56 protein-coding genes are annotated in these 43,482 nt (G+C 70.4%); 50 read left to right on the top strand and 6 right to left on the bottom strand.

The features are described from left to right. Window positions 1-11: 11 nt before the first annotated feature. Window positions 12-2,114, top strand: a complete 2,103-nt coding sequence (gene fusA / locus ACXJKA_RS17555) for an elongation factor G (RefSeq protein WP_456826482.1) — start codon at window positions 12-14, stop codon at window positions 2,112-2,114. 125 nt (window positions 2,115-2,239) lie between these two features. Next, window positions 2,240-3,433, top strand: coding sequence for an elongation factor Tu (tuf, locus tag ACXJKA_RS17550; protein ID WP_456826480.1), 1,194 nt, complete (start codon window positions 2,240-2,242; stop codon window positions 3,431-3,433). Window positions 3,434-3,517: 84 nt separating this feature from the next. Here the strand turns inward: tuf and ACXJKA_RS17545 are convergent, their stop codons facing one another. After that, on the bottom strand, window positions 3,518-5,212 hold the full coding sequence (locus ACXJKA_RS17545) for a sensor histidine kinase (protein WP_456826479.1): 1,695 nt from the start codon (window positions 5,210-5,212) through the stop codon (window positions 3,518-3,520). Between the two features lie 193 nt (window positions 5,213-5,405). Here ACXJKA_RS17545 and ACXJKA_RS17540 point away from each other — a divergent pair, with 193 nt between their 5' ends. The 36 genes from ACXJKA_RS17540 to ACXJKA_RS17365 all read left to right on the top strand — a co-directional run bounded on the left by ACXJKA_RS17540 (window position 5,406) and on the right by ACXJKA_RS17365 (window position 28,093). Beyond that, entirely contained in the window at window positions 5,406-6,812 is a 1,407-nt protein-coding gene (locus ACXJKA_RS17540; protein ID WP_456826478.1) for a TRAP transporter substrate-binding protein, read from the top strand. A 46-nt stretch (window positions 6,813-6,858) separates the two neighbouring features. Next, on the top strand, window positions 6,859-7,215 hold the full coding sequence (locus ACXJKA_RS17535; RefSeq protein ID WP_456826477.1) for a response regulator: 357 nt from the start codon (window positions 6,859-6,861) through the stop codon (window positions 7,213-7,215). A gap of 4 nt (window positions 7,216-7,219) precedes the next feature. Then, the gene (locus ACXJKA_RS17530; RefSeq protein WP_456826476.1) at window positions 7,220-8,686 is read left to right on the top strand and encodes a sensor histidine kinase; all 1,467 of its coding nucleotides are present in this window, start codon (window positions 7,220-7,222) and stop codon (window positions 8,684-8,686) included. Then, the gene (locus ACXJKA_RS17525; RefSeq protein WP_456826475.1) at window positions 8,683-9,339 is read left to right on the top strand and encodes a LuxR C-terminal-related transcriptional regulator; all 657 of its coding nucleotides are present in this window, start codon (window positions 8,683-8,685) and stop codon (window positions 9,337-9,339) included. The genes ACXJKA_RS17530 and ACXJKA_RS17525 overlap by 4 nt, the downstream gene beginning before the upstream one ends. Window positions 9,340-9,694: 355 nt before the next feature. Further along, window positions 9,695-10,003 (top strand): 30S ribosomal protein S10, encoded by a 309-nt coding sequence (gene rpsJ / locus ACXJKA_RS17520; RefSeq protein ID WP_013117879.1) that lies wholly within the window; start codon window positions 9,695-9,697, stop codon window positions 10,001-10,003. Window positions 10,004-10,025: 22 nt separating this feature from the next. Beyond that, window positions 10,026-10,685, top strand: a complete 660-nt coding sequence (gene rplC, locus ACXJKA_RS17515; protein ID WP_456826474.1) for a 50S ribosomal protein L3 — start codon at window positions 10,026-10,028, stop codon at window positions 10,683-10,685. Between the two features lie 2 nt (window positions 10,686-10,687). Then, window positions 10,688-11,374, top strand: coding sequence for a 50S ribosomal protein L4 (gene rplD / locus ACXJKA_RS17510; RefSeq protein ID WP_456826473.1), 687 nt, complete (start codon window positions 10,688-10,690; stop codon window positions 11,372-11,374). Further along, window positions 11,371-11,673 (top strand): 50S ribosomal protein L23, encoded by a 303-nt coding sequence (gene rplW / locus ACXJKA_RS17505; RefSeq protein WP_456826472.1) that lies wholly within the window; start codon window positions 11,371-11,373, stop codon window positions 11,671-11,673. Before rplD ends, rplW begins: the two co-directional genes overlap by 4 nt. A gap of 18 nt (window positions 11,674-11,691) precedes the next feature. After that, a complete protein-coding gene (gene rplB / locus ACXJKA_RS17500; RefSeq protein WP_055912153.1) occupies window positions 11,692-12,531 on the top strand; it encodes a 50S ribosomal protein L2 in 840 nt (279 codons plus the stop codon). 12 nt (window positions 12,532-12,543) lie between these two features. After that, window positions 12,544-12,825: a 30S ribosomal protein S19 gene (gene rpsS, locus ACXJKA_RS17495; protein ID WP_055912154.1), complete on the top strand. Its 282-nt coding sequence runs from the start codon at window positions 12,544-12,546 to the stop codon at window positions 12,823-12,825. 56 nt (window positions 12,826-12,881) lie between these two features. Then, window positions 12,882-13,250 (top strand): 50S ribosomal protein L22, encoded by a 369-nt coding sequence (gene rplV / locus ACXJKA_RS17490; RefSeq protein WP_055912156.1) that lies wholly within the window; start codon window positions 12,882-12,884, stop codon window positions 13,248-13,250. Further along, window positions 13,250-14,083 carry a 30S ribosomal protein S3 gene (rpsC, locus tag ACXJKA_RS17485; protein WP_456826471.1) on the top strand — a complete coding sequence of 278 codons (834 nt, stop codon included), beginning with the start codon at window positions 13,250-13,252 and terminating at the stop codon, window positions 14,081-14,083. Before rplV ends, rpsC begins: the two co-directional genes overlap by 1 nt. 3 nt (window positions 14,084-14,086) lie before the next feature. Then, complete coding sequence (gene rplP, locus ACXJKA_RS17480) at window positions 14,087-14,503, top strand: 50S ribosomal protein L16 (protein WP_055912160.1); 417 nt, start codon at window positions 14,087-14,089, stop codon at window positions 14,501-14,503. After that, window positions 14,503-14,742, top strand: a complete 240-nt coding sequence (gene rpmC / locus ACXJKA_RS17475) for a 50S ribosomal protein L29 (protein WP_055912162.1) — start codon at window positions 14,503-14,505, stop codon at window positions 14,740-14,742. The genes rplP and rpmC overlap by 1 nt, the downstream gene beginning before the upstream one ends. 8 nt (window positions 14,743-14,750) lie before the next feature. Then, entirely contained in the window at window positions 14,751-15,050 is a 300-nt protein-coding gene (rpsQ, locus tag ACXJKA_RS17470; RefSeq protein ID WP_456826470.1) for a 30S ribosomal protein S17, read from the top strand. 154 nt (window positions 15,051-15,204) lie between these two features. Continuing rightward, window positions 15,205-15,573: a 50S ribosomal protein L14 gene (rplN, locus tag ACXJKA_RS17465; protein WP_034625870.1), complete on the top strand. Its 369-nt coding sequence runs from the start codon at window positions 15,205-15,207 to the stop codon at window positions 15,571-15,573. A 2-nt stretch (window positions 15,574-15,575) separates the two neighbouring features. Continuing rightward, the gene (gene rplX / locus ACXJKA_RS17460) at window positions 15,576-15,917 is read left to right on the top strand and encodes a 50S ribosomal protein L24 (RefSeq protein WP_055912166.1); all 342 of its coding nucleotides are present in this window, start codon (window positions 15,576-15,578) and stop codon (window positions 15,915-15,917) included. Then, window positions 15,917-16,489, top strand: a complete 573-nt coding sequence (gene rplE / locus ACXJKA_RS17455) for a 50S ribosomal protein L5 (protein ID WP_456826469.1) — start codon at window positions 15,917-15,919, stop codon at window positions 16,487-16,489. The genes rplX and rplE overlap by 1 nt, the downstream gene beginning before the upstream one ends. 2 nt (window positions 16,490-16,491) lie before the next feature. After that, entirely contained in the window at window positions 16,492-16,677 is a 186-nt protein-coding gene (locus tag ACXJKA_RS17450) for a type Z 30S ribosomal protein S14 (protein ID WP_028045055.1), read from the top strand. 75 nt (window positions 16,678-16,752) lie between these two features. After that, the gene (gene rpsH, locus ACXJKA_RS17445; RefSeq protein WP_208212220.1) at window positions 16,753-17,151 is read left to right on the top strand and encodes a 30S ribosomal protein S8; all 399 of its coding nucleotides are present in this window, start codon (window positions 16,753-16,755) and stop codon (window positions 17,149-17,151) included. Between the two features lie 24 nt (window positions 17,152-17,175). Then, on the top strand, window positions 17,176-17,715 hold the full coding sequence (gene rplF, locus ACXJKA_RS17440) for a 50S ribosomal protein L6 (protein WP_456826468.1): 540 nt from the start codon (window positions 17,176-17,178) through the stop codon (window positions 17,713-17,715). Window positions 17,716-17,717: 2 nt separating this feature from the next. Continuing rightward, a complete protein-coding gene (rplR, locus tag ACXJKA_RS17435) occupies window positions 17,718-18,089 on the top strand; it encodes a 50S ribosomal protein L18 (RefSeq protein ID WP_146927928.1) in 372 nt (123 codons plus the stop codon). A 40-nt stretch (window positions 18,090-18,129) separates the two neighbouring features. Then, the gene (gene rpsE, locus ACXJKA_RS17430; RefSeq protein ID WP_456826467.1) at window positions 18,130-18,801 is read left to right on the top strand and encodes a 30S ribosomal protein S5; all 672 of its coding nucleotides are present in this window, start codon (window positions 18,130-18,132) and stop codon (window positions 18,799-18,801) included. Next, window positions 18,801-18,983, top strand: coding sequence for a 50S ribosomal protein L30 (gene rpmD, locus ACXJKA_RS17425; protein WP_028045050.1), 183 nt, complete (start codon window positions 18,801-18,803; stop codon window positions 18,981-18,983). Before rpsE ends, rpmD begins: the two co-directional genes overlap by 1 nt. Window positions 18,984-18,985: 2 nt before the next feature. Next, window positions 18,986-19,696, top strand: a complete 711-nt coding sequence (gene rplO / locus ACXJKA_RS17420; protein ID WP_456826466.1) for a 50S ribosomal protein L15 — start codon at window positions 18,986-18,988, stop codon at window positions 19,694-19,696. A gap of 162 nt (window positions 19,697-19,858) precedes the next feature. Continuing rightward, on the top strand, window positions 19,859-21,154 hold the full coding sequence (gene secY, locus ACXJKA_RS17415; protein ID WP_456826465.1) for a preprotein translocase subunit SecY: 1,296 nt from the start codon (window positions 19,859-19,861) through the stop codon (window positions 21,152-21,154). Next, the gene (locus ACXJKA_RS17410) at window positions 21,151-21,732 is read left to right on the top strand and encodes an adenylate kinase (RefSeq protein WP_456826464.1); all 582 of its coding nucleotides are present in this window, start codon (window positions 21,151-21,153) and stop codon (window positions 21,730-21,732) included. The genes secY and ACXJKA_RS17410 overlap by 4 nt, the downstream gene beginning before the upstream one ends. Window positions 21,733-21,740: 8 nt before the next feature. Next, window positions 21,741-22,583 (top strand): type I methionyl aminopeptidase, encoded by an 843-nt coding sequence (map, locus tag ACXJKA_RS17405; protein WP_456826463.1) that lies wholly within the window; start codon window positions 21,741-21,743, stop codon window positions 22,581-22,583. 313 nt (window positions 22,584-22,896) lie between these two features. Beyond that, window positions 22,897-23,769, top strand: coding sequence for an LPXTG cell wall anchor domain-containing protein (locus ACXJKA_RS17400; protein ID WP_456826462.1), 873 nt, complete (start codon window positions 22,897-22,899; stop codon window positions 23,767-23,769). 289 nt (window positions 23,770-24,058) lie between these two features. Then, the gene (gene infA / locus ACXJKA_RS17395) at window positions 24,059-24,280 is read left to right on the top strand and encodes a translation initiation factor IF-1 (protein WP_013770189.1); all 222 of its coding nucleotides are present in this window, start codon (window positions 24,059-24,061) and stop codon (window positions 24,278-24,280) included. 65 nt (window positions 24,281-24,345) lie between these two features. Then, window positions 24,346-24,459 carry a 50S ribosomal protein L36 gene (gene rpmJ, locus ACXJKA_RS17390; RefSeq protein WP_013117849.1) on the top strand — a complete coding sequence of 38 codons (114 nt, stop codon included), beginning with the start codon at window positions 24,346-24,348 and terminating at the stop codon, window positions 24,457-24,459. Between the two features lie 187 nt (window positions 24,460-24,646). Beyond that, window positions 24,647-25,027, top strand: a complete 381-nt coding sequence (rpsM, locus tag ACXJKA_RS17385) for a 30S ribosomal protein S13 (RefSeq protein ID WP_456826461.1) — start codon at window positions 24,647-24,649, stop codon at window positions 25,025-25,027. Window positions 25,028-25,087: 60 nt separating this feature from the next. Further along, window positions 25,088-25,489 (top strand): 30S ribosomal protein S11, encoded by a 402-nt coding sequence (gene rpsK / locus ACXJKA_RS17380; RefSeq protein WP_055912186.1) that lies wholly within the window; start codon window positions 25,088-25,090, stop codon window positions 25,487-25,489. Window positions 25,490-25,635: 146 nt separating this feature from the next. Further along, window positions 25,636-26,649, top strand: a complete 1,014-nt coding sequence (locus ACXJKA_RS17375; protein WP_456826460.1) for a DNA-directed RNA polymerase subunit alpha — start codon at window positions 25,636-25,638, stop codon at window positions 26,647-26,649. A 74-nt stretch (window positions 26,650-26,723) separates the two neighbouring features. Continuing rightward, a complete protein-coding gene (gene rplQ, locus ACXJKA_RS17370; protein WP_456826459.1) occupies window positions 26,724-27,269 on the top strand; it encodes a 50S ribosomal protein L17 in 546 nt (181 codons plus the stop codon). Window positions 27,270-27,364: 95 nt separating this feature from the next. Further along, window positions 27,365-28,093: an alpha/beta fold hydrolase gene (locus ACXJKA_RS17365; protein WP_456826458.1), complete on the top strand. Its 729-nt coding sequence runs from the start codon at window positions 27,365-27,367 to the stop codon at window positions 28,091-28,093. 1 nt (window position 28,094) lies between these two features. On the opposite strand, the gene ACXJKA_RS17360 is transcribed toward ACXJKA_RS17365, so the two are convergent. Next, window positions 28,095-28,862: an ROK family protein gene (locus ACXJKA_RS17360; RefSeq protein WP_456826457.1), complete on the bottom strand. Its 768-nt coding sequence runs from the start codon at window positions 28,860-28,862 to the stop codon at window positions 28,095-28,097. A 54-nt stretch (window positions 28,863-28,916) separates the two neighbouring features. On the opposite strand from ACXJKA_RS17360, the gene truA reads away from it, so the two are divergent. Next, a complete protein-coding gene (gene truA / locus ACXJKA_RS17355; protein WP_456826456.1) occupies window positions 28,917-29,822 on the top strand; it encodes a tRNA pseudouridine(38-40) synthase TruA in 906 nt (301 codons plus the stop codon). Between the two features lie 241 nt (window positions 29,823-30,063). On the opposite strand, the gene ACXJKA_RS17350 is transcribed toward truA, so the two are convergent. Beyond that, window positions 30,064-30,504: a DUF5709 domain-containing protein gene (locus tag ACXJKA_RS17350; protein ID WP_456826455.1), complete on the bottom strand. Its 441-nt coding sequence runs from the start codon at window positions 30,502-30,504 to the stop codon at window positions 30,064-30,066. Window positions 30,505-30,603: 99 nt separating this feature from the next. Here ACXJKA_RS17350 and ACXJKA_RS17345 point away from each other — a divergent pair, with 99 nt between their 5' ends. Then, window positions 30,604-32,286, top strand: a complete 1,683-nt coding sequence (locus ACXJKA_RS17345; RefSeq protein WP_456826454.1) for an ABC-F family ATP-binding cassette domain-containing protein — start codon at window positions 30,604-30,606, stop codon at window positions 32,284-32,286. Here ACXJKA_RS17345 and ACXJKA_RS17340 read toward each other — a convergent pair whose 3' ends face one another. Then, window positions 32,287-32,883 carry a LysE/ArgO family amino acid transporter gene (locus tag ACXJKA_RS17340; protein ID WP_456826453.1) on the bottom strand — a complete coding sequence of 199 codons (597 nt, stop codon included), beginning with the start codon at window positions 32,881-32,883 and terminating at the stop codon, window positions 32,287-32,289. A gap of 71 nt (window positions 32,884-32,954) precedes the next feature. Here ACXJKA_RS17340 and ACXJKA_RS17335 point away from each other — a divergent pair, with 71 nt between their 5' ends. The 7 genes from ACXJKA_RS17335 (at window position 32,955) to ACXJKA_RS17305 (ending at window position 38,829) form a co-directional block, all read left to right on the top strand. After that, window positions 32,955-33,896 (top strand): LysR family transcriptional regulator ArgP, encoded by a 942-nt coding sequence (locus tag ACXJKA_RS17335; RefSeq protein WP_456826452.1) that lies wholly within the window; start codon window positions 32,955-32,957, stop codon window positions 33,894-33,896. Between the two features lie 211 nt (window positions 33,897-34,107). Then, window positions 34,108-34,557, top strand: a complete 450-nt coding sequence (rplM, locus tag ACXJKA_RS17330; RefSeq protein ID WP_370504642.1) for a 50S ribosomal protein L13 — start codon at window positions 34,108-34,110, stop codon at window positions 34,555-34,557. A gap of 38 nt (window positions 34,558-34,595) precedes the next feature. Then, complete coding sequence (rpsI, locus tag ACXJKA_RS17325) at window positions 34,596-35,084, top strand: 30S ribosomal protein S9 (RefSeq protein WP_056088985.1); 489 nt, start codon at window positions 34,596-34,598, stop codon at window positions 35,082-35,084. Between the two features lie 136 nt (window positions 35,085-35,220). Continuing rightward, on the top strand, window positions 35,221-36,570 hold the full coding sequence (gene glmM, locus ACXJKA_RS17320) for a phosphoglucosamine mutase (protein WP_456826451.1): 1,350 nt from the start codon (window positions 35,221-35,223) through the stop codon (window positions 36,568-36,570). A 29-nt stretch (window positions 36,571-36,599) separates the two neighbouring features. Continuing rightward, window positions 36,600-37,235 (top strand): peptide deformylase, encoded by a 636-nt coding sequence (locus ACXJKA_RS17315; RefSeq protein ID WP_456826481.1) that lies wholly within the window; start codon window positions 36,600-36,602, stop codon window positions 37,233-37,235. A 164-nt stretch (window positions 37,236-37,399) separates the two neighbouring features. Further along, complete coding sequence (locus ACXJKA_RS17310; protein WP_456826450.1) at window positions 37,400-38,098, top strand: DedA family protein; 699 nt, start codon at window positions 37,400-37,402, stop codon at window positions 38,096-38,098. Between the two features lie 137 nt (window positions 38,099-38,235). Continuing rightward, a complete protein-coding gene (locus ACXJKA_RS17305) occupies window positions 38,236-38,829 on the top strand; it encodes a hypothetical protein (protein ID WP_456826449.1) in 594 nt (197 codons plus the stop codon). Window positions 38,830-38,832: 3 nt separating this feature from the next. On the opposite strand, the gene coaA is transcribed toward ACXJKA_RS17305, so the two are convergent. Beyond that, complete coding sequence (gene coaA, locus ACXJKA_RS17300) at window positions 38,833-39,783, bottom strand: type I pantothenate kinase (protein WP_456826448.1); 951 nt, start codon at window positions 39,781-39,783, stop codon at window positions 38,833-38,835. A 63-nt stretch (window positions 39,784-39,846) separates the two neighbouring features. Between coaA and glmS the strand changes: the two genes are divergently transcribed. Both glmS and ACXJKA_RS17290 read left to right on the top strand, forming a co-directional pair. Next, window positions 39,847-41,703: a glutamine--fructose-6-phosphate transaminase (isomerizing) gene (glmS, locus tag ACXJKA_RS17295; protein WP_456826447.1), complete on the top strand. Its 1,857-nt coding sequence runs from the start codon at window positions 39,847-39,849 to the stop codon at window positions 41,701-41,703. Between the two features lie 7 nt (window positions 41,704-41,710). Further along, window positions 41,711-42,064 (top strand): holo-ACP synthase, encoded by a 354-nt coding sequence (locus tag ACXJKA_RS17290; RefSeq protein WP_456826446.1) that lies wholly within the window; start codon window positions 41,711-41,713, stop codon window positions 42,062-42,064. Window positions 42,065-42,066: 2 nt separating this feature from the next. Here the strand turns inward: ACXJKA_RS17290 and ACXJKA_RS17285 are convergent, their stop codons facing one another. Then, on the bottom strand, window positions 42,067-43,053 hold the full coding sequence (locus ACXJKA_RS17285) for an LLM class F420-dependent oxidoreductase (RefSeq protein ID WP_456826445.1): 987 nt from the start codon (window positions 43,051-43,053) through the stop codon (window positions 42,067-42,069). 93 nt (window positions 43,054-43,146) lie between these two features. Here ACXJKA_RS17285 and ACXJKA_RS17280 point away from each other — a divergent pair. After that, a partial coding sequence (locus ACXJKA_RS17280) for an NAD(P)H-hydrate epimerase (protein WP_456826444.1) occupies window positions 43,147-43,482 on the top strand: 336 nt, incomplete at its 3' end.

Below are 43,482 nucleotides of genomic sequence, written 5' to 3'. Positions count from 1 at the left end.
GGGCAACTCACGTGGCACTGGATGTGCTGACGGACCTCACGAAGGTCCGCAACATCGGCATCATGGCTCACATCGATGCCGGCAAGACGACGACCACCGAGCGGATCCTTTTCTACACCGGGGTCAACTACAAGATCGGTGAGACGCACGACGGCGCGTCGACGATGGACTGGATGGAGCAGGAGCAGGAGCGCGGCATCACGATCACGTCCGCCGCGACGACCTGCTACTGGCACGACAACCAGATCAACATCATCGACACCCCGGGCCACGTGGACTTCACGGTCGAGGTCGAGCGCTCGCTGCGCGTCCTCGACGGCGCCGTTGCCGTCTTCGACGGCAAGGAGGGCGTCGAGCCCCAGTCGGAGACCGTCTGGCGCCAGGCCGACAAGTACGACGTCCCGCGCATCTGCTTCGTCAACAAGATGGACAAGCTCGGCGCGGACTTCTACTTCACGGTCGACACCATCGTGAACCGCCTCAAGGCGCGACCGCTGGTCATCCAGCTGCCGATCGGCGCCGAGAACGACTTCATCGGCGTCGTCGACCTGGTCACCATGCGTGCCCTCGTGTGGCGCGGCGAGACCGCCCTGGGCGAGAAGTACGAGGTCGAGGACATCCCGGCCGACCTGGTCGAGAAGGCGGAGCAGTACCGCGCCGAGCTCCTCGAGGCCGTCGCCGAGACGGACGACGACCTGCTCGAGAAGTTCCTCGGTGGCGAGGAGCTGACGATCGCCGAGATCAAGGCCGGCATCCGCAAGCTCACCGTCAAGTCCGAGGCGTACCCGGTCCTGTGCGGCTCGGCGTTCAAGAACAAGGGCGTCCAGCCCATGCTCGACGCCGTCATCGACTACCTGCCGACGCCCCTGGACGTCCCGGCGGTCGAGGGCCACGACATGAAGGACCCGGAGCTCGTCGTCGAGCGCCACCCGGACTCGACGGAGCCCTTCTCGGCCCTCGCGTTCAAGGTCGCGTCGCACCCGTTCTTCGGCAAGCTCACCTACGTCCGGGTGTACTCGGGCAAGGTGTCGCAGGGCGCCCAGGTGCTGAACTCGACCAAGAACAAGAAGGAGCGCATCGGGAAGCTCTTCCAGATGCACTCCAACAAGGAGAACCCCGTCGACGACGCCACGGCGGGCCACATCTACGCGTTCATCGGGCTCAAGGACGTCACCACCGGTGACACCCTGAGCGACCCGGCGCACCCCGTCGTGCTCGAGTCGATGACGTTCCCCGAGCCGGTGATCGACGTCGCCATCGAGCCGAAGACCAAGGGTGACCAGGAGAAGCTCTCCGTGGCCATCCAGAAGCTGGCCGAGGAGGACCCGACCTTCCGCGTCAAGCACGACGAGGAGACCGGCCAGACCGTCATCGGCGGCATGGGCGAGCTCCACCTCGACATCCTCGTGGACCGTATGCGTCGCGAGTTCAAGGTCGAGGCCAACGTCGGCAAGCCGCAGGTCGCGTACCGCGAGACGATCCGTCGCTCGGTCGAGAAGATCGACTACACGCACAAGAAGCAGACCGGTGGCTCGGGCCAGTACGCGAAGGTCCAGATGACCTTCGAGCCGCTGGACCCCGCCGAGGGCGAGCTGTACGAGTTCTCGAACAAGGTCACCGGTGGCCGCATCCCGCGCGAGTACATCCCGTCGGTCGACGCCGGCATCCAGAGCGCGATGCAGCTCGGCGTCCTGGCGGGCTTCCCGCTCGTGGGCGTCAAGGCAATCCTGCTCGACGGTGCCGCGCACGACGTCGACTCCTCGGAGATGGCGTTCAAGATCGCGGGCTCGATGATCCTCAAGGAAGCGGTCCGCAAGGCCGACCCGGTTCTGCTGGAGCCGGTCATGGCCGTCGAGGTCCGTACTCCTGAGGAGTACATGGGTGACGTCATCGGCGACATCAACTCGCGCCGCGGCATGATCCTTGCCATGGAGGACGCAACGGGCGTGAAGGTCATCCGCGCCACGGTGCCCCTCTCCGAGATGTTCGGGTACGTCGGTGACCTGCGGTCGAAGACCCAGGGTCGCGCGGTGTACTCGATGCAGTTCGACAGCTACGCCGAGGTTCCTCGGAACGTTGCCGAGGAAATCATCAAGAAGACCCGGGGCGAGTAGTCCCACAGGTCGAACCCTGTAGTTCCATCACACAAACCGACCCGTAGGACGCCGCGTCGAACGGCTACCGTCCGGTAGCCGCAGAACGTCGGCCAATCTCTACCAAGTCCTGAGGAGGACACCCAGTGGGCAAGGCGAAGTTCGAGCGGACGAAGCCGCACGTCAACATCGGCACGATCGGTCACGTCGACCACGGCAAGACGACGCTGACGGCGGCCATCTCGAAGGTGCTGCACGACAAGTACCCCGACCTGAACCCCTTCACGCCTTTCGACGAGATCGACAAGGCGCCTGAGGAGAAGCAGCGCGGCATCACCATCAACATCGCGCACGTGGAGTACCAGACGGAGAAGCGTCACTACGCTCACGTCGACGCTCCCGGTCACGCGGACTACATCAAGAACATGATCACGGGTGCGGCGCAGATGGACGGCGCGATCCTCGTGGTCGCGGCGACCGACGGTCCGATGGCGCAGACGCGTGAGCACGTCCTGCTCGCCCGTCAGGTCGGCGTCCCGTACCTGCTCGTCGCGCTGAACAAGACCGACATGGTCGACGACGAGGAGATCCTGGAGCTCGTCGAGGTCGAGGTGCGCGAGCTCCTCTCGGCCCAGGGCTTCGACGGCGACAACGTCCCCGTCGTGCGCGTCTCCGGTCTGAAGGCCCTCGAGGGCGACCCGGTCTGGGTCAAGTCCGTCGAGGACCTGCTCGCCGCTGTCGACGAGTCCGTGCCGGACCCGATCCGCGACATCGACAAGCCGTTCCTCATGCCGATCGAGGACGTCTTCACGATCACCGGTCGTGGCACCGTCGTCACCGGTCGCGTGGAGCGCGGCAAGCTCAAGGTGAACGAGGAGGTGGAGATCGTCGGCATCAAGGAGAAGGCGATCAAGACCACGGTCACCGGCGTCGAGATGTTCCGCAAGCTGCTCGACTACGCCGAGGCCGGCGAGAACGTCGGTCTGCTCCTGCGTGGCACGAAGCGCGAGGAGGTCGAGCGCGGCCAGGTCGTCGTCAAGCCCGGCTCGATCACGCCGCACACCGAGTTCGAGGGCCAGGTCTACATCCTGGCCAAGGACGAGGGTGGCCGTCACAACCCGTTCTACGGGAACTACCGCCCCCAGTTCTACTTCCGCACCACCGACGTTACCGGCGTCATCACGCTGCCCGAGGGCACCGAGATGGTCATGCCCGGCGACAACACCGAGATCCACGTGAACCTCATCCAGCCCATCGCGATGGAAGAGGGCCTCGGCTTCGCCATCCGCGAGGGTGGCCGCACCGTCGGCTCGGGCAAGGTCATCAAGATCATCAAGTGATGCTCGCCCCTCGGGGCAGCTGAACTGACAGAAGGGCCCGGCAGCTTCGGCTGCCGGGCCCTTCTGTGTCCCTGTCCCCACGGGCTACGCGGGACCGTCCGCGACCGGGAGATCAGACGGCAACGGCAGGGTGGCTGTCACGGTGGTCATACCGTCGGACGGATCGACCCGCATGGTGCCATCCAGGGTGGTGACCCGGTCTGTCACCGTGGCGAGGTTGGGCACGCCCCCGTCGACGTGTACCCGCACTTCCAACGTTCCGGTGGCCGACGCGATCCGGACGCTCGACGGGGCCAGCCGCGACGCGCGCTGGACCACCAGATACGCGGTGGATTCGACGAGTGCGGGCAGAGGGCCGTCCGGAAGCGAGTCGATCCGCAGCGGCCGAGTCTCGGCGAGCGCTCTGAGCGCCACGGCAAGCCCTGCCCGCTCCAGCAGGACCGGGTACAGCCCGCGCGCGACGGTCCGCAGCCGTTCGACCGACGACTCGAGCAGCCGCTCGACCTCGGCCAGCTCGCCCGGCTCCCGGCGGGCCAGGCGGAGCGAGAGCAGCAGGGTGACGAGGTGCTGCTGCGCCCCGTCGTGCAGGTCCCGCTCCAACCGGCGGCGTTCTGCATCGCCGGCGGCCACAAGGCGCGCCCCGGACCGGCGCAGATCGTCCAGCTGGGCGAGTGCCTGGACGCGGAGCCGCTCGTGGTCGAGGGCCAGGCGCACGGCGTCMGCGAGCTCACGGACCCGGCGCGGCGAGATGTCCGATCGGTGGGTGATCACTGCCACGGTCGTCCCCGAGCGCTCCACGGCAGTCAGGGTGCGACCGGGCCTGGCCGTGACATCCACCGGGCGGCCTGCGCCGTCCAGGTAGCGGTCGCCGTCGCCTGACGGGTAGGCCACGTGCAGGTCCGGATCACCCACCCGTCGAGCGAGGCCCGCGGTCAGGTCGTCGGCGCTGCCCAGCTCGCTCACCACCCGGGTCAGCGCCCGTTCGGCCCTGCGGGCCCGCAGCACGTCCCCGACCGCCGCGAGCGCCACGGCGATCAGGCACAGTGCCTCGAGCTGCCACAGCCTGCGGGCATCCGCCCCCGAGGCGAACTGACCACTGTCCAGGCTGCGCGCGTACCGGAGGAGCTCCAACGTCAGGTAGGCGGTCGCCGCGGCGACGAACCAGGATGCGTCCCGGCGCTGCAACCCGCGCGCCCGCAGGAACCACCACCCGAGCAGCAGGACGGCCGCGCACAGCCAGACGGTCCCGGCCTGGACGCCGAGCTCGCCTGCCCGTGTCCACGCGTCGGTCCCGTGCACCACGTCGAGCAGATTCGTCGAGCACCACGCACAGCCGGACGCGTCGGGATCGAAGGTGAGGGCGTTCGCTGCTCCCACCGCGCCGAGCATCACGACGTAGCCGGACGCCACCACGAGCCGGGCGGACCGGCTCGTGGTGATCCCGGCCGCGGCGGCGGCGGCGTGCAGGACGAGCACGGGCGTCGCCGCGAAGAAGGCCAGTCCGATCGTGAACACGACGCTCCCGGCCGCGGGATTGCCCCATTCGGCGAGGCACCAGGCGAGGGCCGCGAGGAGCAGCAGGACCGCGACCGCGCGCCGTCCGCGCCGGGTCGCGTTCCAGGCCGCGGCGCCCGTCAATGCCACGCAGACGCCCAGCAGCAGCGCGAGTCCGCCCAGCGTTCCCTGCGTGGCCGAGAACGCCGTCCCGTCTCGCGCGACCGAGAGCGTGAACGCGCCCACCAGGACGCCGCACGCCATGATCGCCAGCCGGATCGGCATGAGTAGATCGTGGCACCGAGTGGGTCCCCGCGGGACGATGGTCAGCACTCGCCCGAACGCCCGATCAACGAGGGTTACCTCGGGTGTTGCGGCGGCCACGCGTCCATAGCGTCGGTGCATCCGAACGGGGAGGTGCGCAATGCGACGGACAAGGATTGCTCAACTGGCTGCGGCGGTCGCGGTCGTCGGGCTCGTGACGACGGGATGTACCAGCAACGACCGCGCCGGTGGCAACGCCGGCACGGAGGTCACGACGCTGACCCTGGGGGACGCCAACGGCTCGCCGCCGGAACAGCTGTCGACGTTCGCCGAGAACGTCGACAAGCTGTCTCACGGCGCCCTGAAGATCGTGTTCAAGGACGACATCCACCACCCCGAGCCCGAGTACGAGTCGAGCATCGTTCAGGACGTGAAGGACGGGACCTACGACTTGGCATGGGTCGGGCCCCGGGTCTTCGACACCCTGGGCGATACCGACTTCCAGGCGATGCTCGCGCCGATGCTCATCGACAGCCAGGACCTGCAGGCAAAGGTGTTCGACGCCGGGATCCCGGACGAGATGCTCGCGGGGGTCGACACGATTGGTGTCGTCGGGGTCGGCGTCCTGCCCGGGCCGCTTCGCCGGCCGATGAGCAAGTCCGACCAGTTCACCTCGCCGGACGTATTCCATGGCAAGGTCGTGGGGACCCAGACGTCGGCGCTGTCCGAGGCGGCGTACCGCGCGCTGGGCGCGAGCCCGGTCCACCTGGGCACCGGTGCGCCCATCGACCAGGTCGACGCGTACGACCCGCAGATCGGGCTCGTGTGGGGCAACCACTACGAGGAGCAGGGCGCGACGGACATCGTCGGCAACCTCAACCTGTGGCCGCGTCCGCTGGCGATCATCGCCGCCCCGAAGGCGTGGGAGCGGTTGTCAGCCGGGCAGCAGGAGACCATCCGCGACGCCGTGAAGGTCACCCAGAGCGCCGCGCTGGACGCATCGCGCACAGAGGACACGGACGCTGTCCCAGACCTGTGCAAGGCGGGAATCACCCTGTCGTCCTCGACGCCGGCACAGCTCGCACAGTTCGAGACCGCATTCCAGCCGGTGTACAAGCAGATCGCGGCCGCCAGTGCGAAGAGCAAGGCGTGGCTCGAGCAGATCCGCGCCCTGAAGGCCGAATCGGCCACCCCGCCCGACACGGTCACCTGCGACGGTGTCGTCGATGCGCCGCAGCCCGGTGGCGTCCTGCCCGACGGCACGTACGGGTACACCTCCGACCTGGCAGTCGACATCCCCAAGTACTGCGAGCCCGGGGACCCCTTCTACAACCCGGCGGCAACGAGCTCCAAGCCGTTCAAGGTCGAGATGGACGTGAAGGGTGACCAGATCCGCCAGTACGACTACTTCACCGGCAGCCGGAAGCTCGGCTGGTCCGGCAGCTACAAGACCTACCGGGACAACTTCGAGCTGGCCGAGGACCAACCGAGCATCGAGCCGACCGTCTTCGATTTCACGTTCGACGGCACGACTCTCACGCTGGCGAACCCGCGCTCGACGACCGGGTGTGACGTCGAAGTGGTGTGGGCGAGTCACCCGTGGGTGCTGCAGGGGAAATAGGGCCAGCACTGGTGCGGGAAGGACGGGCCGCTGCCACCATCAACAGGTGACAGCGGTCCGATTCCTGATCGTCGACGACCATGCCGGTTTCCGTGCTGTCGCGCGGCGGATGTTCGAGGCTGCCGGGTACGACGTCGTCGGCGAGGCAGCGGGCGCCGCCGAGGCCGTCGCCCGGGTGGCAGAGCTGCACCCCGAGGTCGTCCTGCTCGACGTCGCGCTGCCGGACGGCAACGGGTTCGACGTGTGCGAGCACCTGACGCAGCATCCCGATCCGCCCGCGGTCGTGCTCACCTCCAGCCGGGACGCGTCCGAGTACGCCGACCGGCTGGCCACCACCCGGGCGCGCGGATTCGTCCCCAAGACCCGCCTCACGGCAGCCGCCGTGGCCGAACTGGCCTGGTGAGCCGGTGTCCGGGCGGACCTTGGCCGCGGCCGACCTGGCAGTCGGGCTCGTGCTGGTGGGCGCCGCGACGCTGGTCCTGATCCGCAGGCCCGGCCACCGGGTGGGCCTGCTGCTCGGCCTGGCGTCCGCGACCTGGTTCGTTGGCGATGCCAGCGCGTATCTCGTGTTCCTGCACCGTGGTCCGATGGTCCACCTGCACCTGTCCTACCCGACGGGGAGGCTGCACCGCTGGCCGACTCGGCTCGTCATCGTCGGCGCGTACGCCTGGGCGGTCGCGGAAGGGTGGGCCTCGGCGCCGTCGATCACGGCCGCGGTGGCGGTCGTCATCGCGCTGGCTGCCCTGGACACCTACCTGCGAACGTCCGGCCCGGCGCGCAAGGCGGGCCTGCCGGCGCTGATCGCCGCGCTGATGTTCGCCTCGGTCGTCGGCCTCGGCGCCCTCAATCAGCTGCTGGACTGGCAGGCCGACGACGCGCTAGCCCTGGCGTACGACGCCGTGATGATCCTCGTCGCGGGCTGGCTGGCGCTCGACCTGCTGCACGGTGGCTGGACCGACGCCACCGTCGCCGACCTCGTCACCCAGCTCGGCGGTGACCACCAGGATGCCGGCCTCGAAGCGGAGCTGCGCCGCGCCCTGGGTGACGCGACGCTGCGCCTCGGGTACGCCCGACCGGACGGGGCGTTCCTCGACGAGGCCGGCGACCCGATCGACACAGACGGGCGCGAACAGGCGGTCACCCGCGTGACGGACGAGGGGCAGGTGGTGGCCGTGCTGGTTCACGACCGCGGCCTGCTCGACGACCCGGCACTCCTCTCCGGCGCAGTCGCGGCCCTACGGCTCGCCGTGGCGAACCAGCGGCTCCGGGATGACATCGCCACGCGGGCGACGGAGCTGACCGACGCCCGACGACGTCTGGTCGAGGCGACCGACGAGCAACGCCGCCTGCTGCTGGCCGATCTCGCCGACGGCCCGGCACGCGACCTGGAACGAGCCGAGCAGCTGCTGCGAACGGCTGTTCACGCCGACCCCGACATGCGGACCGAGCTGCGGGCGCTCACTGAGGCCACGGCCGCGGCGCGGGTCGAGCTGGGCCGCTTCGCGCATGGACTGCGACCCGAGGTGCTCGCCACTCACGGCCTGCAGGCCGTCCTGCCCGCCGACGCGACCGTCACGGTGGGACGACTGCCCGAGATCATCGAGTCGGCCGTCTACTTCATGTGCAGCGAGGCCATGACGAATGCCACCAAGCATGCCCGTGCTCGGGACGTCCATGTCGCCGTACGTCAGGTGGACGGCTCGGTGCACGTCGAGATCGCCGACGACGGCGTCGGCGGAGCCGACCCGGCCGGCGGCGGCCTCCAGGGCCTTGCCGACCGCGTCGCCGCCCTGGGCGGGACGTTCGAGGTGACCAGCCCGCCCGGGCACGGCACGATCATCGCCGCGAGCATCCCGACAGGGGGTGCGCGGTGAAGGTCATCATCGCGGACGACTCGCTGCTGCTGCGCGAGGGCCTGGCCAAGTTGCTCACCGACAGCGGGGTCGACGTCGTCGGTACCGCCGACAACGCCACTGTGCTCATGCACGAGGTCGCGCGGACGGAACCGGATGCGGTCATCGTCGACATCCGCATGCCCCCGACCCACACCGACGAGGGGCTGCGGGCCGCCCGCGACCTGCACGCCACGAGGCCGGAGCTCGGGGTGCTCGTCCTCTCGCAGTACCTCGAGTCGCACTACGCGACCAGCTTGCTCGAGGAGGTTCCTGGCCACATCGGCTACCTGCTCAAGGACCGCGTCTCGCACCTGGGCGTGCTGCTCGATGCCCTCCGACGGGTGGTGGCGGGGGAGTGCGTCGTCGACCCGACGATCGTCAGCACCCTGCTGCGGCGACCGCGTCACCCCGGTCCGCTCGAGACGCTCTCGGCCCGAGAGCGGGAGGTGCTCGCGATCATGGCCGAGGGGCGGTCCAACGCCGCCATCGCCGACCAGTTGTTCCTGAGCGAGAAGACGGTCGAGGCGAACGTCCGCACGATGTTGCGGAAGCTGGACCTCCACGAATCGGCGGGCGACAACCGCCGTGTCCTGGCCGTCCTGCACTATCTGCGTTCGGACCACCCGGCCTGACCGGGGCCGGTCCAGCTCACGCGTCGGCTCCGGCGCCGGGACCGCGTCCTTGTGCGCGAGATCACGCGGATCCGCGCCTCGGGTGTGACCCAGGCGATTGGAGTTCCTCGGCGCACTCTGGCACACTGTTCAGGTTGCCTAGTTGAGGGCGGCGTGCTCGCGCGCGCTGCACACGACGGGGCTCACACACGTGGACGGCGTCTGGACCCCGGGATCACCCGGTGGTTGACGCCCGACAACAACCACCGATCTTGTGCCGACACGGTACGCAGCAGGGTGGTGTGTCGCGCCAAGCGACACGCCCGAGTGCGGGRGTCGGACGGGCCGGTTCCAAACAGAGGGAAGTAGAAGCGCCATGGCGGGACAGAAGATCCGCATCAGGCTCAAGTCCTACGACCACGAAGTCATCGACAGCTCGGCGCGCAAGATCGTCGACACGGTGACTCGCGCTGGTGCGTCGGTCGTGGGTCCGGTGCCGCTGCCGACGGAGAAGAACGTGTTCTGCGTCATCCGGTCGCCCCACAAGTACAAGGACAGCCGCGAGCACTTCGAGATGCGCACGCACAAGCGGCTCATCGACATCATCGATCCCACGCCGAAGGCCGTCGACTCGCTCATGCGTCTCGACCTGCCTGCGGACGTGAACATCGAGATCAAGCTCTGACGCTGGGAAGGAACTGATTTCTATGGTTACCCAGCAGAACGAGCGCGCAGTCACGGCTCTGCTCGGCACGAAGCTCGGTATGACGCAGGTGTGGGACGACAACGGTCGTCTCGTCCCGGTCACCGTCGTCGCTGTCGGCACGAACGTCGTGACCCAGGTGCGCTCCGCTGACGCTGACGGCTACGCCGCGGTCCAGCTGGCCCACGGCCAGATCGACCCGCGCAAGGTCACCAAGCCGCTGAAGGGCCACTTCGAGAAGGCCGGCGTCACGCCGCGCCGGCACGTGGCCGAGATCCGCACGCCGAACGCCTCCGAGTTCACGCTCGGCCAGGAGCTCACGGTCGACCTCTTCGAGGCCGGCTCGCTCGTGGACGTCATCGGCACCACCAAGGGCAAGGGCACCGCCGGTGTCATGAAGCGTCACGGCTTCCACGGCGTCGGCGCCTCGCACGGTGCGCACCGCAACCACCGCAAGCCCGGCTCGATCGGTGGCGCTTCGACGCCGTCGCGCGTGTTCAAGGGCATCAAGATGGCCGGTCGCATGGGCGTGGACCGCCAGACCACCCAGAACCTGACCGTGCACGCGGTCGACGTCGAGCGGGGTTTCATCCTCGTCAAGGGTGCCGTTCCCGGCCCCAAGGGTGGCGTCGTGGTCGTGCGTTCCGCTGTGAAGGGGGCGTGACCATGAGTGACACGCTGACTGTCGACGTCGTCGACGCCCAGGGCAAGAAGGCCGGCTCGGCCGACCTGCCCGCGGACGTCTTCGACGTGCAGACCAACATCCCGCTGATCCACCAGGTCGTCGTCGCGCAGCTCGCGGCGGCACGCCAGGGCACCCACGACACGAAGAGCCGTGGCGAGGTCCGTGGTGGTGGGCGCAAGCCGTACAAGCAGAAGGGCACCGGCCGCGCCCGTCAGGGTTCGACGCGTGCTCCGCAGTTCGCCGGTGGTGGCGTCGTCCACGGCCCCACCCCGCGTGACTACTCGCAGCGCACCCCCAAGAAGATGAAGGCCGCGGCGCTCCGCGGTGCTCTCTCGGACCGCGCTCGCGCCGGCCGCGTGCACGTCGTCTCGGGCTTCGCCCCGGGCACCGCGCCCTCGACCCGGTCCGCGCTCGCCGTGCTCGACAACCTCTCGGGGCGCAAGCACGTCCTGGTCGTCGTCGAGCGTCAGGACGAGATCACGTGGAAGTCGCTGCGGAACGTCGAGCGGGTGCACCTGCTGGTCGCTGACCAGCTCAACACCTACGACGTCCTGATCTCGGACGATGTCGTGTTCACGCAGGGCGCGCTCGACGCGTTCCTGGCGGGCCCCGTCAAGGGCGCCTCCGCGGTGGCCACGTCCTCCGAGTCCGAGGAGGAGACCAAGTGACCGACATCGGCAAGAACCCGCGCGACATCCTGATCGCGCCGGTCGTCTCCGAGAAGAGCTACGGCCTGCTCGACGAGGGGAAGTACACCTTCCTCGTCGACCCGCGGGCGAACAAGACCGAGATCAAGATTGCCGTCGAGCAGGTCTTCGGCGTCAAGGTCGACTCGGTCAACACCGCGAACCGTCAGGGCAAGGCCCGTCGGACCCGTTTCGGCATCGGCCGCCGCAAGAACACGAAGCGTGCGATCGTCACCCTCCGCGAGGGCACGATCGACATCTTCGGTGGTCCGGTCGGCTGAGCGAAGGACTGAGAACACATGGGAATCCGCAAGTACAAGCCGACCACGCCGGGCCGTCGTGGCTCCAGCGTCGCCGACTTCGTCGAGATCACGCGCTCCACTCCGGAGAAGTCGCTCGTCCGTCCCCTCCACAAGACGGGCGGCCGTAACTCCACGGGTCGCATCACCACGCGCCACCAGGGTGGCGGTCACAAGCGTGCGTACCGCGTCATCGACTTCCGTCGCCATGACAAGGACGGCGTGCCGGCCAAGGTCGCTCACATCGAGTACGACCCCAACCGCACCGCCCGTATCGCGCTGCTGCACTACGCCGACGGCGAGAAGCGCTACATCATCGCGCCCAACAAGCTGTCGCAGGGTGACCGCATCGAGAACGGCCCCGGCGCCGACATCAAGCCCGGCAACAACCTGCCGCTGCGCAACATCCCGACCGGTACGGTCATCCACGCCATCGAGCTGCGGCCCGGTGGCGGTGCGAAGATCGCCCGCTCGGCTGGTGCGTCTGTGCAGCTCGTCGCCAAGGACGGCCCCTACGCCCAGCTGCGCATGCCGTCCGGTGAGATCCGCAACGTCGACCTGCGCTGCCGCGCGACGGTCGGCGAGGTGGGCAACGCCGAGCAGTCGAACATCAACTGGGGCAAGGCCGGCCGCATGCGCTGGAAGGGCAAGCGCCCGACCGTCCGTGGTGTCGCCATGAACCCGATCGACCACCCGCACGGTGGTGGCGAGGGCAAGACGTCCGGTGGACGTCACCCCGTCAGCCCGTGGGGCCAGGCCGAGGGCCGTACCCGTCGTCCGAACAAGCCGAGCGACAAGCTCATCGTGCGCCGTCGGCGCACCGGCAAGAACAAGCGCTGATAGGAGCCTGAGATGCCACGTAGCCTGAAGAAGGGCCCGTTCGTCGACGGTCACCTGCAGAAGAAGGTCGACGTCCAGAACACCGCCGGCACGAAGAACGTCATCAAGACGTGGTCGCGCCGTTCGGTCATCACGCCGGACTTCCTCGGCCACACGTTCGCTGTGCACGACGGACGCAAGCACACCCCGGTGTTCGTGACGGAGGCGATGGTCGGGCACAAGCTCGGCGAGTTCGCTCCGACGCGGACGTTCCGCGGCCACGAGAAGGACGACCGGAAGGGTCGTCGCCGCTGACCCCCGGGTCAGCCAGGCGACGCCCTCACCGGCAGAGACAAGAAGGCAGGACAGCAATGGAAGCCAAGGCGAAGGCGCGGTTCGTCCGCGTCACGCCCCAGAAGGCCCGGCGCGTCGTGGACCTCATCCGTGGCAAGCAGGCCGGCGAGGCCGTGGCGGTGCTGAAGTTCGCGCCGCAGGCCGCGGGGGAGACGGTGCTCAAGGTTGTGGAGAGCGCGATCGCCAACGCTCGGGAGACCGCCAAGCGGTCGAACGAGCGTCTGGACGAGGCGGACCTCTACATCTCCGAGGTGTTCGTCGACGAGGGTCCGACGCTCAAGCGGTTCCGTCCGCGAGCGCAGGGTCGGGCCAGCCAGATCCTCAAGCGGACGAGCCACATCACCGTGGTCGTCGCTGAGCGCGAGACGAAGGGACGGGCCCGATAGTGGGACAGAAAGTCAACCCGCTCGGGTACCGCCTGGGCATCACGACCGACCACCGCTCGCGTTGGTTCGCCGACTCGACGAAGCCGGGTCAGCGCTACCGCGACTACGTGGGCGAGGACGTCAAGATCCGCAAGCTCATGGCCACGGGCCTCGAGCGTGCCGGCATCGCCAAGGTCGAGATCGAGCGCACGCGTGACCGCGTTCGTGTCGACATCCACACCGCCCGCCCGGGCATCGTCATCGGGCGTCGTGGCGCGGAGGCCGACCGCATCCGCGGCGAGCTCGAGAAGCTCACGGGCAAGCAGGTCCAGCTGAACATCCTCGAGGTCAAGAACGCCGAGATCGAGGCTCAGCTGGTCGCCCAGGGCATCGCCGAGCAGCTGGCGAGCCGCGTCTCGTTCCGCCGTGCCATGCGCAAGGGCATCCAGTCGGCCCAGCGCGCCGGTGCCAAGGGCATCCGCGTGCAGGTCTCCGGCCGCCTCGGTGGCGCGGAGATGAGCCGCACGGAGTTCTACCGCGAGGGCCGTGTGCCCCTGCACACGCTCCGCGCGAACATCGACTACGGCTTCTTCGAGGCTCGCACCACCTTCGGGCGCATCGGCGTCAAGGTGTGGGTCTACAAGGGCGACATGACCGAGAAGGAGTTCGCTCGCGAGCAGGCGACCCAGGCCCCGCGCCCGGCTCGTGGCCCGCGTACGGACCGTGGCGAGCGCAGCGACCGTGGCCCCCGGGCCGGCGCTCCCCGTCGCGACCGTGCCGACGCTCCTGAGGCAACCGAGGCCGCCTCCGCTCCGGCGGAGACCCCGGCCACTGACAGCGGAACGGAGGCCTGAGCCGTGCTTATCCCGCGCAGGCTGAAGCACCGCAAGCAGCACCACCCGGGGCGCTCCGGCGCCGCGACCGGTGGTACCGCGATCTCCTTCGGTGAGTACGGCATCCAGGCTCTCGAGCCCGCCTACGTCACCAACCGGCAGATCGAGGCTGCTCGTATCGCCATGACCCGCCACATCAAGCGTGGAGGGAAGGTCTGGATCAACATCTACCCGGACCGCCCCCTCACGAAGAAGCCTGCTGAGACCCGCATGGGTTCCGGCAAGGGTTCGCCCGAGTGGTGGATCGCCAACGTCAAGCCCGGCCGAGTTCTCTTCGAGCTCGCCGGCGTCCCGGAGCCGCTGGCTCGCGAGGCCATGCGCCGCGCGCAGCACAAGCTCCCGATGAAGACACGTTTTGTGGTTCGCGAGGGTGGTAACTGATGACTATCGGCACCAAGGAACTGGCTCCCAGCGAGCTGGACACCTTCGACGACGAGAAGCTTGTCGCCGAGCTGAAGAAGTCCAAGGAGGAGCTGTTCAACCTCCGCTTCCAGTCCGCGACCGGCCAGCTCGAGAGCCACGGGCGTCTCAAGGCCGTTCGTCGTGACATCGCGCGGATCTACACGATCCTGCGCGAGCGCGAGCTCGGCATCCGTACCGCCCCGAGCGCGAGCGAGTGAGGTCTGCCATGAGCGACGAGAAGAACGAGCAGGACAGCGTCACGGCGCTGGCTGAGAAGCGTGGCGACCGCAAGACGCGGCGCGGCTACGTGGTCAGCGACAAGATGGAGAAGACCGTCGTGGTCGAGGTCGAGGACCGGGTCAAGCACCCGCTCTACGGCAAGGTCATCCGACGCACGAGCAAGGTCAAGGCGCACGACGAGCTGGGCTCGGCGGGCGTGGGCGACCTCGTGCTCATCATGGAGACCCGGCCGCTGAGCGCCACCAAGCGGTGGCGCCTGGTCGAGGTCCTCGAGAAGGCCAAGTAAGCCTCAGTAACCAGCACGACCCCCAGTTGCCCACGGGCGCCGGGTGCCGCTCGCAAGACGACACCCGGCGCAACGTGTGCATCACGGCAACTACCCGTTCGGCCAGGCTCGGCTCGACCCGAACCGAGAACCCGCCAGACGACAGGAGCAGGTAATGATCCAGCAGGAGTCGCGACTTCGTGTCGCCGACAACACTGGTGCCAAGGAGATCCTTTGCATCCGTGTGCTCGGCGGCTCCGGCCGTCGCTACGCAGGCATCGGTGACGTCATCGTCGCCACCGTCAAGGACGCCATCCCCGGCGGCAACGTCAAGAAGGGCGACGTCGTCAAGGCTGTCATCGTGCGCACCCGCAAGGAGCGCCGCCGTCCGGACGGTTCGTACATCAAGTTCGACGAGAACGCCGCAGTGATCCTCAAGAACGACGGGGAGCCCCGTGGCACGCGCATCTTCGGCCCGGTGGGCCGCGAGCTGCGCGACAAGAAGTTCATGAAGATCATCTCGCTGGCGCCGGAGGTGCTCTGACCATGGCCAAGATCAAGAAGGGCGACCTCGTCGTCGTCATCTCCGGCCGCGACAAGGGACAGCAGGGCCGTGTGCTCGAGGTCCTCGTCGAGTCGCAGCGTCTCGTCGTCGAGGGTGTCCAGCGCGTCACCAAGCACGTCAAGGCCGGCCAGACCCAGCGCGGCACGCGCACCGGCGGCATCGAGACGATCGAGGCGCCCATCCACATCAGCAACGTGATGCTCGTGGACCCGGAGACCAAGAAGGGCACCCGGGTCGGCTACCGCACCGAGCAGGTCGAGCGCGACGGCCGTACCCGCACCGTTCGGGTCCGCGTCGCCAAGCGCTCCGGTAAGGACATCTGATGACCGAGACGACTCTCACGGCTCCGGCGCTCCCGCGCCTGAAGTCCAAGTACAACGACGAGATCCGCACCGCTCTGTTCGAGCAGTTCGGTCACGAGAACATCAACCAGGTCGCGCGCCTGGTGAAGGTCGTCGTGAACATGGGCGTCGGCGAGGCCGCCAAGGACTCCAAGCTCATTGAGGGCGCGATCCGCGACCTGACCCAGATCACGGGCCAGAAGCCGCAGGTCACCAAGGCTCGCAAGTCGATCGCGCAGTTCAAGCTGCGCGAGGGCATGCCCATCGGCGCCCACGTCACGCTGCGTGGCGACCGTGCCTGGGAGTTCCTGGACCGCCTGCTCTCCACGGCGCTGCCGCGCATCCGTGACTTCCGTGGCCTCTCGCCGCAGCAGTTCGACGGTCACGGCAACTACACCTTCGGCCTCGTGGAGCAGTCCGTGTTCCACGAGATCGACCAGGACAAGATCGACCGGGTCCGCGGGATGGACATCACGGTCGTCACGACGGCCGACACCGACGACGAGGGTCGCGCTTTCCTCAAGCTCCTCGGCTTCCCGTTCAAGGAGATCTGACCATGGCGAAGACTGCCCTCAAGAACAAGGCTGCTGCCAAGCCGAAGTTCGCGGTGCGTGGCTACACGCGCTGCCAGCGTTGCGGCCGGCCCCACTCGGTGTACCGCAAGTTCGGCCTGTGCCGGATCTGCGTGCGCGAGATGGCCCACCGTGGCGAGCTCCCCGGCGTGACAAAGAGCAGCTGGTAACCCAAGCAACACGAACGTCGGTAGGTCCAGCCCCTTCGGGGGCGGGATACCCCGGCGAGGAAGGGCGGAAGCCCCATGACCATGACCGACCCCATCGCAGACCTGCTCACGCGGCTGCGTAACGCGAACTCGGCTCACCACGACACCGTGCTGATCCCGTTCTCGAAGCTGAAGTCGCACATCGCGGAGATCCTCCAGGCGGAGGGCTACATCGCGGGCTGGAAGGTTGAGGACGCCGTCGTCGGCAAGAACCTCATCATCGAGCTCAAGTACGGCCCCAACCGCGAGCGTGCGCTCGCCGGCGTCAAGCGCGTGTCCAAGCCGGGCCTGCGCGTGTACGCCAAGTCGACCAACCTGCCCAAGGTGCTCGGCGGCCTCGGCGTGGCGATCCTGTCCACGTCCTCCGGTCTCCTCACCGACAAGCAGGCCGCCAAGAAGGGCGTGGGTGGGGAAGTCCTCGCCTACGTCTGGTAAGTCCGAGACGGAAAGGAGCTAGCCATGTCCCGAATCGGCAGAGTCCCCGTCCCGGTCCCCACCGGCGTGGATGTCGACATCAACGGTGCCGTCGTGACGGTCAAGGGCCCCAAGGGCACCCTGACGCACACGGTCGCCGCCCCCATCGAGGTCGTGCGCGACGAGGCAGGTGCCCTTGTGGTCACCCGCCCCGACGACGAGCGCGCCTCGCGCTCGCTGCACGGCCTCACCCGCACGCTGCTGGCGAACCTCGTCATCGGCGTGACGGACGGCTACGTCAAGAAGCTCGAGATCGTCGGTACCGGTTACCGCGTGACGGCCAAGGGCGAGGACCTCGAGTTCGCGCTCGGCTTCAGCCACCCGGTCACGGTCAACCCGCCGGCGGGCATCACCTTCGTCGTCGAGGCGCCCACGCGCTTCTCGGTGCAGGGCATCGACAAGCAGCAGGTCGGCGAGGTCGCCGCGAACATCCGCAAGATCCGCAAGCCCGAGCCGTACAAGGGCAAGGGCGTCCGGTACGCGGGCGAGAACGTGCGCCGCAAGGTCGGAAAGGCCGGTAAGTAACCATGGCTCTCAAGATCCTCGGCAAGGGCAAGCGTGTTGCCCGCCAGCGTCGTCACCTCCGCCTTCGCAAGAAGGTCGCGGGCTCGGCTGCGCGTCCCCGTCTCGTCGTGACCCGGTCCGCCCGGCACATCACGGCGCAGGTCGTGGACGACGGCATCGGTCAGACGCTCGTGTCCGCATCGACCCTCGAGGCCGACCTGCGTGGCTCGAACGACGACAAGACTGCCAAGGCCCGCAAGGTCGGCGAGCTCATCGCCGAGCGTGCGAAGGCTGCCGGCCTTGACGCTGTGGTCTTCGACCGCGGCGGCAACAAGTACCACGGCCGCGTCGCAGCGGTGGCGGACGGCGCTCGCGAGGGCGGTCTGAAGCTGTGACGACGACGACGAACTTCGGAACGAAGAAGAGGACAATCTGATGGCTGCTCCTCAGCGCAGCAACACCGGCGCGCCTGCGGGCGGCGCCGGGGCCGGTGGCGGCGGTGACCGTCGTGACGGCGGTCGTGGCCGTGACGGCGGTGGCGGTCGCGGTCGCGACGCCGCAGAGAAGAGCGCGTTCCTCGAGCGCGTCGTGACGATCAACCGCGTGGCCAAGGTCGTCAAGGGCGGCCGCCGCTTCAGCTTCACCGCGCTCGTCGTGGTGGGCGACGGCGACGGCACCGTGGGTGTCGGCTACGGGAAGGCCAAGGAGGTGCCCGCGGCGATCGCCAAGGGCGTCGAGGAGGCCAAGAAGAACTTCTTCAAGGTCCCGCGCATCCAGGGCACCATCCCGCACCCCATCCAGGGTGAGGCCGCTGCCGGTGTCGTCTTCCTGCGTCCGGCCTCGCCGGGTACCGGTGTGATCGCCGGTGGCCCGGTGCGCGCCGTGCTCGAGTGCGCCGGCATCCACGACGTCCTGAGCAAGTCGCTCGGTTCGTCGAACGCGATCAACATCGTGCACGCCACGGTCGCGGCCCTCAAGGGTCTCGAGCGTCCCGAGGCCGTGGCCGCGCGCCGCGGGCTCCCGGTCGAGCACGTCGTCCCGGCCGCCCTCCTGCGCGCCCAGGCTGCCGGCCTGGCCGCTGCGGCGGGCTCGAAGGCAGGTGCGTGATGGCTCGACTCAAGGTGACCCAGACGCGTTCTGGCATCGGCGGCAAGCAGAACCAGCGCGACACCCTGCGCACCCTGGGCCTCAAGCGGATCGGCGACGTCGTCGTCAAGGAGGACCGCCCTGAGATCCGCGGCATGGTCAAGACGGTGACGCACCTTGTCGCGGTCGAAGAGGTGGAGTGACCATGGCAGACGAGAAGAAGACTGACGAGGTGACGGCTCCCAAGGCCGCCGCCAAGAAGGCCCCGGCGAAGAAGGCCGCTGACACGGAGTCCGCTCCGAAGGCGACCAAGGCCAAGGCTGCGTCGACGAAGGCCGACAAGGCTGAGGCGACGACCGAGGCTGCACCGAAGGCGAAGGCTCCCAAGGCCGAGCCCAAGGCTGCTGCGCCGAAGAAGACGGTCTCCGCCGCGGCGGCGAAGGCGGCCGAGGCCGCTGCGCAGCCCGGCAACGGCGGCACGCTCAAGGTGCACCACCTCCGTCCGGCCCCGGGCGCCAAGACCGCCAAGACCCGCGTGGGTCGTGGCGAGGCGTCCAAGGGCAAGACGGCCGGTCGTGGCACCAAGGGCACCAAGGCCCGCTACCAGGTGCCGACGCGCTTCGAGGGTGGGCAGATGCCTCTGCACATGCGCCTCCCGAAGCTGCGCGGCTTCAAGAACCCGTTCCGCGTCGAGTACCAGGTGGTCAACCTGGACAAGCTCTCGGCGCTGTACCCGAACGGTGGCGACGTGACGGTCGCCGACCTCGTGGCGAAGGGCGCGGTCCGCAAGGGCCAGCCCGTCAAGGTGCTCGGCACCGGCGAGCTCACGGTCAAGGTGTCCGTCGCGGTCGACGCCTACTCGGCGTCCGCGAAGGACGCGATCGTGGCTGCCGGCGGAAGCGTCGCGCAGGACTGATCGAAGGTCGGGACCGGTGGGGTCAGTAGTTCCCCACCGGTCCCGTTCCCATATGTTCTTCAGCATCAGTTAGGGTGCCCCGGTGCTTGCGACGTAACGCAGGCGGCACGGCCGGAAAGACCCGGTCGTACGAGACGCGGCTCCGGCCGCTCAGGAGGACAGGTGCTCAGCGCATTCGTGCGGGCGTTCCGAACGCCCGACCTGCGGCGCAAGCTGCTCTTCACCATCGGGATCATGGTGATCTTCCGCATCGGCTCGTTCCTGCCGACGCCGGGAGTCTCGTACCCGAACGTGCAGACGTGTATCGAGCAGTCCCAGGGCAACGACCTGCTGGGGCTCGTGAACCTGTTCAGCGGTGGCGCGCTTCTGCAGCTCTCCGTGTTCGCGCTCGGGATCATGCCGTACATCACGGCCAGCATCATCGTGCAGCTGCTCCGGGTGGTCATCCCTCGTTTCGAGGAGCTCCACAAGGAGGGCCAGTCCGGCACCGCGAAGCTCACGCAGTACACGCGGTACCTGACCATCGGCCTGGCGGTCCTGCAGTCGACGACGATCATCACGGTCGCGCGCAGCGGTCAGCTGTTCAGCGGCTGCTCCGTCGACGTCATCCCCAACGACAGCTGGTACGTGCTCCTGATCATGGTCATCACCATGACCGCCGGCACCGGCCTGATCATGTGGCTCGGCGAGCTCATCACGGAGCGCGGCGTCGGCAACGGCATGTCGCTCCTCATCTTCACGTCGATCGCCGCGAGCTTCCCGACCGCCCTGTGGTCGATCGCCGGTGGTGACAACGGCATCTCGAAGTTCATCGTCGTGATGGCGATCATCGTCCTGGTCATCGCGCTCGTCGTGTTCGTCGAGCAGTCCCAGCGACGCATCCCGGTGCAGTACGCGAAGCGCATGGTCGGTCGCCGCATGTACGGCGGCTCGAGCACGTACATCCCGATCAAGATCAACATGGCCGGCGTGATCCCGATCATCTTCGCGTCGTCGCTGCTCGCCGTCCCCGGGCTCCTCGCCCAGTTCGGTGACCCGACGGCCGGGTGGGTCCAGTGGATCCAGCGCTACCTGGCGCAGAGCAGCGCCCCGCTGCACCTCGCCCTGTACGTCATCCTGATCATCTTCTTCTGCTACTTCTACACGGCGATCACGTTCAACCCGGACGAGGTCGCGGACAACATGAAGAAGTACGGCGGCTTCATCCCCGGCATCCGTGCAGGTCGTCCGACGGCCGAGTACCTGGACTACGTGATCTCCCGGATCACGGCGCCGGGYTCGATCTACCTGGCCATCGTCGCCCTCATCCCGACGATCGCGTTCATCGTGCTCGGCGTGGGTCAGAACATCCCGTTCGGCGGCTCGTCGATCCTCATCGTGGTCGGCGTCGGGCTCGAGACCGTCAAGCAGATCGAGTCCCAGCTGCAGCAGCGGCACTACGAAGGGTTCCTGCGGTGAGCACGCGCCTCGTCCTGCTCGGTCCTCCGGGAGYGGGCAAGGGAACCCAGGCCGCTCGGCTCGCCGAGCGCCTGGGCGTGCCGGCGATCTCGACCGGCGACATCTTCCGCGCCAACATCAAGGGCGGCACGCCGCTCGGCAAGACGGTGCAGGAGTACACGTCGCGCGGTGCGTTGGTCCCCGACTCGGTGACCAACGACATGGTGCGCGACCGGCTCGCGCAGGACGACGTCGCGGACGGGTTCCTGCTCGACGGGTATCCGCGCAACGTCGCCCAGGTCGCCGAGCTCGACACGATCCTCGCGGACGCCGGGCTGACGCTCGACCTCGCGGTCGAGATCACCGCCGACCCGGAGGTGGTCGTGGGCCGGCTGCTCAAGCGCGCCGAGATCGAGGGCCGCGAGGACGACACCGAGGACGTGGTCCGCCACCGCCTCGACGTCTACGCGCAGGAGACCGCGCCGATCGCGCAGGTGTACGCCGACCGCGGCCTGCTCGCGCAGGTGGACGGCATCGGCGACGTCGACGACGTCACCGAGCGCCTGGTCGCGGCGATCGGCGCCCCGACCGGGGTCTGACCGGGCTCATGTTCGGTCGGGAACGGATCGAGTACAAGACGCCGGAGCAGGTGCTGCTCATGCGGCGGGCGGGCCTCGTCGTCGCCGATGCCCTGGCGGCGGTCCGGGAGCGGACGGTCGCCGGGGTCAGCACGGCGGAGCTCGACTCGATCGCGGCCGCCGTCATCGAGGGTGCGGGCGCCCTGCCCTCGTTCCTCGACTACGAGGGGTACCCGGCGCGGATCTGCGTCTCGGTGAACGACGAGGTCGTGCACGGCATCCCGGGCCTCCGCGTCCTGGAGCCGGGTGACGTCGTCTCGATCGACTGCGGCGCGATCGTCGACGGCTGGCACGGCGACTCCGCGATCACCGTCGTGCTCGACGGGGCGGACCCCGAGGACATCGCGCTGGCGGAGACGACCGAGCGGGCGATGTGGGCCGGCATCGCCGCCCTGGCCGGCGCCGAGCGCCTGGGCGCCGTGGGGGAGGCCGTCGAGGACGTCGTCGACGCCGCCGAGGCCGCAGGGCTGAACGGCGGCGTGCGCTACGGCCTGGTCGAGGACTACGTGGGGCACGGCATCGGCACCGCGATGCATCAGCCTCCCGACGTGCCGAACTTCCGTCGGCGGGACCGCGGACCGCGGGTGCGCCCCGGCCTCTGCGTGGCCGTCGAGCCGATGGTGGTCCGCGGGGAACGGTCCACCCAGGTGCTCGAGGACGACTGGACCGTCGTGACCGATGACGGGTCGCGGGCGTCCCACTGGGAGCACACGGTGGCGATCCTCGAGGACGGCATCTGGGTGCTGACCGCCCCCGACGGTGGCGCCGCCGAGCTCGCGCGCCTCGGGGTCACCATCGCCCCCCTCGCCTGAGTTACCGGTGAGTACGACCATCTAGGTGAACCTGCGTCCAGTTATCCACACATCGGCTGTGAACTGGCAGAACGTACGCCGGCTGACCGGATTGTCCGATACGGTCCTGCGCGGCGGTGAATGATCCGCCACGGGCGCCCCGGGGCCCGCGCGGCACGTTCCGCGCGGTGGAGGGTGGGTGCTCGCCTCCGGCAGGCACGTGGTCAGCGCGCGCCTGCACTCATGCGATGGGTGGCTCATGCAGCGCAGTGTTCGTCCCTTCCTGATCCCCGACCTCCCTCATGGCCGGCCCGCTCGGCGGATCAGCGCCGCGGTGGGAGTCGCGGCGATCCTTCTCGCCCTCGGCGCGGGTCCCGCCCTGGCGCACGACGACCGTGGTGGACGTGGCGCCCAGCACTGGTCGCAGCAGAACCGGCAGGCGACCGCGCCGACGACCCAGCCGCAGGCGACGGGTGCCTACGTCTACGTCAAGAAGGACGCCTTCGAGCCCGCGTCGTGGGAGAACTCGACGCAGCAGTACCTCGTGGCGACGTGGCCGGACGCCTCCTACCGCGACCTGACCCTCGACGAGATCCGCGCGGCGCTCCCGGCGGGCGTGACGGTCTGCGGGACCGGCTGGGCGGTGCAGGAGGACCAGGTGAACGGGACCGAGGCCGTCTTCACCGACCACAAGGCGCCGTCGTACCCGAACGACTACATCGGGCACCCTCCGATCTTCGCGGCGAAGCACTGGGAGCTGTCGGCCATGGTGACCGTGCCGGCGTGCGGCGTCGTTGCGCCGACCGCGCCCGCCGAGCCGAAGCCCACCCCGTCTGCCTCGGTCCCGTGCCCGCCGTCGGCCACGCCGACGCCGACCCCGACCGTGCCGACCAGCCCCACCGCGACGCCGACGGCCACGCAGGTGGCGGCCCCGACGCCGACCGTGACCCCGACGGCCGAGGTCGGTCCCACGTCGAGCACGAGCCCGACCCCCAGCCCGACGCGCTCGGCGGAGGCCGTCGCGGCGGCGGTCGCGACGCCGAGCCCGAGCGAGTCGTTCTACTCCGAGGTGCTGGCTGCGGGCGGCGACAGCTCGGCGGTCCTGGCGGCGACCGGCTCATCCGTCGGCCCCGCGGTGCTGGCCGCCGGCGTCCTGGTGCTCGCCGGTGGTGCGTTGCTGGTGCTGCGTCGGCGCCGCGCAGCCTGAGCCGCGGCCCGCGGGGTCGTCTCCTCGCGAGCGATCCTGCGGGCCGTGTGGCCGAGGCCACGCCCGGCCAGCGCAGGACCGGTTTCGTCCTCTGGTCCCGATGGCGTAAGATCGTCCGTTGGGTGTGCGCCCGGTTCTCGCAGATGACACTGGTCAGACTGCCGGGATGCATGGCGCACGGTCCCCGCACGTAATTCCCACGTAGGCCCCACCTCGACCGACGCCACCCCTCGCGGGGTGGGATCGGCTGATGTGGGCTGATCCACACGACCGACAGTTAGCGGAGGATATGGCGAAGAAGGACGGTGTCATCGAGATCGAGGGCAGCGTCGTGGAGGCTCTGCCGAACGCGATGTTCCGCGTGGAGCTCACCAACGGCCACAAGGTTCTCGCCCACATCTCGGGCAAGATGCGACAGCACTACATCCGGATCCTCCCCGAGGACCGGGTGGTGGTCGAACTGAGCCCGTACGACCTGTCCCGCGGCCGGATCGTCTACCGCTACAAGTAATCACCACTCGAACACGCCGTCATGCCTCGGGTACCCGAGAAAGAACGGCGGCGGAGGAACACGCGATGAAGGTCAAGCCCAGCGTCAAGAAGATCTGCGACAAGTGCAAGGTGATCCGCCGGCACGGTCGCGTCCAGGTGATCTGCGAGAACCTGCGCCACAAGCAGCGCCAGGGCTGATGCCCTGACGCCGGTCCGCTCGGACCAGCAGCTCGACCAGCACCACCGGTCCTCTCCGGAGGACCAGCAAGCGCACAGCCACTCCGGCGATCACTCGCCGGTGCACCCTCGGTCGGAGGCCGGGGCCCGCAGCACGCGGGAGGGCAGTGCGGCAGACCTCCGATGCAGTTCAGGAGCCACCAGGCACATGGCACGTCTTATCGGCGTCGACCTCCCCCGCGAGAAGCGGCTCGAGATCGCGCTCACCTACATCTACGGGGTCGGCCGTACCCGCGCCCAGGCAACTCTGGCCGCGACCGGCATCAGCCCGGACATCCGCGTGAAGGACCTCGGCGACGCCGAGCTCGTCGCGCTCCGCGACTACCTCGAGGGCAGCTACAAGCTCGAGGGTGACCTTCGCCGCGAGGTCGCTGCGGACATCCGCCGCAAGGTCGAGATCGGCTGCTACGAGGGCCTGCGCCACCGCCGTGGCCTTCCGGTGCGCGGTCAGCGCACCAAGACCAACGCGCGTACCCGCAAGGGCCCGAAGCGCACCGTGGCCGGCAAGAAGAAGGCCGGGCGCAAGTAGCCCTCCGCCCCCGGCGCCGCGCGCCAGGGCAAGCCGATCAGACCTCGAGAGAAGAAGAGAATGCCTCCCAAGACCCGTTCCGCCGTGCGCAAGCCGCGCCGCAAGGAGAAGAAGAACGTCTCCCACGGCCAGGCGCACATCAAGAGCACGTTCAACAACACGATCATCTCCATCACCGACCCGACCGGCGCCGTCATCGCGTCGGCCTCGTCCGGCCAGGTGGGCTTCAAGGGCTCGCGCAAGTCGACCCCCTTCGCGGCGCAGCTCGCCGCCGAGGCGGCCGCCCGTCGCGCCCAGGAGCACGGCATGAAGAAGGTCGACGTCTTCGTCAAGGGCCCCGGCTCTGGCCGTGAGACCGCGATCCGCTCGCTCCAGGCGACCGGCCTGGAGGTCGGCTCGATCCAGGACGTGACGCCCCAGGCGCACAACGGCTGCCGTCCGCCGAAGCGCCGGCGCGTCTGACGCTCGGCTCGGCCGGGTCGGTGCGCGCCGCGAGGCACGCACCGACCCGGACAGAACTTGACGCCGACCAGGTAGACCGAGACCGGGCCGGCCCGTAGTACTGCGCAGCGTCATATGGCGGACGCCCGCTGAGAGGAAACAACACCGTGCTGATTGCACAGCGCCCCACCCTGACCGAAGAGGTCATCTCGGAGAACCGGTCGCGGTTCTCCATCGAGCCGCTGGAGCCGGGTTTCGGCTACACGCTCGGCAACTCGCTCCGCCGGACGCTGCTGTCCTCCATCCCCGGTGCCGCCGTCACGTCCATCCGGATCGACGGCGTCCTGCACGAGTTCTCCACCGTGCCGGGCGTCAAGGAGGACGTCACCGAGATCATCCTCAACATCAAGCAGCTGGTCGTCTCCTCGGAGAACGACGAGCCCGTCGTGATGTACCTGCGCAAGCAGGGCGCGGGTGAGGTCAGCGCCGCGGACATCGTGCCGCCCGCCGGCGTCGAGGTGCACAACCCCGACCTGCACCTGGCCACGCTGAACGACAAGGGCAAGCTCGAGATCGAGCTGACCGTCGAGCGGGGGCGCGGGTACGTGTCCGCGAACCAGAACAAGTCGTTCGACGCCGAGATCGGCCGCATCCCGGTCGACTCGATCTACTCGCCGGTCCTCAAGGTGACCTACAAGGTCGAGGCGACGCGCGTGGAGCAGCGCACGGACTTCGACAAGCTCGTCGTCGACGTCGAGACCAAGTCGGCCATCAGCCCGCGCGACGCGCTGGCGTCCGCCGGCAAGACGCTGGTCGAGCTCTTCGGGCTTGCCCGTGAGCTCAACGTCGAGGCCGAGGGCATCGAGATCGGCCCGTCGCCGACCGACGCTGCGCTCGCCGCGGACCTCGCTCTGCCGATCGAGGACCTGCAGCTCACGATCCGCTCCTACAACTGCCTCAAGCGTGAGGGCATCCACTCCGTGGGTGAGCTCGTCGCACGCTCCGAGGCCGACCTCCTGGACATCCGCAACTTCGGTGCGAAGTCCATCACCGAGGTCAAGGAGAAGCTCGCCGAGCTTGGCCTGACGCTCAAGGACAGCCCGCTCGACTTCGACCCGTCCGCCGCCGGCGCCTACTACGGCGACGACGAGGGCGACTTCGTCGAGGACGAGCAGTACTGACGCCGGGGAGCTAGGCAGGTCGGCTCGCGCCGACCTGTCTGCAGCCCATCACTGGAACTCAAGGAGTAAAAACCATGCCTACGCCCACCAAGGGTCCCCGGCTCGGTGGCGGACCGGCTCACGAGCGGCTGATCCTCGCGAACCTCGCGACGCAGCTGTTCGAGCACAAGCGCATCACGACGACCGAGACCAAGGCCAAGCGCCTGCGTCCGCTCGCCGAGCGCCTGATCACGTTCGCCAAGCGTGGTGACCTGCACGCCCGCCGCCGCGTGATGACCGTCGTCAAGGACAAGTCCGTCGTCCACGTGCTGTTCACCGAGATCGCTCCGGCCGTCGCCGAGCGCCAGGGTGGCTACACGCGCATCACCAAGATCGGCCCCCGCAAGGGCGACAACGCCCCGATGGCCGTCATCGAGCTCGTGCTCGAGCCGCTCTCCCCGAAGCAGGCCGTCGTCAAGGAGGCCACCAAGGCCGCCTCGAAGGCCGCGCCGAAGGAGAAGAAGGCCGACAAGGTCGAGGACAAGCCCGTCGAGGACGTCGTCGTCGAGGACGCCCCTGTCGAGGACGCGCCCGTCGAGGACGCGCCTGTCGAGACCGAGGGCGACGCCGACAAGGCGTGACCTGACAGCTCCACCGAGAAGGCCCGGGACCGACTGGTCCCGGGTCTTCTTGCGTCCCGGCGCGGGTCGTCGCACCCACGCCTAGAGTCGGACGCATGAGCCTGCCGGTCGTCCTGGTGCACGGGCTGCGGACGTCCCGCACGATGTGGCGGGCGCAGCTCGAGGCGCTGGAGCGCGTGGGTCGGCGAGCGGTCGCGGTGGACCTGCCCGCGCACGGCACCCGGGTCGGCGAGCCGTTCACGCTGGACGCCGCCGTCGACACCGTGGCCGAGGCGATCGACGACGTCGGCGGGGAGGCGTTCGTCGTCGGCCTCTCGCTGGGCGGGTACGTCGCGATCCGGCACGCCGCACGCTTCCCCGGTCAGGTCGCCGGCGTGCTGGCGGCGTCGTGCTCGACCCAGCCGCACCGGGTGCTGCTGACGGGCTGGGCCGTCGGCGCGCACGGCATCGCCCGGCTGCCCGACCGGGGCGCACGGCTGAACCAGTTCTTCGTCGACCTCGCCCTGCCGCCCGCGGGTGCCCGCGACGTCGGGGCCGGCGGATTCGCGCTGGACGCCACGAACGAGGTGCTGCGCGAGATGACGGTGGCGACGCCGTTGGCGGACCTGGCCCGGATCGAGGCGCCGGTCTGGCTGGTCAACGGGGCGTTCGACCACTTCCGCGGCGAGGAGCGGCGGTTCCTGGCCGCGTGCCGGGACGGTCGGCTCGTGGTCGTGCCCCGCGCGACGCACCTGGTGAGCCTGGTGCAGCCGGCGCGGTTCACGCGGGTGCTGCTGGAGGCGCTCGACGAGGTCGACGCGCGCCCCAAGGTCCCGGCCGAGTAGCTCAGACGCCGAGCGACCACGCCCGGACTCCGCCGACGATGCCCGCCTGGTTGGGCACGACGACGACGTCGTCGCCGAGCCGCGCCAGCGTGGTCGCGGTGACCTGGCGCGCGTTCCCGCCGCCGAGATAGAGCCGGTCCCACACGAACACCGGCCGGAAGCCGTCCACGACGCGCCGGACGCGCCGCGACCAGAGCGCGTCGCCCAGCCGCGCCCGCTCCACCTGCCCGATGTACGCGTCGTAGGTGGTGCCCCAGCGCACGGGCGCCTGGGACAGCTCGAGGTGCGGCGCGAGCACGCCGCCGTCGAACAGCGCGGTTCCCAGCCCGGTGCCGAGCGTGAGCACCAGCTCGATGCCGGTGCCCGAGATGACGCCGGCGCCGTGCACCTCGGCGTCGTTGAGCACGAGCGTCGGCAGTCCGAGCCGCGCCTCGACGGCCGCGCGGATGTCGCACCCGGACCACAGGGCGACCAGGCCCGGGTCGATGGCCGTGCGCGGGCCGGAGCGGGTGATGTAGTGCGGGGTCGCGACGACGACGCCGTGCCGGAGCATCCCGGGCATCCCGACGGTGGCGCGCTGGGCCGGGGGAAGGCCGGCGGCGATGTCGGCGATGGTCGCGACGAGGCGCTCGGGCGGGAGGGGGTAGGGCGTCGGTACCCGGACCGCCGGTGCGTGCAGTGTGCCGGCCGCGTCGAGCACCGACGCCTTGATGCCGCCGCCGCCGCAGTCGACGGCGAGCGTGAACGGGTCGGAGCCGGTGCTGGGCACGGGCCCACGGTAGCGAGCGAACGGGCGCCCCGGAGCCGACTACCGTGTTCCCCCGTGAGCGAGAGCGTGGAGGAGCCCGCCGTCCGGCTGCGGCTCGACCTGGCGTACGACGGGACCCACTTCGCCGGCTGGGCCCTCCAGCCGGGGCTGAGGACCGTCCAGGGGGTCCTGGAGGCAGCCCTGGCGACCGTGCTGCGGACCGACGGGCCGCCGCGGGTCACGGTGGCCGGTCGGACGGACTCGGGCGTGCACGCACGGGGCCAGGTTGCCCACGTCGACATCCCGGCGGGACTCCTGGCGGCCTCGCGCGGCCGGACGGAGCGGTCGATCGAGGACGCGCTCCTCGGGCGTCTCGGCGGCGTGCTGCCCACCGACCTCGTGCTGCACGCCCTCACGCGTGCGCCGGAGGGCTTCGACGCGCGGTTCTCGGCCCTGCGTCGCCGGTACACGTACCGGATCTGCGACGACGCCGCGCGCCGTGACCCCTTGTCCCGGGCGCACGTCCTGTGGCACCGGCGCGCGCTGGACGTCGACTCGATGGCCGCCGCCGCACGACCGCTCGTCGGCCGGCACGACTTCGCGTCGTACTGCAAGCCGCGCGAGGGGGCGACGACGATCCGCACGCTGGAAGCGTTCGCCTGGTCGCGGCCTGTCGACGGGCCGGACGCGGGCCTCGTCGTGGCCACCGTCCAGGCGGACGCGTTCTGCCACTCGATGGTGCGCTCGCTCGTCGGCGCGAGCCTCGCCGTGGGGGAGGGGCGCAGCGGCGCCGGCTGGCCGGCCGAGCTCCTGGCGCGTCGTCGTCGGGACGCCGGGGTGCACGTCGTCGCGGCGCGCGGGCTCACGCTGGAGGAGGTGGGCTACCCCTCGGACGACCAGCTGGCGGCCCGGGCGGCGCAGACGCGCGCGCGCCGCGCGGCCGACGACCTGCAGCACGCAGGGCCCGGCTGCTGCGGCTGAGCGCCGGCTCCCCGGTCCTCGAGTGGTGACGGTCGGACTGGCCCTGCGCTGCGCTCCGGTTCAGTCCTCGGGGTTTGACGGTCGGACTGGCCTTGCGCTCCGCGGAGGGCGAGTGACGCTCCGCGCCCCTCACCCTCCGCTGCGCTCCAGGTCGGTCCTCGGGTTTGACGGTCGGACTGGCCTTGCGCTCCGCGGAGGGCGAGTGACGCTCCGCGCCCCTCACCCTCCGCTGCGCTCCAGGTCAGTCCTCGACGTCGTCGCGGTACCGCCGGTCGTCGACGTACTCCTCCTCGATGAGGTGCACCGCGGCCTCCTCGGCGCTCGCGGCGCCGCCCGAGATGCCGGCGTCGATGGCGAAGCCGTCGGTCCCGCCCGCCTCGACGGCGTCGTCGTCCTCGATCAGCCGGCCGGCGCGGAACTCCTCGCGCTCGGGCCTGGGCCGGGCCTCCCAGACCTCGGGCTCCTCCTGCCCGATCCGCTGGTCGATCGTCTCGCGGTGCGACTCTTCCCACGGCGTCTCGCCGTAGTGGTTCGAGCGGGGCCGGGTGGGCACCGTGTAGCCCTCGTCGAGCAGGTCCTCGACGCCGCGGTCGAGCAACGTGTCCTCGCTGGACAGCTGGTCGGTGTCGCCCTCGCTGTCGAGCTCGGGATCGGGACTGGTGCCGGAGGTGTCGTCGGTCATGCCACCGACCTTCGCACCGTGCGCGCGCCGACGCCAGGTGTGGGCGGCCCGACACGCAATGCGATGGGCCACACGTGTGGCGCCGGGGAAGATGGAGGCATGGGTCATCTCGACATCGGCGGCATCGGGTACGTGCTCTCCGACGGGCGTCCGCTCCTCGACGACATCACGTTCCGCGTGGGAGACGGCGCGCGCGTCGCGCTCGTGGGCCCCAACGGCGCGGGCAAGACGACCCTGCTGAGGATCGTCGCGGGCGACGAGCAGCCGCACTCCGGTTCCGTGGGTCGTAGTGGCGGGCTCGGGATCATGCGCCAGGACATCGGCCGGATCCACGACGACCGCTCGATCCGGGACCTGCTGGCCTCGCTGGCTGCGCCGGCCGTCCGCGACGCCGCGGTCGAGCTCGCCGCGGCGGAGGTCGGGATCATGGAGGTCGACGACGAGCCCGCGCAGATGCGGTACGCGCAGGCGCTCGTCGACTGGGCCGATGTCGGGGGCTACGAGGCCGAGGCGGGCTGGGACCGCGTCACCGACGCCGTGCTGTCCATCCCGTTCGAGCAGGCGCAGCACCGTGAGGTGCGCACGCTGTCCGGCGGGGAGCAGAAGCGGTTGGTGCTCGAGGCCCTGCTGCGCGGACCCGACGAGGTGCTGCTGCTCGACGAGCCCGACAACGCGCTCGACGTGCCGACGAAGCGCTGGCTCGAGGACAAGCTGCGGGCGTCGAACAAGACGGTGCTGTTCGTCAGCCACGACCGGGAGATGCTCGCGCGCGTCGCGACGCAGGTGGCGACCCTGGAGCCCGGTGTGATGGGGGCGGCGGTCTGGGTGCACGGCGGCGGGTTCGCCACGTACCACCAGGCGCGCGAGGACCGGCGCTCGCGGCTCGAGGAGCTGCTGCGGCGCTGGGAGGAGGAGCACGCGAAGCTCAAGGAGCTCGTGCTGACCCTCAAGACGAAGGCCGCGTTCAACGACGGTCTCGCGTCGCGCTACTCGGCGGCGCAGACGCGGCTGCGCAAGTTCGAGGAGGCGGGTCCGCCGACCCTCCTGGCCCGCGAGCAGAACGTCCGGGTGCGGCTGCGGGGCGGTCGGACCGCCAAGCGTGCGGTCGTCGCCACGGGCCTCGAGCTCACGGGGCTGATGAAGCCGTTCGATCTCGAGGTCTGGTTCGGCGAGCGCGTCGCCGTGCTCGGGTCGAACGGTTCGGGCAAGTCGCACTTCCTGCGGCTGCTCGCGGCCGGCGGCAGCGACCCCGGCCCGGAGCACGCACCCGCCGACGACCTACCCGTCGCGCCGGTCAACCACACCGGCCGCGTCGTCCTGGGTCCGCGCGTGCGGCCGGGCTGGTTCGCGCAGAACCACGGGCACCCCGAGCTCGTCGGCCGCACGCTGCTGGAGATCCTGCACCGTGGCGAGGGCCACCGCTCGGGGCTCGGGCGCGAGCAGGCCAGCAAGGCGCTCGACCGCTACGAGCTGGTCGGCGCCGCCGAGCAGCGGTACGAGACGCTGTCCGGCGGCCAGCAGGCCCGCCTGCAGATCCTGCTGCTCGAGCTCGGCGGAGCGACCCTTCTGCTGCTCGACGAGCCGACGGACAACCTCGACCTGCACTCGGCGGAGGCGCTCGAGACCGGCCTCGCCGCGTTCGAGGGCACCGTGCTCGCCGTCACCCACGACCGCTGGTTCACGCGCACGTTCGACCGGTACCTCGTGTTCGGCGCCGACGGCGAGGTCGTGGAGACGCCCGAGCCCGTGTGGGACGCCGCGCGCGTGGACCGGGTGCGCTAGCTAGAGCACGAGCGCGATCGCCAGCGTCGCCATCACCACCGCGATCACCAGGTCGAGCACCTGCCACGCGCGGGGCTTCGCGAACACCGGGCGCAGGTACGCCGCGCCGAACCCGAGCACCGTGAACCAGACGACGCTCGCGGTCACCGCACCGACGCCGAACACCCAGGCGCCCGGGTCGTGCTGGTGCGCGAGCGAGCCGAGCAGCACGACCGTGTCCAGGTAGACGTGCGGGTTGAGGAACGTCAGGGCGAGGCAGGTCGACAGGACCGCCCCGAGCGCGGCCGGCCCCTCGGTGGCGGGGTCGAGGTGGGACGGGTGCCGCGCACGCAGCGCAGCGCCGACGGCAAGGACCAGCAGGAACGCGGCACCGGCGTACTTCGTGACCGTGAGCACCGTGGGATGGGACGTGACGAGCGCGCCGAGGCCCGCGATGCCCGCCGCGACGAGCAGCGCGTCGGCCGCGGCGCAGATGGCCACCACGGGCAGGACGTGCTCGCGTCGGATGCCCTGGCGCAGCACGAAGGCGTTCTGGGCGCCGATGGCGACGATGAGCGACAGGGCGGTGAGGAAGCCCGAGAGGGCGACGGCTGGCACGGCCACGACGCTAGGCGCGCGCGCTTGTTAAGACCAGTTCAGATTGCTCATGAACCATTAGGATCCTTCATGTGGCGTTCGACGCGGACCAGCTGAGCGCCCTCGCGGCCGTGGTGCACGAGGGCAGCTTCGACGCGGCCGCCGCCCGGCTGCACGTGACGCCGTCGGCCGTCAGCCAGCGGATCAAGGCGCTCGAGCAGCAGGTGGGTCGCGTGCTGGTGCTGCGCACGCGGCCGTGCCGCCCCACCCAGGACGGCGAGGTCCTGGTGCGGCTGGCGGGGCAGGTGGAGCTGCTCGGGCGGGACGCGCTCGGTCAGCTGGTGCCGGCGCCGGGCGGTGCGCGCAGTGCGCGGCCGTCGGCCGCGACGCGGCGGTTGCCGGTGGCCGTGAACGACGACTCGATGTCGACGTGGTTCCCCGCGGCGGTGGCCGACCTGCCGGCGGACGTCCTGCTCGACCTGCGGCGCGAGGACCAGGAACTGTCCGCTGACCTGCTGCGGGACGGCACCGTGATGGCGGCGGTGACCGCCGACCCGCGCGCGGTCCAGGGCTGCCGGGTCCGCCGCCTGGGTGCCATGCGCTACCTGGCCGTCGCGGCGCCGGGACAGCGGGACCGCTGGTTCGCCGACGGGCTGGGGGCCGAGGCGTTCGCCGCCGCACCCCTGCTCGCCTTCAACCGGGAGGACGGCCTGCAGGAGCGGTTCGTGGCGTCCGTCGTCGGCCGTCGCACGGTGACACCGCTCGTGCACTTCGTGCCGTCGCAGTCGGCGTTCGTCGGGCTGGTCGAGGCGGGGCTCGGGTGGGGGATGGTGCCCGAGGTGGCCGCCGCGGAGCGCATCGCCGCGGGCGCCCTGGTGGAGGTCCGGGCCGGCAAGCACCTCGACGTGCCCCTGTACTGGCAGCACTGGGCCTTGCGCACCCCCACGCTCGACGACCTCACGGAGCGAGTGGTCCGGGCCGCCTCGGCGGCCCTGCGGCCGGTCCGCAGGCACGGCCCGCCCGGGTCGGCCTGACGCGTTTTGACCCTCCGCCGGGGCGGCGGCTACCCTGGTGTGTCGTTGTGCGTCCCCGTTCGAGCGCCGGTGTACTCAGCACCGAGCCAGAACGGCAGGGCTGGTGCGTTCCCGCTCGCCGCCCGGATGCCGACGAAGCATTCATCGGCGGACCCGCAACCTGCGTGGTCTCGCCGCGACAAGACTCGCAACGAAACGAAGGCTGACGACCGTGCGTACGTACACCCCGAAGCCCGGCGACGTCGAGCGGAACTGGTACGTCATCGACGCGACCGATGTCGTCCTGGGCCGCCTGGCCACTCATGTGGCCACGTTGCTGCGCGGCAAGCACAAGGCGACTTTCGCTCCTCACGTCGACGGCGGTGACTTTGTCATCGTCATCAACGCGGAGAAGATCGCACTGACCGGCAACAAGCGCGAGAACAAGCTCGCGTACCGCCACTCGGGTTACCCGGGTGGCCTCCGCGCCGTGGCCTACTCCGACCTCCTGGAGAAGCACCCCGAGCGCGCGATCGAGAAGGCTGTCCGCGGCATGCTCCCCAAGAGCTCGCTCGCGCGTCAGCAGCTCACCAAGCTCAAGGTCTACGCCGGTGCCGAGCACCCGCACGCGGCGCAGCAGCCGAAGCCCTTCGAGATCACCCAGGTCTCTCAGCAGGCGTGAGCCGGCTGAGTACAGAGAACAAGGACGCGAGGACACCAGTGGCAGAGACCACGGTCGACATCGACCTCGAGGGCGATGACACCCCCACCAGCTACACCTCCGAGACGGCTGCCCCCACGGGCCGCGGTCAGAGCATCACGGCCCCGGCGAACGCGCTGGGCCGCCGCAAGGAGGCCATCGCGCGCGTGCGCCTGGTCCCCGGCACCGGCCAGTGGAAGGTCAACGGGCGCACGCTCGAGGACTACTTCCCCAACAAGGTGCACCAGCAGCTCGTGAACTCCCCGTTCAAGCTGGTCGACGTCGAGGGTCGCTTCGACGTCGTCGCCCGCATCACCGGTGGTGGCGTGAGCGGCCAGGCCGGCGCGCTGCGCCTGGGCATCGCCCGTGCGCTGAACGCGATCGACGAGGAGCACAACCGCCCGGCCCTGAAGAAGGCCGGCTTCCTGACCCGCGACGCCCGCGTCGTGGAGCGCAAGAAGGCCGGTCTCAAGAAGGCCCGCAAGGCTCCGCAGTACTCGAAGCGCTGATCAGCTGTCTTTGAGTTCTTCGGCCCGATGGCCCCGCAGGTCTCACGACCAGCGGGGCCATCGGCATGTCTGCCACCATCAACCTGTTCGCGCGCGAGGGGTTGCGCATGGCGCCCCACGATGAAGGAGTCTGACCATGGGCCGACTGTTCGGCACCGACGGCGTGCGTGGGCTCGCCAACCGGGACGTGACCGCCGAGCTCGCGCTCGACCTGTCGGTCGCGGCAGCGCACGTGCTCGGCTCGCTCGGCGAGTTCGAGGGTCACCGCCCGCGCGCGATCGTCGGCCGTGACTCGCGGGCGTCGGGCGAGTTCCTCGCCGCGGCCGTCTCCGCGGGGCTCGCCTCCGCCGGCGTGGACGTCAACAACGTCGGCGTCCTGCCGACCCCTGCGGTCGCGTACCTCACCGCCGAGCTCGGCGTCGACATCGGGGTGGTGCTGTCCGCGTCGCACAACCCGATGCCCGACAACGGCATCAAGTTCCTCGCCAAGGGCGGGCACAAGCTCGACGACGAGCTCGAGGCCGCGATCGAGGCGCGCATGGGGGAGAGCTGGCAGCGGCCCCTGGGCGGCGACGTCGGCCGCATCCGGGTCGACACGGGGCGCGCGGGCGAGCAGTACGTCGAGCACCTCGTCGGCACCATCGACGTGCCGCTGACCGGTCTGCGGATCGCGGTCGACTGCGCGAACGGCGCCGCGAGCGACGTCGGCCCGGCGGCGCTGCGACAGGCCGGTGCCGACGTCGTGGTCATCAACGCCTCGCCCGACGGGCGGAACATCAACGAGCTCTGCGGATCCACGCACCCCGAGCAGCTGCAGGCCGCCGTCGTGGCCTCCGGCGCGGACCTGGGTGTCGCCTTCGACGGGGACGCCGACCGGTGCCTGGCCGTCGACGCGTCGGGCGTGCTGGTGGACGGCGACCAGATCATGGGGATCCTCGCCCTCGCGATGCGCGACCGCGGCGCCCTCGTCGACGACACGCTCGTCACCACCGTGATGAGCAACCTCGGCCTGAAGATCGCGATGCGCGAGGCCGGCATCGCGACGATCGACACCGCCGTCGGTGACCGCTATGTGCTCGAGGCGATGCGCGCGGGCGGGTTCTCGCTCGGCGGCGAGCAGTCCGGGCACATCATCATGGCCGCGCACGCGACCACCGGCGACGGGGTGCTGACCGCGCTCCAGCTCGCCGCCCGGGTCGCCGCGACGGGCACCCCGATCGCGCAGCTGGCCGGCGTGGTGAACCGCCTCCCGCAGATCCTGGTCAACGTGCCCGGCGTCGACAAGCGTCGCGCCGACACCGACCGCCCCCTTCTCGACGCCGTCCGCGCCGCCGAGGCAGGGCTGGGCGACACCGGGCGGGTGCTGCTGCGGTCGTCCGGCACCGAGGACCTCGTCCGCGTCATGGTCGAGGCCGGCACCCAGTCCGAGGCCGACCGCGTGGCGCACGAGCTGGCCGACGTCGTCCTGCAGCGGCTGGCGCTCTAGTGCCGTCCGGGCCGCAGTGGGAGCAGGCGCTGCGTGACGTCGCGCTCTGGATCATCGAGGCCGGGACCCGGACACCCGACAGCGTCGCGCCGATCGTCCAGGCGGGCCACCCGGCGTTGCGCGCGGTCGCGACGCCCTACGACGCCCAGCTCTCCGACGACGAGCTCGCCGCCCTGATCGACGTGATGCACCGGACGATGCGGGCCGCGCCCGGCGTCGGCCTGGCCGCGCCGCAGCTCGGGCTGCCGCTGGCCCTCGCGGTGCTCGAGGACCCGGGGACGGTCTCGGACGAGCACGCCGAGGTCCGAGAGCGCGGCGCGCTGCCGTTCCGGGTGCTCGTCAACCCGACGTACACGGCCGTCGACGCGGAGCGGGTCGCGTTCTACGAGGGGTGCCTCAGCGTCGTCGGGTACCAGGCCGTGGTCGCGCGTGCGCGGCAGGTGCACCTGGTCGCGCGGGACGAACAGGGTGCGGCGGTCGACGAGGTCGTCAGCGGGTGGTCGGCGCGGATCGTCCAGCACGAGGTCGACCACCTCGGTGGCACCCTCTACCTCGATCGCGCCGAGCTCCGCTCGCTCGCGGCCTCGGACGAGTTCGGCGCCCGGTGGGCCGCCGAACCCAGCCCGACCGCCGCCGCCCGAGCTCTGGGCTTCCCCCTGCCCTGAGCGCGCGTCGTGGGTCGGACCGGGGTCCGACTCCGGGATGATTCGGGGCTGCACCAGGGATGAACCGGGGGGCACCCCTATGTATTCGGACCCCGGTGCCGACTTACCTTGGAACCAGAACATCGGGGCACCCGCCCGCGGTGCACGACGCAGGAGGATGTCACGTGATCGAGGAGTGGGCGCTCGCCCTCGTCGGTTCGCCGTGGATCTTCGTCGTGCTGTACCTGTTCGCGACGATCGACGGGTTCTTCCCGCCGGTCCCCAGCGAGTCCATCGTCATCGCCCTCTCGGCGATCGCGATGTCGCAGGGTTCGCCGAACATCGGGTTCGTGATGCTCGTCGCCGCCGCCGGGGCGTGGACCGGCGACCAGATCGCGTACCAGATCGGCACCAAGGTCAAGGTGCGCGACCTGCGCGTCCTGCGGTCCCCGCGGGGCCAGGCCGCCGTCGACTGGGCGGAGAACGCGCTGGCCAACCGCGGCGCGGCGTTCATCATCGCCGCGCGCTACATCCCGATCGGGCGCGTCGCCGTCAACATGACCGCCGGTGCGGTCGGGTACAGCCGACGCCGGTTCATGGGGCTGACGGCGATCGCCGCGGTCACGTGGGCCTGCTACTCCGCGGTGATCGGCATCGGCGCCGGCGCCTGGCTCCACGACCACACGCTGGTCGCGGTGGGCGTGGGGGTCGTCGGCGGGCTGGCCATCGGTGTGGTGATCGACTGGATCCTGCGCCACCTGACGCGCCACCGCGACGTCGAGCAGGCCGGGCCGGCGCTCCGGGTGGCCGACGCGGGCGACGTCCCGCGGCCGGAGACCGTCCCCCCGGTCACAGGACGCTCACGATCCGACCCCGCCGCCTAACGATCCGGCATCACCCCGTCATCTCGCCCATGACTGTGCTTACTCTCTGACTGTGTCGACGTCGCTGTCGGCGCTCCCGTGCCTGTCGACACCCCCGGGGGTGCGCATCGGCATGGGCCGAAGCGACAGGGGGCGAGATGGGCGAGCGTGCGCGGTGGGGCGTCGGCCTCGTGCTGCCCGCAGCCCTGGTGCTGGGCCTCGGGGCCTGCAGCGCACCCGAGAGCGCGCGGGACGCCCCGACCGCGGTCGTCGCGGCGACCGCCGACTGCCTCGCGGCGCAGGTGCTCGCCGATCTCAAGCTCGCCGCCGCCGGTGAGCCCGACGCGGAGAGCAGCCCGCGCGCCGACGCGCCCGAGGTGGGACGCGTGCCCGACGGGTTCCACCCCGTGAGCGTCGTCGTGTGCACCCCGGGCGGCACGCTGCACGACTCGTCGGGAACGTGGACGGCGCTGACGGCGAGCCGGCGCGAGGGTGACCTCGACGCGCTCGTCGTGGCCCTGCGTCGGCCGTCGGCGGAGCAGGGCGGCACCTGCAGCACGGCGTCCGTGATCCCGCCGGCCCTGTGGCTGGTCGACGTCCTCGGTCGGGCGATCCGACCGTCGTGGCCCACCGACCGCTGCGGTGGACCGCAGGAGGCGGTGTCGACGGCGCTCGACGCGCTGGAGGAGACGGACAGCGAGCAGTATCCGGTCCGCCTGCTGGAGGCCGCCGAGGCGAGCCCCGGCCGCTGAGCCCTACAGCTTGCGGAGCCGGACGCGCTCGACGGAGTGGTCGCTGCCCTTGGTCAGCACGAGGGTGGCGCGACTGCGCGTCGGCAGGATGTTCTGCACCAGGTTGGGCTCGTTGATCGAGTCCCAGATCCGCTCCGCGCGCTCGACCGCCTCGGCGTCGGTGAGGGCGGCGAACCGGTGGAAGTACGACTCGGGGCGCGCGAACGCCGTCTGCCGGAGGGTGAGGAACCGGTCCACGTACCAGCGGCGGACGTCGCTGGTACGGGCATCGACGTAGATCGAGAAGTCGAAGAAGTCGCTGACCGCGAGGTTCGACGTGCCCTCCGCGGTGGGGCGGGCCGGCTGGAGGACGTTCAGGCCCTCGACGATGAGCACGTCCGGGCGGTTCACGACGACCTCGCGTCCCGGCAGGATGTCGTAGGTGAGGTGGTCGTACACCGGGACGCGGACCTCGGGGCGGCCGGCCTTCACCTTGGACACGAACCGCAGCAGGGCACGGCGGTCGTAGGACTCCGGGAAGCCCTTGCGGTCCATCAGCCCGCGGCGCTCGAGCTCGGCGTTCGGGTAGAGGAAGCCGTCCGTGGTGACCAGCTGGACGCGGGGGGTCGCCGGCCAGCGCGCGAGGAGCTCGCGCAGCAGGCGTGCGGTGGTGGACTTGCCGACCGCCACCGATCCCGCCACCCCGATGACGAACGGGGTCCCGCCGACGTCCTCGCGCAGGAACGTGCTCGATGCCGCGTGCAGCCCGCGGGTCGCCTCGATGTGCAGGTCGAGCAGCCGCGAGATCGGTCGGTAGATGGCGTCGACCTCGGCCAGGTCGATGGGGTCGCCCAGGCCGGCGAGGCGTTCGACGTCCGCGTCGGTGAGCGGCAGCGGGGTGGAGGCAGAGAGCCTCGTCCAGGCGTCGCGGTCCAGGTCGACGTAGGGCGTGGCCGGGGTGAGCGACGGTGGCACGGGGACGATTGTGCCCGAGGTCCGCCACKGGGACCGACCGGGCGCCCCGGTAGACTCCCCGCCATGTGTGGAATCGTCGGCTACGTCGGTAGCCAGGTAGCCAGCGACCGCCCCCTCGACGTCGTGCTGGAGGGTCTGCGGAGGCTCGAGTACCGGGGCTACGACTCGGCCGGCGTCGCGCTGGTCAGCCCGGACGGCCAGCTGGCCACCGCCAAGAAGGCCGGCAAGCTGGCCAACCTGGTCGAGGAGGTCGACCTGCACCCGCTGCCGGAGTCGACCGCCGCGATCGGGCACACCCGCTGGGCGACGCACGGCGGCCCGACCGACGTCAACGCCCACCCGCACGTGGCCGGCAAGCTCGCCGTCATCCACAACGGCATCGTCGAGAACTTTGCCACCCTCAAGGCCGAGCTGGTGGCCGAGGGCGTCGAGTTCCTCTCGCAGACCGACACCGAGGTCGCCGCGCAGCTCATCGCGCGGGCCTACGAGGGCTCCGGGGACCTCACCGAGGCCATGACCGCGGTGGCGCGCACGCTGCACGGCACCTTCACGCTGCTGGCCGTGCACGAGGACGCGCCCGACACGGTCGTCGGCGCCCGGCACGACTCGCCGCTCGTCGTCGGCATCGGCAACGGGGAGAACTTCCTCGGGTCCGACGTCGCGGCGTTCATCTCGCACACGCGCGAGGCGCTCGAGCTCGGCCAGGACCAGGTGGTGACCATCACGCCCGACGCCGTCGCGGTGACGGACTTCGACGGTCGTCCCGCGCAGGCACGCCGGTACACGGTCGACTGGGACGCGGCCGCCGCCGAGAAGGGCGGCTTCGCCTCGTTCATGGACAAGGAGATCCACGACCAGCCCCAGGCCGTCGCGGACACCCTCCTCGGCCGGACCGACGTCCGCGGGCGCCTGGTGCTCGACGAGATCCGGATCGACGAGTCCGTTCTGCGCTCCGTCGACAAGATCATCGTGGTCGCCTGCGGCACCGCCGCCTACGCCGGGCACGTCGCCAAGTACGCGATCGAGCACTGGTGCCGCATCCCCGTCGAGGTCGAGCTGGCGCACGAGTTCCGGTACCGCGACCCGGTGGTCGACGAGCGGACGCTCGTGGTCGCCGTGTCGCAGTCCGGCGAGACCATGGACACGCTCATGGCCGTGCGGCACGCGCGCGAGCAGGGCGCCAAGGTGCTCGCCCTGGTGAACACGCACGGCTCGACCATCCCGCGCGAGTCCGATGCCGCGCTCTACACGCACGCCGGCCCCGAGATCGCGGTCGCGTCCACCAAGGCGTTCCTGGCGCAGATCACGGCCGCCTACCTGCTGGGGCTCTACCTCGCCCAGCTGCGCGGCAACATGTACGCCGACGAGGTCGCCGCGATCCTCAGCGAGCTGCGGGCGATGCCGGACAAGATCCAGCAGGTGCTCGACCGGTCCGACCGCGTGCGCGAGACCGCGCGGTCCATGGTGGACACGTCGTCGGTGCTGTTCCTCGGGCGGCACGTCGGGTTCCCGGTGGCGATGGAGGGCGCGCTCAAGCTCAAGGAGCTCGCGTACATCCACGCCGAGGGGTTCGCCGCCGGGGAGCTCAAGCACGGTCCGATCGCCCTGATCGACGAGGGGCAGCCGGTCTTCGTCATCGTGCCCTCCCCGCGCGGACGGCACTCCCTGCACTCGAAGGTCGTCTCGAACATCCAGGAGATCCGTGCCCGCGGGGCCCGGACGCTGGTGATCGCCGAGGACGGCGACGAGGACGTGCTGGCCTACGCCGACGAGGTGTTCTACGTCCCGCAGTCGCCCACGCTGCTCGCCCCGCTGCTCGCCGTGGTGCCGCTGCAGGTCTTCGCGTGCGAGCTGGCCACCGCGAAGGGCCTGGACGTGGACCAGCCGCGCAACCTCGCGAAGTCCGTCACGGTCGAGTGATCGTCGGGTGATCGTCGGGGTAGGCATCGACGTCGTCGACGTCGCCCGGTTCGTCGAGACGCTGCACCGGGTGCCGGCGCTGCGCGAACGGCTGTTCACGCCCGAGGAGCGCGAGATGCCTGAGACCTCCCTCGCGGCGCGGTTCGCCGCTAAGGAGGCGATCGCCAAGGCGCTCGGCGCCCCGGGCGGCATGAGCTGGCAGGACGCGACCGTGCGCCGGGTGCTGGGCGCGCAGCCGGTGGTGGAGGTCGTCGGCACGGTCGCCGCCGCGGCGGCCACGGCCGGGGTCGACCGGTTCCACCTGTCCATCTCGCACGACGCGGGCATCGCGTCGGCCGTGGTGATCGCCGAGCGGGACTGAGGTCAGCGCAGCGCGGGGATGACCTCGTTCTCGAAGAGCTCGATGCCCGAGCGGTCGTAGGCGGCCTCGGCGAAGTACGTGATCGCGTAGGTCATGCCGAGCTTCTCGAGGGCCTGGAGCTTCTCGACGATCTGCTCCGGTGTGCCGACGAGGGGGCCGTTGCGGAAGTTCTCCGCCTCCTTTGCGGCCTTGGCGGGCACCGTGTTGCTGTAGTGCTCCTCGATCCAGGCGATGCGGTCGTCGACCTCGGCCTCGGTCGACCCGATGACCACGTTGTAGTTGGACGACCGGGTGATCTCCTCGAACGGGCGCCCGATGGCGTCGCAGTGGCCGCGCAGGACCTGCGACTTGTGCGCGAAGCCCTCCGGGGAACCGTCGAAGTTGGTGTACGAGGCGTGCTCGGCTGCGATGCGCAGCGTCTTCTTCTCGCCGCCGCCCGCGATCCACAGCGGTGGGCCGTCCACCTGCAGGGGCAGGGGGGACAGCTGCGCACCGTTGACCTGGTAGTGCTCGCCGTCGAGCGTCGCGGTGCCGTTGGTCCAGAGCTGCTTGAAGATCTGCACGCCCTCGTCGAGCATCGCGATCCGCGTGCCGGCGGACGGGAAGCCGTAGCCGAACGCGAGCCACTCGTGCTCGTACCAGCCGGCGCCGATGCCCATCTCGACGCGACCGCCCGAGATGATGTCGGCCGTCGCCGCGACCTTGGCGAGGTAGGCGGGGTTCCGGTACGCCATGCACGTGCACATCTGGCCCAGCCGGACCCGGCTGGTCGAGGCGGCGAACGCGTTGATCAGGCTCCACGCCTCGTGCGTGGCCTCGCCGTTGGGCTCCGGCACCGCGTGGAAGTGGTCGTAGACCCAGATCGAGTCGTAGGCGTCGCCCTGGTCGGCGTGCGTGGCCAGGCCGCTCATGGTCTGCCAGTGCTCGCGCGGGTCGATGCCGGTGAGGTCCTGCCGCCACCCCTGAGGGATGAAGAGTCCGAAGCGCATGACCGGCACGTTACCYGCGCGGCGGCGGCGGCGCTGGGTTCGGTCGAATCGTTCCGGTCCCGGGTGTGGGCATGTGCCCTACGAACCGCCAGGATGGGAGGCGTGCTGCAGACCTGGACCTCCGCGCAGGTGCGTGCCGCCGAGCAGCCGTTGCTGGCCGCCGGGGAGCCACTGATGGAGCGGGCCGCGTTCGCGCTGCACGTGCACGTGGCCCGTGCGCTGGAGGAGCTGCGGGGTCGGGTGGCGGGTTCGCGGGTGGTGGTCCTCGCCGGGTCGGGCAACAACGGGGGCGACGCCCTGTACGCCGGTGCGCTGCTGGCGCGGCGCGGGGCCGAGGTGCACGCGGTCCTCACCTCGGAACGCGCGCACGAGGGCGGGCTGGCGGCGCTGCGGGCGGGCGGCGGCCGGGTGCGGGCGCTCGACGACGAC

The organism is Cellulomonas sp. P5_E12, from assembly GCF_054049315.1.
This window is presented reverse-complemented; position numbering and strand designations above follow the sequence as displayed.

Coding starts and splice junctions, on each gene's coding strand:
- ACXJKA_RS17305 (WP_456826449.1), top strand. CDS start 38,236: ATGGGCGAGCGTGCGCGGTGGGGCGTCGGCCTCGTGCTGCCCGCAGCC.
- ACXJKA_RS17345 (WP_456826454.1), top strand. CDS start 30,604: ATGGGTCATCTCGACATCGGCGGCATCGGGTACGTGCTCTCCGACGGG.
- rpsH (WP_208212220.1), top strand. CDS start 16,753: ATGACCATGACCGACCCCATCGCAGACCTGCTCACGCGGCTGCGTAAC.
- rplN (WP_034625870.1), top strand. CDS start 15,205: ATGATCCAGCAGGAGTCGCGACTTCGTGTCGCCGACAACACTGGTGCC.
- rpsK (WP_055912186.1), top strand. CDS start 25,088: ATGCCTCCCAAGACCCGTTCCGCCGTGCGCAAGCCGCGCCGCAAGGAG.
- rplB (WP_055912153.1), top strand. CDS start 11,692: ATGGGAATCCGCAAGTACAAGCCGACCACGCCGGGCCGTCGTGGCTCC.
- rpsQ (WP_456826470.1), top strand. CDS start 14,751: ATGAGCGACGAGAAGAACGAGCAGGACAGCGTCACGGCGCTGGCTGAG.
- rplF (WP_456826468.1), top strand. CDS start 17,176: ATGTCCCGAATCGGCAGAGTCCCCGTCCCGGTCCCCACCGGCGTGGAT.
- ACXJKA_RS17365 (WP_456826458.1), top strand. CDS start 27,365: ATGAGCCTGCCGGTCGTCCTGGTGCACGGGCTGCGGACGTCCCGCACG.
- rplO (WP_456826466.1), top strand. CDS start 18,986: ATGGCAGACGAGAAGAAGACTGACGAGGTGACGGCTCCCAAGGCCGCC.
- rpmJ (WP_013117849.1), top strand. CDS start 24,346: ATGAAGGTCAAGCCCAGCGTCAAGAAGATCTGCGACAAGTGCAAGGTG.
- glmM (WP_456826451.1), top strand. CDS start 35,221: ATGGGCCGACTGTTCGGCACCGACGGCGTGCGTGGGCTCGCCAACCGG.
- rplV (WP_055912156.1), top strand. CDS start 12,882: ATGGAAGCCAAGGCGAAGGCGCGGTTCGTCCGCGTCACGCCCCAGAAG.
- glmS (WP_456826447.1), top strand. CDS start 39,847: ATGTGTGGAATCGTCGGCTACGTCGGTAGCCAGGTAGCCAGCGACCGC.
- rpsE (WP_456826467.1), top strand. CDS start 18,130: ATGGCTGCTCCTCAGCGCAGCAACACCGGCGCGCCTGCGGGCGGCGCC.
- rplQ (WP_456826459.1), top strand. CDS start 26,724: ATGCCTACGCCCACCAAGGGTCCCCGGCTCGGTGGCGGACCGGCTCAC.
- rplE (WP_456826469.1), top strand. CDS start 15,917: ATGACCGAGACGACTCTCACGGCTCCGGCGCTCCCGCGCCTGAAGTCC.
- map (WP_456826463.1), top strand. CDS start 21,741: ATGTTCGGTCGGGAACGGATCGAGTACAAGACGCCGGAGCAGGTGCTG.
- ACXJKA_RS17350 (WP_456826455.1), bottom strand. CDS start 30,504: ATGACCGACGACACCTCCGGCACCAGTCCCGATCCCGAGCTCGACAGC.
- rplC (WP_456826474.1), top strand. CDS start 10,026: ATGGTTACCCAGCAGAACGAGCGCGCAGTCACGGCTCTGCTCGGCACG.
- ACXJKA_RS17285 (WP_456826445.1), bottom strand. CDS start 43,053: ATGCGCTTCGGACTCTTCATCCCTCAGGGGTGGCGGCAGGACCTCACC.
- rpmD (WP_028045050.1), top strand. CDS start 18,801: ATGGCTCGACTCAAGGTGACCCAGACGCGTTCTGGCATCGGCGGCAAG.
- rplD (WP_456826473.1), top strand. CDS start 10,688: ATGAGTGACACGCTGACTGTCGACGTCGTCGACGCCCAGGGCAAGAAG.
- ACXJKA_RS17450 (WP_028045055.1), top strand. CDS start 16,492: ATGGCGAAGACTGCCCTCAAGAACAAGGCTGCTGCCAAGCCGAAGTTC.
- infA (WP_013770189.1), top strand. CDS start 24,059: ATGGCGAAGAAGGACGGTGTCATCGAGATCGAGGGCAGCGTCGTGGAG.
- rplX (WP_055912166.1), top strand. CDS start 15,576: ATGGCCAAGATCAAGAAGGGCGACCTCGTCGTCGTCATCTCCGGCCGC.
- rplR (WP_146927928.1), top strand. CDS start 17,718: ATGGCTCTCAAGATCCTCGGCAAGGGCAAGCGTGTTGCCCGCCAGCGT.
- rpmC (WP_055912162.1), top strand. CDS start 14,503: ATGACTATCGGCACCAAGGAACTGGCTCCCAGCGAGCTGGACACCTTC.
- rpsS (WP_055912154.1), top strand. CDS start 12,544: ATGCCACGTAGCCTGAAGAAGGGCCCGTTCGTCGACGGTCACCTGCAG.
- rpsM (WP_456826461.1), top strand. CDS start 24,647: ATGGCACGTCTTATCGGCGTCGACCTCCCCCGCGAGAAGCGGCTCGAG.
- rpsJ (WP_013117879.1), top strand. CDS start 9,695: ATGGCGGGACAGAAGATCCGCATCAGGCTCAAGTCCTACGACCACGAA.